This window comes from Paenibacillus sp. SAFN-054, from assembly GCF_051966755.1.
Classification (GTDB): domain Bacteria; phylum Bacillota; class Bacilli; order Paenibacillales; family Paenibacillaceae; genus Paenibacillus_AQ.
Genome location: NZ_JBQCKS010000007.1, coordinates 56125 through 113795 on the forward strand (window position 1 = coordinate 56125; position 57671 = coordinate 113795).

49 protein-coding genes (2 of these 49 only partly in view) are annotated in these 57671 nt (G+C 54.7%); 8 read left to right on the plus strand and 41 right to left on the minus strand.

Features of this window, described 5'->3' with window-relative positions; all coding sequences use genetic code 11:
• The 3 genes from ACTHPM_RS24895 to ACTHPM_RS24905 form a co-directional block, all read right to left on the minus strand.
• On the minus strand, nt 1-230 hold the start of the coding sequence (locus ACTHPM_RS24895) for a heavy metal translocating P-type ATPase (RefSeq protein ID WP_440397869.1). The gene continues 1738 nt to the left of window position 1, outside the view; only the first 230 of its 1968 coding nucleotides appear in the window; it begins with the start codon at nt 228-230; the stop codon falls past the left edge of the window.
• A gap of 301 nt (nt 231-531) precedes the next feature.
• Nucleotides 532-1674, minus strand: a complete 1143-nt coding sequence (locus ACTHPM_RS24900) for a hypothetical protein (RefSeq protein ID WP_440421718.1) — start codon at nt 1672-1674, stop codon at nt 532-534.
• Nucleotides 1675-1911: 237 nt separating this feature from the next.
• Nucleotides 1912-3204, minus strand: a complete 1293-nt coding sequence (locus ACTHPM_RS24905) for a homocysteine synthase (RefSeq protein WP_440397871.1) — start codon at nt 3202-3204, stop codon at nt 1912-1914.
• 558 nt (nt 3205-3762) lie between these two features.
• Here ACTHPM_RS24905 and ACTHPM_RS24910 point away from each other — a divergent pair.
• Nucleotides 3763-4167 (plus strand): MarR family winged helix-turn-helix transcriptional regulator, encoded by a 405-nt coding sequence (locus tag ACTHPM_RS24910; protein ID WP_440397872.1) that lies wholly within the window; start codon nt 3763-3765, stop codon nt 4165-4167.
• Between the two features lie 125 nt (nt 4168-4292).
• Here the strand turns inward: ACTHPM_RS24910 and pruA are convergent, their stop codons facing one another.
• From pruA to ACTHPM_RS24970, 12 genes are all read right to left on the minus strand, one after another.
• Nucleotides 4293-5867, minus strand: a complete 1575-nt coding sequence (gene pruA, locus ACTHPM_RS24915; protein WP_440397873.1) for an L-glutamate gamma-semialdehyde dehydrogenase — start codon at nt 5865-5867, stop codon at nt 4293-4295.
• Between the two features lie 17 nt (nt 5868-5884).
• Nucleotides 5885-6799 (minus strand): proline dehydrogenase family protein, encoded by a 915-nt coding sequence (locus ACTHPM_RS24920; RefSeq protein WP_440397874.1) that lies wholly within the window; start codon nt 6797-6799, stop codon nt 5885-5887.
• A 19-nt stretch (nt 6800-6818) separates the two neighbouring features.
• Complete coding sequence (gene rocF / locus ACTHPM_RS24925) at nt 6819-7718, minus strand: arginase (RefSeq protein ID WP_440397875.1); 900 nt, start codon at nt 7716-7718, stop codon at nt 6819-6821.
• A gap of 7 nt (nt 7719-7725) precedes the next feature.
• Nucleotides 7726-8931, minus strand: coding sequence for an ornithine--oxo-acid transaminase (locus ACTHPM_RS24930; protein WP_440397876.1), 1206 nt, complete (start codon nt 8929-8931; stop codon nt 7726-7728).
• 221 nt (nt 8932-9152) lie between these two features.
• Nucleotides 9153-9479: a thioredoxin family protein gene (locus ACTHPM_RS24935; protein WP_440397878.1), complete on the minus strand. Its 327-nt coding sequence runs from the start codon at nt 9477-9479 to the stop codon at nt 9153-9155.
• Nucleotides 9480-9625: 146 nt separating this feature from the next.
• Nucleotides 9626-10243 carry a hypothetical protein gene (locus tag ACTHPM_RS24940; protein WP_440397879.1) on the minus strand — a complete coding sequence of 206 codons (618 nt, stop codon included), beginning with the start codon at nt 10241-10243 and terminating at the stop codon, nt 9626-9628.
• A gap of 209 nt (nt 10244-10452) precedes the next feature.
• Nucleotides 10453-11106 carry a YdeI/OmpD-associated family protein gene (locus ACTHPM_RS24945; protein WP_440397880.1) on the minus strand — a complete coding sequence of 218 codons (654 nt, stop codon included), beginning with the start codon at nt 11104-11106 and terminating at the stop codon, nt 10453-10455.
• Between the two features lie 128 nt (nt 11107-11234).
• A complete protein-coding gene (locus ACTHPM_RS24950; protein ID WP_440397881.1) occupies nt 11235-11804 on the minus strand; it encodes a class I SAM-dependent methyltransferase in 570 nt (189 codons plus the stop codon).
• A 369-nt stretch (nt 11805-12173) separates the two neighbouring features.
• Nucleotides 12174-13304, minus strand: coding sequence for a response regulator (locus ACTHPM_RS24955; RefSeq protein ID WP_440397882.1), 1131 nt, complete (start codon nt 13302-13304; stop codon nt 12174-12176).
• A 14-nt stretch (nt 13305-13318) separates the two neighbouring features.
• Complete coding sequence (locus ACTHPM_RS24960) at nt 13319-16426, minus strand: hybrid sensor histidine kinase/response regulator (protein ID WP_440397883.1); 3108 nt, start codon at nt 16424-16426, stop codon at nt 13319-13321.
• 154 nt (nt 16427-16580) lie between these two features.
• The gene (locus tag ACTHPM_RS24965) at nt 16581-18335 is read right to left on the minus strand and encodes a sensor histidine kinase (RefSeq protein ID WP_440397884.1); all 1755 of its coding nucleotides are present in this window, start codon (nt 18333-18335) and stop codon (nt 16581-16583) included.
• Nucleotides 18332-19048, minus strand: coding sequence for a response regulator transcription factor (locus tag ACTHPM_RS24970; RefSeq protein WP_440397885.1), 717 nt, complete (start codon nt 19046-19048; stop codon nt 18332-18334). The genes ACTHPM_RS24965 and ACTHPM_RS24970 overlap by 4 nt, the downstream gene beginning before the upstream one ends.
• A 166-nt stretch (nt 19049-19214) precedes the next feature.
• Between ACTHPM_RS24970 and ACTHPM_RS24975 the strand changes: the two genes are divergently transcribed.
• A complete protein-coding gene (locus tag ACTHPM_RS24975) occupies nt 19215-20402 on the plus strand; it encodes a DUF418 domain-containing protein (RefSeq protein WP_440397954.1) in 1188 nt (395 codons plus the stop codon).
• Between the two features lie 84 nt (nt 20403-20486).
• On the plus strand, nt 20487-22022 hold the full coding sequence (locus tag ACTHPM_RS24980) for a sulfatase family protein (protein ID WP_440397886.1): 1536 nt from the start codon (nt 20487-20489) through the stop codon (nt 22020-22022).
• A gap of 133 nt (nt 22023-22155) precedes the next feature.
• Here the strand turns inward: ACTHPM_RS24980 and ACTHPM_RS24985 are convergent, their stop codons facing one another.
• From ACTHPM_RS24985 to ACTHPM_RS25005, 5 genes are all read right to left on the minus strand, one after another.
• Entirely contained in the window at nt 22156-23493 is a 1338-nt protein-coding gene (locus ACTHPM_RS24985; protein WP_440397887.1) for an alpha-L-fucosidase, read from the minus strand.
• Nucleotides 23494-23496: 3 nt separating this feature from the next.
• Nucleotides 23497-24822, minus strand: a complete 1326-nt coding sequence (locus ACTHPM_RS24990; protein ID WP_440397888.1) for a Gfo/Idh/MocA family protein — start codon at nt 24820-24822, stop codon at nt 23497-23499.
• Between the two features lie 52 nt (nt 24823-24874).
• Complete coding sequence (locus tag ACTHPM_RS24995) at nt 24875-25714, minus strand: carbohydrate ABC transporter permease (RefSeq protein ID WP_440397889.1); 840 nt, start codon at nt 25712-25714, stop codon at nt 24875-24877.
• Complete coding sequence (locus tag ACTHPM_RS25000; RefSeq protein WP_440397890.1) at nt 25711-26592, minus strand: carbohydrate ABC transporter permease; 882 nt, start codon at nt 26590-26592, stop codon at nt 25711-25713. Before ACTHPM_RS25000 ends, ACTHPM_RS24995 begins: the two co-directional genes overlap by 4 nt.
• Before the next feature lie 107 nt (nt 26593-26699).
• Complete coding sequence (locus ACTHPM_RS25005; protein WP_440397891.1) at nt 26700-28043, minus strand: ABC transporter substrate-binding protein; 1344 nt, start codon at nt 28041-28043, stop codon at nt 26700-26702.
• A 222-nt stretch (nt 28044-28265) separates the two neighbouring features.
• On the opposite strand from ACTHPM_RS25005, the gene ACTHPM_RS25010 reads away from it, so the two are divergent.
• Entirely contained in the window at nt 28266-30101 is a 1836-nt protein-coding gene (locus ACTHPM_RS25010; protein WP_440397892.1) for a sensor histidine kinase, read from the plus strand.
• Entirely contained in the window at nt 30098-31645 is a 1548-nt protein-coding gene (locus ACTHPM_RS25015; protein WP_440397893.1) for a response regulator transcription factor, read from the plus strand. Before ACTHPM_RS25010 ends, ACTHPM_RS25015 begins: the two co-directional genes overlap by 4 nt.
• Before the next feature lie 10 nt (nt 31646-31655).
• On the opposite strand, the gene ACTHPM_RS25020 is transcribed toward ACTHPM_RS25015, so the two are convergent.
• The gene (locus tag ACTHPM_RS25020; protein ID WP_440397894.1) at nt 31656-31793 is read right to left on the minus strand and encodes a hypothetical protein; all 138 of its coding nucleotides are present in this window, start codon (nt 31791-31793) and stop codon (nt 31656-31658) included.
• 149 nt (nt 31794-31942) lie between these two features.
• Nucleotides 31943-32107: a DUF1328 domain-containing protein gene (locus ACTHPM_RS25025; RefSeq protein ID WP_440397895.1), complete on the minus strand. Its 165-nt coding sequence runs from the start codon at nt 32105-32107 to the stop codon at nt 31943-31945.
• Nucleotides 32108-32291: 184 nt separating this feature from the next.
• On the opposite strand from ACTHPM_RS25025, the gene ACTHPM_RS25030 reads away from it, so the two are divergent.
• Nucleotides 32292-33350, plus strand: coding sequence for a class I SAM-dependent methyltransferase (locus tag ACTHPM_RS25030; protein ID WP_440397896.1), 1059 nt, complete (start codon nt 32292-32294; stop codon nt 33348-33350).
• Between the two features lie 88 nt (nt 33351-33438).
• Here the strand turns inward: ACTHPM_RS25030 and ACTHPM_RS25035 are convergent, their stop codons facing one another.
• Entirely contained in the window at nt 33439-34179 is a 741-nt protein-coding gene (locus tag ACTHPM_RS25035; protein ID WP_440397897.1) for an SDR family NAD(P)-dependent oxidoreductase, read from the minus strand.
• A gap of 93 nt (nt 34180-34272) precedes the next feature.
• Complete coding sequence (locus ACTHPM_RS25040; protein WP_440397898.1) at nt 34273-34662, minus strand: tautomerase family protein; 390 nt, start codon at nt 34660-34662, stop codon at nt 34273-34275.
• Between the two features lie 136 nt (nt 34663-34798).
• On the opposite strand from ACTHPM_RS25040, the gene ACTHPM_RS25045 reads away from it, so the two are divergent.
• Nucleotides 34799-35707, plus strand: a complete 909-nt coding sequence (locus ACTHPM_RS25045; protein ID WP_440397899.1) for a LysR family transcriptional regulator — start codon at nt 34799-34801, stop codon at nt 35705-35707.
• 51 nt (nt 35708-35758) lie between these two features.
• Here the strand turns inward: ACTHPM_RS25045 and ACTHPM_RS25050 are convergent, their stop codons facing one another.
• From ACTHPM_RS25050 to ACTHPM_RS25130, 17 genes are all read right to left on the minus strand, one after another.
• Nucleotides 35759-36244 (minus strand): fibronectin type III domain-containing protein, encoded by a 486-nt coding sequence (locus tag ACTHPM_RS25050; protein WP_440397900.1) that lies wholly within the window; start codon nt 36242-36244, stop codon nt 35759-35761.
• Nucleotides 36245-36304: 60 nt separating this feature from the next.
• A complete protein-coding gene (locus tag ACTHPM_RS25055; RefSeq protein WP_440397955.1) occupies nt 36305-38332 on the minus strand; it encodes a beta-galactosidase in 2028 nt (675 codons plus the stop codon).
• Between the two features lie 199 nt (nt 38333-38531).
• Nucleotides 38532-39776, minus strand: coding sequence for an MFS transporter (locus ACTHPM_RS25060; RefSeq protein ID WP_440397901.1), 1245 nt, complete (start codon nt 39774-39776; stop codon nt 38532-38534).
• A 156-nt stretch (nt 39777-39932) separates the two neighbouring features.
• Nucleotides 39933-42884, minus strand: a complete 2952-nt coding sequence (locus tag ACTHPM_RS25065) for a DEAD/DEAH box helicase (protein ID WP_440397956.1) — start codon at nt 42882-42884, stop codon at nt 39933-39935.
• Nucleotides 42884-44515, minus strand: a complete 1632-nt coding sequence (locus ACTHPM_RS25070) for an SWIM zinc finger family protein (RefSeq protein ID WP_440397902.1) — start codon at nt 44513-44515, stop codon at nt 42884-42886. The genes ACTHPM_RS25065 and ACTHPM_RS25070 overlap by 1 nt, the downstream gene beginning before the upstream one ends.
• A gap of 97 nt (nt 44516-44612) precedes the next feature.
• Nucleotides 44613-45011, minus strand: a complete 399-nt coding sequence (locus tag ACTHPM_RS25075) for a DUF1992 domain-containing protein (protein ID WP_440397903.1) — start codon at nt 45009-45011, stop codon at nt 44613-44615.
• Between the two features lie 78 nt (nt 45012-45089).
• On the minus strand, nt 45090-45584 hold the full coding sequence (locus ACTHPM_RS25080) for a helix-hairpin-helix domain-containing protein (RefSeq protein WP_440397904.1): 495 nt from the start codon (nt 45582-45584) through the stop codon (nt 45090-45092).
• 206 nt (nt 45585-45790) lie between these two features.
• Nucleotides 45791-46444 carry a prolyl oligopeptidase family serine peptidase gene (locus ACTHPM_RS25085; RefSeq protein ID WP_440397905.1) on the minus strand — a complete coding sequence of 218 codons (654 nt, stop codon included), beginning with the start codon at nt 46442-46444 and terminating at the stop codon, nt 45791-45793.
• A gap of 181 nt (nt 46445-46625) precedes the next feature.
• On the minus strand, nt 46626-48371 hold the full coding sequence (locus ACTHPM_RS25090) for a methyl-accepting chemotaxis protein (protein WP_440397906.1): 1746 nt from the start codon (nt 48369-48371) through the stop codon (nt 46626-46628).
• A 229-nt stretch (nt 48372-48600) separates the two neighbouring features.
• On the minus strand, nt 48601-49149 hold the full coding sequence (locus tag ACTHPM_RS25095) for a GNAT family N-acetyltransferase (RefSeq protein ID WP_440397907.1): 549 nt from the start codon (nt 49147-49149) through the stop codon (nt 48601-48603).
• Between the two features lie 141 nt (nt 49150-49290).
• The gene (locus ACTHPM_RS25100; RefSeq protein ID WP_440397908.1) at nt 49291-49563 is read right to left on the minus strand and encodes a CD3324 family protein; all 273 of its coding nucleotides are present in this window, start codon (nt 49561-49563) and stop codon (nt 49291-49293) included.
• Nucleotides 49564-49797: 234 nt separating this feature from the next.
• A complete protein-coding gene (locus ACTHPM_RS25105; protein WP_440397909.1) occupies nt 49798-51339 on the minus strand; it encodes a glycoside hydrolase family 31 protein in 1542 nt (513 codons plus the stop codon).
• Nucleotides 51340-51373: 34 nt separating this feature from the next.
• Nucleotides 51374-52204 carry a carbohydrate ABC transporter permease gene (locus ACTHPM_RS25110; protein WP_440397910.1) on the minus strand — a complete coding sequence of 277 codons (831 nt, stop codon included), beginning with the start codon at nt 52202-52204 and terminating at the stop codon, nt 51374-51376.
• A gap of 2 nt (nt 52205-52206) precedes the next feature.
• On the minus strand, nt 52207-53079 hold the full coding sequence (locus ACTHPM_RS25115; RefSeq protein ID WP_440397911.1) for a carbohydrate ABC transporter permease: 873 nt from the start codon (nt 53077-53079) through the stop codon (nt 52207-52209).
• A 79-nt stretch (nt 53080-53158) separates the two neighbouring features.
• Nucleotides 53159-54442, minus strand: coding sequence for an ABC transporter substrate-binding protein (locus ACTHPM_RS25120; RefSeq protein WP_440397912.1), 1284 nt, complete (start codon nt 54440-54442; stop codon nt 53159-53161).
• Between the two features lie 208 nt (nt 54443-54650).
• The gene (locus ACTHPM_RS25125) at nt 54651-55415 is read right to left on the minus strand and encodes a response regulator transcription factor (RefSeq protein WP_440397913.1); all 765 of its coding nucleotides are present in this window, start codon (nt 55413-55415) and stop codon (nt 54651-54653) included.
• A complete protein-coding gene (locus ACTHPM_RS25130) occupies nt 55399-57201 on the minus strand; it encodes a cache domain-containing sensor histidine kinase (protein ID WP_440397914.1) in 1803 nt (600 codons plus the stop codon). Before ACTHPM_RS25130 ends, ACTHPM_RS25125 begins: the two co-directional genes overlap by 17 nt.
• 201 nt (nt 57202-57402) lie before the next feature.
• On the opposite strand from ACTHPM_RS25130, the gene ACTHPM_RS25135 reads away from it, so the two are divergent.
• A protein-coding gene (locus ACTHPM_RS25135; protein ID WP_440397915.1) for a family 16 glycosylhydrolase crosses the window boundary here: on the plus strand, nt 57403-57671 show its start. Its footprint extends 1438 nt past the window's final position; the window shows 269 of its 1707 coding nt (coding positions 1-269); the start codon lies at nt 57403-57405; its stop codon lies beyond the right edge, outside the window.

Sequence of the window (57671 nt, forward strand, 5' to 3'; positions counted from 1 at the left end):
GCCGCATAGGACAGGATGTATAAAATGATTGAAACCACCGCTGAAGCATAGCTTACGGCCCAGCCCCCAATCATCAGCACCCCGCTGAGTATGGCTGCCTGCATTTCCGGATTACGGAGCATGCCGCGGAAATCCATCCGTCTTTTACGGTGAGGGTTTGGCGTCTTGAGGCTGCCGGTTGCCGGACTTTCTTTCAGAATACGAGCCGTAATTTGCTGTGTATTTCCCATCTTGTTCACCTTCCTTAGTGAGAATGAAAAGCATTATTAACACCCTTAAAACAGCACATGCTGCTCCAGACAAGCCGGAGCAGCATGTTTCAATGAAGGACGCACAACGTCCAATTGAGAATGATAATCATTTTTGCACTAGTACAATTATTTTTCCTATAAGCAACTTTATGCTTTTATTATATGCTTGCATTCCATAAAAGTAAACGGGAGTTCTCCTGAAAACGCAAAAAAATCCCGATATGGGAATGCGCGCTCACCGGCATTCAACCTATCGGGATACTTCCGAATCCATCAAGCTTCACAGCACTATCTTTTTGCTCCGTCCCTGCTCCCGCAGCTCCCACTGGGCTGCGGCCAGGCGAAATGCAGGAATGGTCTCCGGCAGAACGCCGACCTCCTTTACGTGCACTCGATATATCGAAGGCAGATTGTCCGCATGCATTAGGCCCGATACGCGCAAAGGCAGCTGCGGTCTGACTTTTCGGATGCATTCGACTAACGTCTCGAAGCCTTCGACACCTTCTGCGGACCATGATCGTTCCGCGCAGCTCATTCCGCTGCTATCCAATACGATCAGATCTGCACATCGGGCCAGGTCAGCGGCAAAGCCTGGATGTATGTCTGTTTGCACCAAGGCGCCGATGCTGTAGGATACCGCCCGGCGCTGATGGCATAACGTCTCCTCAGCCACCTTTTCAATCAGATCATGCATATCATTCCATTCTTCCATGTAAACCGGATAGGGCACCAGGATTTCAAGCCTATGCTCCATTCCCTGCCGGTAACAGGCAAGGGAGGCCCGAAATAACGCCTCAAGCTGAATATCCCGCAGATCAGCCAGGTAGGCCGGTTCCTGCGCGTGTGCCCATGGCATATCTATTCCCGACACCAAAGCCACGCTCAGCGTCCCCTCATCCAGATGATACAGCATCGTTTCCATATGGCCCTTCCACCGATACAGCAGCCGTTCCCTGAGGGCAATGCTCGGCTGACTCGCACTTCCATATCGATCGGAATCATACTGCAAAGCCCATTCTTCGAAGAGTTCCTTCAGATGTCCGCTTCCCAGCCAGCGGTCCTCCTGCAGCAGCAAGAGCCCCTCCGTACCGCTCAATAGGTCGGATTGCTCCAGCGGATATGCCACATTTTCGGCCATCATCTTCAGGCTGCGCGCCTCGTCGCTCCAAATCAGCAGCCGCTCCGGTGCGCCGAGATCCTCGGGTTGGGCCAGGACAGCTTCTGGCTCTCGAAGCATGGCCCCGATGGAGTAGGGATCGGCCGCCAACACCGCTTGTTCCTTCGTCATCGACCCGATTAAGGTCAACTCCACGAGCGAGGCGACCTCCGGCAGGGAGCAAGCCTTGGCCTGCCCGCCATCCTCAAGGGACTTGCAGCCACCCTTTTCTGCTGCCGGATAAAACGTTTCCATAAAAGAAGACATAGAGCAGGAGCCGCTTTGGCAGCAATTGTTCTGACACCGATCATTCTTCATTTTTGGCTGTCCACCCTCTTTCCCCTGAAAAATAAGCCCTATCGCAGCGAGCCCTACCCTACAGAATATTAGCGGGCCCCGGGAAATATACAGCAATTTGCACGGGCATCATTACAAAAAAGGAATGCCCCTATCGCCGTCACTGTCGGCTTTAGAGGCACTCCTCGAATTATGGTATCAATGAAATTATTGCTGACTGGCAGAGATCGCCTGCTCCAGATCGTATAAAATGTCGTCAATGGCTTCGGTGCCGATAGACAACCGCAGCATTTCCGGATTGACGCCTGCCGCGATTTGCTCTTCTTCGGACAGCTGCTGATGCGTCGTGCTTGCCGGATGAATGATCAGCGACTTGGAGTCGCCCACGTTGGCGAGATGGGAGAACAGCTTCACATTCTCGATCACCTTGCGTCCGGCCTCTTTGCCGCCCTTAATGCCGAAAGTCATGATGGCGCCTTGGCCTTTAGGCAGGTACTTTTGCGCAAGCTCGTAGGATGGATGGCTTGGCAGACCTGCGTAGCTGACCCATTCCACGGCGTCATGATTCTCCAGGAATTTCGCCACCTGAAGGGCGTTCTGGCTGTGGCGCTCCATGCGCAGGTGCAAGGTTTCCAGACCCTGAAGCAGCATCCAGGAGTTGAAAGGCGAGATGGTTGAGCCCATGTCACGAAGCAGCTGCACACGCGCTTTGATAATGTAGGCAAGCGGTCCGACAGCTTCCGTATAGACGACTCCGTGATAGCTTGGATCCGGCTGGGTCAGACCCGGGAACTTGTCGTTAGCCGCCCAGTCGAACTTGCCGCTGTCAACGATAACGCCGCCGATGGACGTGCCATGCCCACCAATGAATTTCGTTGCCGAGTGAACGACGATGTCGGCTCCATGCTCAATCGGACGCAGCAGGTAAGGGCTCGGGAAGGTGTTGTCCAGAATCAGCGGGATGCCGTTCTCATGGGCGATGTTCGCCACCGCTTCGATATCCAGCACATCCCCTTTCGGGTTGCCGATCGTTTCGGCATATACCGCTTTCGTCTTGTCGTTAATGGCCGCCCGGAAATTCTCCGGATCACTCGCATCGACAAAATGGACCTTGATGCCAAGCTTCGCGAGCGTCGTCGAAAACAAATTGTATGTACCGCCGTATAATGTCGAGGAAGATACGATTTCGTCGCCTGCTCCTGCAATATTCAATATGGAGAACGTGATTGCCGCTTGACCGGAGGAGGTTGCCAGTGCTCCAACGCCGCCTTCAAGCGCAGCCACGCGGTTCTCGAACACGTCGGTGGTCGGATTCATCAAGCGCGTATAGATATTGCCGAATTCCTTCAGTGCGAACAAATTGGCTGCATGGTCACTGTCTTTAAAGCCGTAGGAAGTGGTTTGGTACAGCGGTACTGCACGGGAAAGCGTCGTCGGGTCAATTTCCTGGCCTGCATGCACGGCTAAAGTTTCAAAAGATAATGGGCGTTCGTTGGACATGGGTAAATCCTCCCTTTTCTCGCATGGAATAAGTACTCTACCGCGATTTTTTTCATATTTTCTCATACTTCCCAGCGTTTGAAAAGGTAAAAAATGATAATTCCCATTAAGTTAGTATGTTTTAGATAAAACGCCAAAAAAAAGAGCCGCTGAACGCGGCTGCATAAAAAAGAATCCTGAGAGTATTGAGAGAGTTGCCGATGTCGAATTGCGCAAATATTTGCATAATTCTATCGTTTGATTAGTAATAGCTTATTTTATATAAGCTTACCTTTCATAAGTGCAGAGAAAAGCATAGCGCTTTCCTCCCTACGTTGTCAAGCGAAGCTTATGTACAGGTGGCTTGTCCGTTATTTTCAGGCGCCCCGAAACGAAACGGTCTCTTTTTCGTATACTCATATTGACGTTCAATTGTTTACCATCTACGATGACACTATATAAAGCGGAGAAGAATTGCTGGAATTCATCATTACGCGGACAATCATTCCGTTATATGCAGGAGGGTGATTTGGCTTGCATTCATCATCTAAAGAATTAGCTGAACGATATTGTGAACTTATGGACAGACTGCCGCGTCTTATTGACTACACGGGAATCGTCCGGCAATTAAAGCTAAGCACCACCGAAGCATTTATTCTGCAGTATCTGCAAAATAACGGCAGCCAGCGCGGTACGGACATCGTAAAGGTAACGGGTCTTACGACAAGCGCCATTACGCAAATTTGCGACAAGCTGGTTCAGGAAGAGCTGATTCAGCGTTCTCGCTCCGAAACCGATCGGCGCTACGTGAACATTACGATCACCGGCAAGGGTTCGCAGATTCTTAAACGGTTGTCTGATCTGAGCTCGGAACGAATTGTCGAAACCGTAGAAAATTTCACCAAAGAAGAAACGGACGAGCTGCTCGAAACGATCCGGCAGCTGGGTGAGCTGATCCAATACCAAAGGAAACAGCGCGATTGAAGGATACCGTCTGCCCTCACCGGGGATTAGATCAGGAAAAAAGCACCTTTACGATGTGCCGTTTTGACGGACATCCAGGGTGCTCTTTTCATTTCTATGCTATTTTGGATGCAGCGTTTTACGTATTAGGTCAGCTTGCGGGAAATGACCTTGGCCTGCGTAAATAGCAGCAAATAATCATGCCCTCCCGCCTTCGAATCCGTGCCAGACATGTTAAACCCTCCAAACGGCTGCGCCCCGACAAGGGCACCCGTACATTTGCGGTTAATGTACAGATTCCCGCAGTGAACCCGTTCGTACGCTGCTTCAATCCGGTCTTCGCGGGAGGAGAAGAAGGAGCCGGTCAGGCCAAACTCCGTATCGTTATAAATGCGAATGGCCTGCTCCCAGTCTGCCGCGGACGTCATGGCCAGCACCGGACCAAAAATTTCCTCCTGCATCACCCTGGCCTTCGGGTCCACATCGGCGAAGATCGTCGGCTGGATGTAATAGCCGCTGCCTTCTGCGCCGCTCCCGCCTGCAACAAGCCTTCCTTCCCGTTTGCCGATCTCAATATAGTCCAGGATTTTATTATAGGAGGCACTGTCGATGACCGGACCGATCTTCGCGTTCGCCTCCGGCGCGCCTACCTCCAGCTGCTGCGTCAATTCCGTCACCCGCGAGACGATGTCATCGTATACGGAATCCACGATGATGGCTCTGGAGCCTGCCGAACACTTTTGTCCCTGATATCCGAAGGCTGAAGCCACAATGGCCGCTGCCGCGGCATCGAGATCCGCCGTTTCGTCCACGATGACACCGTCCTTGCCGCCCATTTCCGCAACGACGCGTTTGATCCAGATTTGGCCTTCCGCCTGCTCTGCCGCCAATTTGTTAATATGAAGACCTACTTCCTTCGAGCCGGTAAAGCTGATGAACCGGGTCTTGGGATGCCCCGTCAAGTAGTCGCCGATTTCCCCGCCGCTCCCCGGAAGGTACTGGATGACGCCATCCGGTAAGCCCGCTTCCTTCATCAGTTCGAAAAACTTATACGCAATGACCGGCGTGGTCGATGCCGGCTTCAAAATCACGGTATTGCCTGATACCACGGCCGCCGAGGTCATGCCGGCGCAAATGGCCAGCGGAAAGTTCCAGGGCGGAATGATAATACCAACGCCCAGCGGGATATACCGAAGGATGTTATCTTCTCCACCCAAGGGGGTCAACGGCTGCAGCCGCGAAGTCTGGCTCAGGCGCACAGCCTCCCGGGCATAAAATTCCATGAAATCGATGGCTTCCGCCGTATCCGCATCAGCCTCTCCCCAATTTTTGCCCGCCTCATACACCATCCAGGCCGAGAACTCGTGCTTACGGGCCCGCATCAGCGAGGCTGCCTTCAGCAGCAGCTCCGCCCGATCCGCGGCGGACGTCCTTTTCCAGGATTCAAACGTGCGCTGCGCGCTCTGCATGGCGCGTTCGGCGAGCCCGAGTCCGGCTTTGCTCACGAAACCCACGATCTCATCCGGCTCGGCGGGATTCAGGGACCGGATCTCGTCATCCCCCGTGTGGACAGGCTGTCCTTCGATCACCACCGGATAATGCTTCCCGAACTCTCCCTTGACTTTGCCCAGTGCTTTCAGAAAAGCTTCACGCTCCCCCGCAGCTTCAAAATCGGTAAACGGCTCATTGCGAAACGGCGTACTGACGTTCGTTGAAGACATCGGTGCATGCTCCCCCTTTAACGAAACATATTTTTCAGGACAAACCACACATTGGCAGGCCTTTCCCCAAGCCTCCTCATAAAGTATCCGAACCAATCCACCCCAAACGGCACATATACCCGAAACCGATATCCCTCCTGAACAAGCCGGAGCTGAAGCTCCTCACAGATACCGTACAGCATCTGGAATTCAAACCGGCTGTACGGAATGCCCTGCTTCCGGACATAATCCTTCGTGTGCTGAATGATCCGCTCATCGTGACTTGCGATGGCCGTGTAGCTTCCCGAACTCAAATGGCTTTCAATCAGCCGGATCAGATTCGCATCCACATCTTCCTTCCGCGGAAAAGCGACGGTGTCCGGCTCCTTGTAGGCTCCCTTTACCAGCCGGAGATTGGTATGCTGCTTGCCGAGCTCTTTCACGTCATCTTCCGATCGGTATAAGTAGGCCTGGATGACAATCCCGATGTTGTCGTAATCCACCCGCAGCTTCTTCAGCATGTCGAGCGCCGGCTGACAGTGGGTATGGTCCTCCATATCGATGCGGACGAATATCCCGTATTCGGCGGCTTTCCGGAGAATGCCCCGCAGCGATTCCTCGCACAGCTTCGGTTCCAAATCCAGACCGAGCGAAGTCAGCTTCAGCGATAAATTGGCCTGCACGCCACTGGCATGAATCGCATCCAGCGTCTTCAGGCACATCTCTGCCGCTTCACGGGCCTCGGCCGCATCGGCCGTAAACTCCCCGAGGTAATCCAGCGTCGCCATGCGCCCGCTCGCATTCAGACTTCGCACCGTCTCAATGGCCTGTTCAATGCTTTCCCCGGCCACGAACCGACGCGCCCCGAGCCGGAGGCCGTAGCGCTTGGCCCAGCGCCCCACTCCTTGATGGCGGCCCAAAGCGAGAAAAAAGGACTTCAAAACCTTTTCCATCACATACGCCTCGTTTCCGTTACAGGATCCGGCTGCCGAATAAGGAACCGATCAGTTCCACCGCCAGCTTCGATGTTTGATTGTTGCGATCCAAAAGCGGGTTTACCTCCACAAAGTCGGCAGAGGTAATCCGCCCCGATTCGCTCATCAGCTCCAGCGCCAGATGCGCTTCCCGGTAACTGAGCCCGCCGCGGACGGGGGTGCCGGTGCCTGGCGCCTCGATCGGATCCACGCTGTCGATATCGAAGCTGAGATGCACGCCGTCCGTGCCGTTCCCCGCGATCCGCAGCGCTTCCTGAACCACCTTCTCGATGCCGAGCCGGTCGATTTCATACATGGTGAAGCAGGTCAACCCGCAGGAACGAATAAGCGCCTTCTCATCCCGGTCCAGATCCCGGGCACCCAAAATCACGCAGTTTTCCGGCTTCAGGGGGACCGCTCCCCCGGCGATCTGCCTCAGCTTGATATGGGACAGGTCCAAGCCAACCGCCAGCGAAATGCCATGCATATTGCCCGAGGGGCTCGTCGCTTCCGTGTTCAAATCCGAATGCGCATCCATCCAGATCACGCCTAAGCTTCGGTAGTGGCGGGTCAATCCGGCCATCGATCCCATCGCTATGCTGTGGTCTCCCCCCAAGATCAGCGGAATATATCCTGCCGCCGCCGCGTCGTAGACCGCCTCGCCAAGGAGTCCCGATACGGCCAATGTCTCCTGGACATGCTTCATTCTAGTCCCCGGGGGAGAAGCGATGCCGTCAGGAAGGTTGACGATCTGGTCCGCCTGCACGTCATACCCGAGAGCTTGCAGCTTTTTGACAAGCCCGAATTTCATCAATCTATCGGGACCATTCTCGCTTCCCGGCCGTCCCGCGCCAAGCCCGAACGGCACCCGGATCACCTCTATGGATTGTTGAACCATCCCCGTTTCACGTCCTTCCCTGACCCGCAAAAACCTCTTCAATCCGGCTGAAGGCAAAGTCCAGCTCCGCCTCGGTGATGACCAGCGGCGGTGCCAACCGGATCGTCGTCTCGTGCGTTTCCTTGCACAGCAAGCCGATTCTGGCCAAAGCCTCGCAATAGGGCCGTGCAGGCACATTCAGCTGAATCCCGATCAACAGTCCGCGTCCGCGGATCGAGACAATGTCCGGATGAGATAGGGATGTAAGCTTTTTCATGAAATATTGCCCGAGTTCGTCGGATTTCGTCACCAGAGCCTCTTCCTCCAGAACGTCCAGCGAAGCCAGCGCTACGGCGCAGGCCAGCGGATTGCCTCCGAAGGTCGATCCATGCGATCCCGGCTCGAACACGTCCATAAGCTCCTTATCCGCTGCCACCGCTGAAATCGGGATGACCCCGCCTCCAAGTGCTTTGCCAAGAATATATGCATCCGGCACCACGCTCTCCCAATCGCAGGCAAATTTCTTGCCGGTGCGGCCGAAGCCCGTTTGAATCTCATCGGCGATGAACAGCACGTTCTGCCGGCGGCAGAGCTCGGAAGCCTCCGCCAAAAATCCGGCGGGCGGCACGATTATTCCCGCTTCTCCTTGAATCGGTTCCACGAGAAAGGCAGCCGTATCCGGCGTCATCGCTGCCCGAAGCGCATTCAGATCGCCAAAGGGAATGCTTGTAAACCCGGGGGTAAACGGCCCGAAGTCCCGCTTGTATCCCGGTTCCGTGGACAGGGACGTCATGGTTACCGTCCGGCCGTGAAAGTTGTTGCCGCACACGATGATTTCCGCCCGGTGTTCTTCCACGCCTTTCACCCTATATGCCCAGCGCCGAGCCATCTTGAGGGCGGTTTCCACCGCCTCCGCTCCGGTGTTCATCGCGAGAATCCGGTCTTTTCCGGTAAATTTCGCGAGTCTCCGCACAAATAATGCGAGCGCCTCGCTATGAAAGGCTCTGGAGGTCAATGTCACTTTATCGGCCTGCTCTTTCAGGGCCTGAATAATTCTGGGGTGGCGGTGACCGTGATTCAGCGCGGAGTAAGCGCTCAGCATATCCAGGTAACGCCTGCCGCTTGCGTCCTCCACCCATACGCCCTCAGCCCTTTCGATGACAATCGGCAGCGGAAGGTAGTTGCTTGCGCTGTACCTTTCCATCCACTGCAGTACCTGTTCCGTCGTCGCCATAGCTGCACATCCCATCATGTGATCTGTTCGCCCTTTTCCATGCTTGATCCCAATCGATATCGCTACGTTCTTTATCTTATTGGCGGAGGGCGTGTTTCATGATTTGTGAATTTAGGCACATCAACAAACGCAAAAAGCACCGCCTTCCTCCGCCAGTCGCGAGAAGAAGATCGGTGCTTTTGTGACTCAGATGCCTGATGAGGGCAGTGCCCGGCAAATGATTATTTTTTGGATTCCAGCGTCTCCAGATACTCGGAAATTTCAGCCGGCGTTTTTGCGAATTTGCTGTGCAGGTGAGCCAGCTTTTCGCCGTTTTTGTAAACGAGAAGGCTCGGAATGCCCCGCACATCGTTTTTATTCGTGATATCCTCGAACTGCTCCACATCCATGGCGTAGAATTCTTTATCGGAATGCTTTGCCATGATGTCAGGCAGGAATTTATCCAGCGTTTTGCAGTCCGGACACCAGGTAGCGTCATATTTAATGACGGTGAGTCCGTCTCGGTTGATCAAGTCCTCGTATTGTTTCTCCGTTTGAATACGTTCCATCTCTGTTATCCCCTTTACCCGTGTCGTTGACGGCAGCCTGCCGGAAACAAGCTCCGAGAGGCAAAGCCGGGTGTTCTTGCAATGATGTTCGTCACACCCGAACCGTTATCTTATTTTAGCCGTTAATGAACCGGTTTGCAAAAGGGCTACATCGAGTGCATTTGATGACCGGATGACGGCGCATCGACGACGGAAGGAGTGTGTCCCAGCCAGGCAGCGACGCACAGGACGACGACCGGAAGAACGACGTAAATCATCCAGAAGGAAGTTCGGAAGGGCGCTGAGGGCTGCGGCGGGTTTGTGGCGGCCACTGCAGCGCTCACGGTTGCGACCGGTCCATCCCTATGCTTGCGGTCATGAATCAGGTAGATGATCAGTGCGGTTACCGCGATGAACATGGCGTCCATCATGAACAGCATGATATCCCATTGCCGCTTCGGCACCATATCCCCCAGCATCGCCCCGTGCACGCCGCCCATGATGCCTCCGCCGATTCCTTCCACAACCGCCAGCAAACCGAGCGGCCTGCCGATCAGGTAGCCGATCAGGAAGCAGAAGAGGATCGTGATCCCGGTCGATACGACCAGGTTCTGGGCATACAGCATGCCGAGAATGACACCGATCACCAAATTTGACATCAGCCCCGTCGTCATGGCCACCACGGTTCCGGTCATGTTCGATAAGACGCGGTGGTTCATCTGAACATACATGATGCATAACACCGTATAAATACAAACCATGATTATACTTATGTTCAACAGCATGCGCATGGCTCCTTTCGCCGGGAACTGCAGCGTGCTGCCGCCATGGCTGGAAGACGACCAGCGCCTCTCCGCAGCAGCGGCACCCTTCCTTTGCTCCTTTGAAGCTTATTCGGCTGCCGATATCTTTATGCTGATAACTCATAAAAGCACGAAAGGAGAGCCCGCACTCTGCCTGCCGCAGCGTGGGGCTCTCCTTCGAACCGGTTTTGTTATGGGTAGATTTTCTCCCCGTTCTCAAGCATGCGGATGAACTCGTTTACCTTCTTTAGGCGGGTCTCCGCCTTTTTGGCGTTCCGGATCCGGAAGCTGATCGCGAATTTGTTCTGATTGTTCAGCGTTTCGTAGAACGCTTTGGCCTTTGGATGCTCTGCAAACGCCGCTTCCAGCTCCTCCGGCAGCTCTGCCCGGCTCTGGCGCTCATAAGCTTGATCCCAGCGGCCGTTTTGCTTGGCCGTTTCCACGGCCCGGATTCCCTCCGGCTTCATCCGGCCGGCCTCCGTTAACCGCTGTACGTGCTCACGGTTCACCTGGGACCACACGCTGTTTTTGCCGCGCGGGCCGAAACGCTGTACCCAGCTGTCCTCATCCAGGGATTCTTTGCGGCTGTCAATCCATCCGTAGCAAAGAGCGCTGTCCAGCGCTTCCGCATAGCTCACCGTCGTAAAGCCAGCCTTTTTCTTCGCGATCTGCAGCCGAACGCCCTTCGACTGACCATGGTTCTGCGCAAGCCACGCCTCCCATTCCTGCTGATCATTGCATAAGAGCAGCGGCCATTCCGCCTGTCCCTCTGCCTGTTTGCTCACCACTTTGGCATCCTCCTCTCGCTTTCCTTTTACAGTTGTCCGCTTCTTGGTAATTTCCATTTTAATCCTCGTATATCCCTGAATCAACCTATGTACTTCGTAAACCTTGATCCCCAAAAAAGAGCCGCTGCGATTCCTTTCCGGATAGCAGGGCCCCTCCTACATGCTCGCCTCGAGCGAGTATCGATTTATTTTTCAAACACAACACTGTAGAACGCTTCCGTCCATGGCTGCCGGCTCAGCACCTTAAAGTCCATGTCTTCCAGAAGGCTCACCATCTCATGAGAAGCAACACGGTGGTTCTGCGGCGGCCCGCTCTCGGTTTCCACACGTTCCCATTCGATACACAGTGCCCGTCCGCCCTTTTTCAGAACACGCCGGATTTCCCTGAGCCCCTGCTCGGGCGGATCGACTTCGTGAAGGACCATCGAGCAGATGACGGCATCCACTGCTTTATCCCCCATGGGGATCTGCTCCGCCTCGCCTTGAATGATCTCGATATTTCCGGCTGCATGCTCCTTCAGGCGACTTTTAAGATATTCCAGCATTTGCGACTGGGCATCCAGAGCATACACGGTACCACTCGTTCGTGCCGCAGCCGGGAAAGTAAAGTATCCGCCGCCTGCTCCCACATCGAGAATATCCTCGCTTCCTGTCAATCCAAGCAGATCCAGAAGCTGCTCCGGCGGCAGGTTTTTTCTACGCTCCGGGTTGTCCAGCTTGGCAATCCGGGCCGGGTCAAAACGTTTATCGTTCATCGGTTTCTTCCTCCTTAGCGGTAGATGCTGTGCAGATTACCTCATTCTAGCATTCCCTTTAAACCGAGAGCAAACCGCATCCTTACCTTGCCGTTCGACTAAAATACGGAGGACTCTTTTAAAAGACTATATTCCGCTTTCATTATTTTGGTATAAAGTGGATATACATGAAATTATCATTCAAGGATGTGGGTGGAATTATGACGAACAATCAGTTAGTGCCCATCATTGTCGTTTTTTGCGCTGCGATTTGCTGCTGGGCGGTAATGCTGAAAAAGCGGAGAAAATGAATACTTGCCTTCATACGACGAACTGCTGAATCCATTACGGCAAAAAACCTTCGTCAGGAGACAAAGGTTTTTTGTTCGTTTACCGGCCCTCCATAAGCTCGTTAAACAGCCTGATCGTTTCCGCTTCCGGTTTCGTATCCAGCTCTGCTCCGATCAGAGATACGAAGTCCCGGTAATGGCTTGCGACCGCCGCTTGATTCCCCTGCGCATGATATGCCCTCAGGATACTTCGGCAAATGTCATCGGAGTACGGCTCCTTCGCTTTCAACGGGAGCAGCCGCTGCAGAGCCTGCCGTTCCCTTCCGCTCTGCAGCTCATAAGCCGCCGCCGAGAGCGAGCCATGGATGAATTTGCGGCGCAGCTCTTCACGCACCGGCTTGGCCCAGAAGTAATCATGCTCCTCCAGATAATCCCCTTGATAAAGGCTAAGCGCATGCTCAAGCTGCTGCCACTCCCGCTCCGTGGTCACCTGGACCACATGGGTGCCGCGTATGAACAAATCCACGTCCGTGGCAAAGCCGAGCTTTGTCAGCCGGTAGCTATCATGGGCATACTCGATAAAAGCCTTGACGCCCCACTGCTTGAGTACTTTGCGTACCTGATACACGGAGGTATGCAGCTGCGTGGTAGCCTTATCCAGGTCCAGCTGCGGCCACAGCGTTTCCAGAATGTCATCCTTTGTCACCCAATGTCCCTGCTGATGGAGCAGAAAAGCGAACAGCTCCTGGGCCTTTTGCGTTCTCCAGCGGAGCATGCCGCCCGCCGCCGCAAGATCGCCAAGCGCCAGGCGCTTGAAGCATATCACCGCAGGTTCCTGCGGGTTCGGCTCAGCCGCCTGCGTCTGCGCGCTCTTGACCTTCGACTCGATCCGGCTGACCGTTTTGGCGAATCTGGCCGGATCCACAGGCTTGAGCAAATAGTCCAGGGCATTCAGCTCAAAAGCCTCAATCGCATAATGGTTATATGCCGTAACAAATACGATCTCCAGGTCCGGATGCATGGCCATCAGCTGTTCGCCTGCCTCCAGCCCGTTCATGCCGGGCATTTCGATATCCAGAAACACGACATCGGCCCGGTTCTCCGTCAAATGCTCCAGGCCGCGCCCCACACGGGTAAATTTACCCGCAACTTCCAGCCGCCCGTCCATGTGGATCAACCTTTCGAGCTGAAGCAGAGCCGGATTCTCATCGTCAATCAGAACAGCCTTCAATTCCTTGCACCCTTTCAAGATGAGATTCCTGTAATCCTTCCTTTCGGTACTTCAAAGGAAACCGTCGTTCCCCTGCCCGGACTGCTGTCCATGTTCAAGCCTTTTCCGTACAATGTCAGCAGCCTCGTGTGAATATTCCTTAAGCCGACGCCGCTTTCGGGCCGGTCCGCCGCGAGCAGCTGCTCAGCCCGCTCCGGGTCCATGCCGACGCCGTTATCTGTCACCGTAATGCATATTTTATCTTGCTCTTCCTGTATCCGTATCGTGACGCACCCGCCTGCTTCCCGCTGCATAAGGCCGTGGCGCACGGCATTCTCGACTACCGGCTGAATGCTCAGCGGAGGAATCAATCCGCCCATTTCGGCTTCCACCTCATAGACGATCTCCAGCCGGTCTTCAAAGCGTGCCTTTTCCAAAGCGAGATAGGAATGAACCAGAGCCAGCTCCTTATAAAGGGTCGTGAGCTGTTCCCTGTTCTGGAAATCGAAGCTGCCGCGCAAATAATGGCTGAGTTCAAGGAGCAAGCCCGTCGTTTTGTCCGGATCAACAGGAAGCAGCGAAATGATCGTATTTAACGCGTTGAACAAAAAATGCGGCTTGATCTGTGCCTGCAAAAAGGCCATCTCCGCCGAAATCGTGCGGCGCACCGATTTGCGCAGCTCGATCAAATTCCGTACCCTCGCCCGCAGCTCGTCGGCATCCACCGGTTTGCGCAGAAAATCGTTGGCTCCCGCTTGGAGGCCGATCCGCACATCCTCCGGCAGCCCCCGGGCCGTCAGAATAAGAACGGGCATCTCAATCGGCGAAAATTTCTCTCTGACAGCTCGGCATAGCTCAATGCCCGACATGCCTGGCATCATCCAGTCTGTGATGACCAAATCGATCGATTGCCCGGTACGGATCTGTTCCAGTGCATCCGCCCCATTATCCACCGGGATCAGCCTGCAGTTCTCCACGGACAGCAGTCCCCGCAGTGCCTGCAAATTGACCGGGTCATCATCCACCAGAAGCACGGTCGAGCCTGGTTCCTTCATCTGAATATCCGGTCCAAGACGCTCCTCTTCTCCTTTATTATCGGCCGTTTCCGGCTGAAAGGTTACCGCCGCATCGGTCTCCGCTGCACCCTGCTGATGGGCGGCCGGAAGCGTGAAATGGAATGAGGATCCGCTGCCGGGCTCGGATTCCGCCCATATGATTCCGCCTCCGAGTTCTACGAGTTTCTTCGATATGCTGAGGCCAAGCCCGGTACCGCTGTATTCCCGCTCCGCCGAGGCGCCAATCTGTTCGTAGGACTTGAATATGTCCTGCAGGCGGTCCCGGGCTATGCCGATTCCGGTGTCCGTTACCGAGATTTGAACCAGATCCCCGCTGCCCAGCTTCTTCGCCTCAATGCGTACAACGCCAGCAGAGGTGAATTTCACAGCGTTTCCAAGCAGATTGTATAAAATTTGCCGCAGACGCTCTTCATCCATGTCCAGCATGGGCAGATGCTCCGGCCATCGTTCCTCGAAACGGATCGGCTTGTTCCCGGCGGCATGCAGTGTAATTTCCATCACCGATTGGGTGACGGCTTTGAGATCCACCGGTTGACGGTGAAGCTGAATTTCTCCGTTTTTCAGCTTGCTGAAGTCCAGGATATCGTTAATCAGAACGGATAAACGCCTTCCTGTGGCCACAATCATGGACAGATCCTTGGCCTGCTTCCGGTTCAGCTGTCCCGAGGCGCCCTCCACCAACGATTGGGCGATATTCACGATTCCGTGCAGCGGCGTCCGAAGCTCATGCGAGGTATTGGCCATGAATTCGTCTTTCAGGCCGTCCAGCGTCTGCAGCTTATGCGACAGCGCCTCCACCTCCGCGAACGCCCGGGAGAAACGGCGCGACAGCAGCACCGCCTGGGTGAGGACGAACAGAATCATTTCGTACGGCACAAGATTGAGACTCGTATACAGACCCGTCAGGGAAAGGACGTTCACCACGATGACGACGATGATGCTCAGCATTCCGATCAGCATCAGTCCCGCATCCTCGGACTGCCTCTTCATTCCCCTGATCATGGCGAATATGATATAGCTGACGACTGTCAGCGAGTACACAATGAGAAGCGGGCCTATTTTAGAAAAAATAAGCGGCGGAAGGAAAATAGCCATGATGACAGCAACCAGCGTAGCCGCGTCGCAGATCCGCAAAACCAGCCGCGGGATGCTCCCCTGCACCGCTAAAGCGACATACCGGAGCAGAAAGAAATAAATAAACGCCGAAGAGAACAACTGCGTTTTCAGAAACCATTCGTAATCCATAGAGGACCATAGGTTGCCCAGCAGCTTTTCCCCGTGCATCAATACATATACCAGGGCAGACAGGCAAAAAAGCCCGAGATGCAGCATGGAAGGCTCTTTCTTGTGGAGCCTGTACAATGCGAGAAGGTAAAGCGCCGGAATCAAAAAGCCCGCACCGGACATTAAATCCACGAACATATCCAGCTCCCGGCTCTTCATGATCGATGCCTTGTCACCGAACACGATCGGAGCGAAAATGCCTCCTGCAGCGTAGGAATGATTCGAAACCTGGACGATGATTTCCGCCTCATGGCCGGTCACGCTCGCAAAACCGGCATACGGGATGTTGTCGGGCTCTTCTTGGCCGGCGCTTGCGCCCGGCTTTCCGCTTGCACCCGCCTCCTGCCCGTTCACGAATATCCGGTTGGCTGTCCGAATATTGCCGGAACGGATGCCGTAAATCGCATCCTTCCCGTCTTTCAGATGGATCCGCAGGCGAAACGTGGCATACCCTACAGCGGTACTCCGCCGGTCTTCACTGATATAGTCATTCCAGCTTCCCGGCAGGGTGACCATATCCGTCATTTGCGGAAGGGGCGCCGCGGCGGATGGGACGGACGGATGAAAATCCTCGGGAGTCAGCAGTTGACTGCGGTAAAATTCCCATTCCCCTGTCAGCTGAACGGTTCCGTTTTGCGCAAAGTCCCAGGCGCTCAGATCCATTTGGCCTTGGATCGCATCCGGCTCCTCACCAAAATCAAGGACCCACCGGGTGATGACATAGATCGGCACGATGATCACGAGGAAAATTCCCATCAAGATGAGCAGGCCTTGTTTTCTCATATATTAACCCCTTTAATTAAGCCGTTTATCTCATGAATGTTTCGCATCATAAAGTGGTAAGCATTAGCTGTTATATAATGGAACCCTGTGCTTGTCAACAAGAAGTTGGGCTGATGCATTCGGAGGACGGCCAAAAGACCCCATAAAGGGGTCTTTATCCGGTAACGAGCGGAAGCTCTATGTATACCGTTGTCCCGCGGGAAGGCTCGGATTCAACCCAAATCCGGCCTTGGTGAGCAATCACGATCGCATGGGCAATGCTCATGCCGAGTCCGGCTCCGTCGGTCGTTTCATCCGTGTTCGTCCCGCGGTAATAACGTTCAAAGAGGTTGCCCCTGGTTTCTTCATCCATGCCCTTCCCGTTGTCGGAGACGGTTGTTTGCGCGTATCCATCACTGACTTGATTGCGAACCGTTATCTCCGTCCCCTCGGGATTATGCTTGACGGCGTTGGTAATGATATTGTCGAGCATGCGCTGGAACCATTTGAGGTTCGCCATGATGGTCAGGTCCTCCGGCCATTCCTCAAAAGAGAAGGAGGCGGAAGGGATCGTCGCATCGTTCACGTATCTGAGCACCGAACGGCGGGCGAATTCATTGAGCTCCACCGGCTCCAGCGGAAACCGGATGGCTTTATTTTTCAGCTGAAAGGTCAATGAAAAGTCCTGAAGGAGCTCCAGCATGAAGTCTCCCTTTTCGCGGATCATTTTACCCATTTCCTTCAGCTCGGTTTCATTCCACGTAAACTGACCGCTTTCCAGCAGATGCCCGTAGCCTTGAATGGTCGACAGCGGTGTACGCAAATCATGGGAAATGCCCGTCATCCATTCCTCCCTCGTCTGCTCCAGCATTTTTCGTTCCCGCTGCGAGGCGTCGAGCTTGGTGGCCATGTCGTAAAAGCCGGCGATCACTTCCTTGTAGAGCCGGTATCGATGACGGATTTTGCCGTTGCGCCGGAATACCCTTTTGCGCTCCTTCTCGGTCAGCGCTTCGCTGTACCTGCCTTGGCTCATCCGTTCGAACCAGTTGGCAAACAGCATGAGCGGCTGCCCGTACCGGTATCCGTGCCAGATCGAAATCACCAGCGTGAACACCATGACTGCCGCCCCGATGATGATAAGCATGACGATAAAATCATGAAAAAGGGTCTGCTTGACATACACCTCATCGGGCTTACCCTGATGAAGCAGCCAGGTATTGCCGGAAGCCTCATCGTAATAAATCGACAGGTCCATCGGGTACTTGCCCGGCTCCGCCCGCATAGAGACCAGTTCGAGAGGCTGATACGCCTTCTTGCCATCCCCTTTTTCCCCAGGGGAAACGATCGTCTGCAGAACAACTCCGGATCGGTCCACAACCTGCAGGTAGTCCCCCTCTCCTTCAAGCATGGCAGCCAGCTCAGGCAAAACGTCTTCACGAATGCGGCCGCCGTGACCGTACTGATCAAACCACGTCTCAAGCCGCTGGGTCCCCTCGTCCTGCTTGCCCATCATATACAAAACCGGCTTTGTATTATCGGTATCCAGCATCGATACGACCTGATAAGGCCCGAGGCGCCGCGTTTCCTGAATGTTCAGCAGCTCGGCGGCATTGTAGGCCGTCTCGAGATCGTTAGTCGTATTCACAGAATAGATGACCTTCCCGGAAGCATCGATCAGCTGCAGCCAATATCCCCGTTCCTTGAGCAAATCACCCCAGCGGCCATTCATCTTCACCGTATCGTCTTCGACGAAGGTTTCTGTCTGAATGCCCTCCAAGGCGCTCGTCGAGAAGGTCCGCTTCAAATCCTGGTTGACCAGATAGCTGATCAACACCAGCAGCAGGATGACGAGCGTCAGCAAGATCATGACCCATAGCAGCAGTACCTGATATGTAAAATGAAGCGTCAAACGCGTGCGGATACGCCTCATGCCTGCGGCTCCTTCAACAGCTTATAGCCGAGACCGCGTACGGTCAGCAGGTATTTCGGTTCTCCCGGGTCCGCTTCGATCCGCTCGCGGATTTTGCGGATATGCACCATCACCGTGTTATCGTCGCCGATGCCGTCGATTCCCCACACTTCCTCGTACAGCTGGGATTTGGAAAAGACGATGCCGGGATGCTTGCACAAGAAGAGGAGAAGCTGGTATGCCTGCGCCGGACAAGGAACTTCGTTTCCCTCCACCGTCAGCGTGCCCGCAAATTCGTCCAGCACGAACCGTCCGAAATCGTAACGGCTCCGGTTATCCTCGAGACGCACGGTTACGGGCGCCGTCCCCCCTCTTCGGAGTCTGGCCTTGATCCTGGCTGCGATCTCCAGCGGGTTAAAGGGCTTGGTCACATAATCGTCGCCGCCGGTAGCGAACCCGGTAAGCACATCCAGGTCCGAGGTTCTGGCGGTCAAATAGATGATATGGGCATCGGAGTGCTGACGAATTCTCGGGCAAAGCTCAAACCCGGTCTGGTCAGGCAGCATGACATCCAGCAGGATGATATCTATGGCTTGGCCGGAGACGATCTCCAGCGCTTCTTTTCCATTATAAGCGGAATAAATATGGCGGAATCCCTCCTTGCGGAGCACCATTTCGATCAGCTGCACGATGGACCGCTCATCGTCCACCAGCAGTATTTTTGCGTTGTACATACGAACACCACCTCCAAGACATTGTAGCAAATGCATCTTAATTCGAGCTAAACAAATCCATGGATCCTTCAGCAAACGTTAAGATGCCGTTTATCAGCACGTAAGTCCCGGGTGATACACTTTTGACTTGAGGTGATAGGAAGTGACAACTTATAAAAGAATCCGGATGATCGACGGTTTGCGGGGGCTTAGCCTCCTTGGCATACTGCTTGCCAACATGCTGATTTTCCAGTATGGAATGTTCGGAAAAGACGAAATGGACCTGTTTCATGTCCCGGCCGCGGAAACGGCGGCGCATCATATCGTGAAATTGCTGATCGAAGGCAGCTTCATGCCGATCTTCACGTTCGTGTTCGGCTACAGCATGATCAAAATGAAGGAGAGCATGAACGCCAAGGGGCGTAAGGCGGGCTGGCCCTTGGTGAGGCGGTTCTTGTTATTGATTGCCCTTGGGCTTCTGCACAGTACCTTCCTTTGGGATGGGGATATTTTAATGTTTTACGGCATGTTCGGCTTCCTGCTGCTGATCTTCATGAACCGGAAGGCAAAGACGCTGCTGGTCTGGTGCATCCTGCTGATGTCATTAACGGGACTGATCGGACTCATACCGGAAAGTCCGGCGGACCCGGACACGCAGGCCATGAACCAACGCATCGAAAGCTACGTGAAGACGACGATCCCGCTATATGCGGAGGGATCTTACGACGAAATCAAGCATGACCGGAATACGGCGAACCCGCTTGGGGACAATCCTGTCCTCATCATTCTCATGCTGGTGATTTCCCCGATTCTTACTGCTCCTCTCTTCCTGCTTGGCATGTATGCGGCCAAAAAGCAGTGGTTTACGGAGCCGCCGCAAGAACGGCGGATGTACCGCAAAGGGATGCTGATATTTCTCCCGCTGGGGATTGGACTCAAATCGTTCGGCATGTTCTACCCCGGCGCGATCGGCGCGGGAATGGGCGAGATGCTCGGTGGCAGCCTGCTCTCGGTGGGTTATATCATGGCCTTTGCCCTGCTGTATGCCCGCTTTGCTCCTTCAAACTGGCTGGAGCGTTTCGAAGCCGTCGGACGGCTGTCGCTGACCAACTACCTGATGCAAACCGTCATCTGCACGACCTGCTTTTACGGCTATGGGCTCGGATGGTTCGGCAAAATCGGCGTGATCGCCGGCTGCGGACTGGCTCTCGTGATTTACGCCGCTCAGCTTTTTGCCAGCGGCTGGTACCTCAAGCACTTCCGTTCCGGACCCGTGGAGCGAATCCTGCGCATGTGGACGAATTTTTCGTTAAGCGGCAAACCCAAGCGAAAGAAGCCAAAGCCCACTGCCGGGATCGAAGAGGCCCTTACCTGACAAAATGTTAAATGGAGCTTACCTCATGCCATTCTCCTCCCTGGCGGAAATCAGTACAATGAGATGCAGGAGGCGATCGTCCGCATGAAGAAACCGAATATTTTGTTGATCACGAGCGATCAACAGCATTGGAATACGGTAGGAGCATTCAACAGCGAGATCCACACACCGAATCTGGACCGGCTGGTTCGGGAAGGAACCACATTCAACCGGGCGTACTGTCCGAATCCGACCTGCACCCCGAGCCGGGCATCGATCATTACGGGATTGTATCCGAGCCAGCATGGAGCCTGGACGCTGGGAACCAAGCTGCTCGAGGACCGGCATACCGTAGGTGAGGACTTTCAAAAAGCCGGGTACCGGACGGGACTGATCGGCAAGGCGCATTTTCAGCAGCTGCAATCTACGGAAGATTATCCTTCCCTTGAGTCCTATCCCATTCTGCAGGACGAGTCCTATTGGAAGCAGTTCGAGGGGCCTTTTTATGGATTCGATCATGTGGAGCTTGCCCGCAATCATACGAATGAAGCCCATGTCGGTCAGCATTACGCCTTGTGGATGGAGGAAAAGGGCTGCGCGAACTGGAGGGATTATTTCCTGGCTCCGACCGGAACGATGGATCCGGGCATTGCCTATTCCTGGCCCATTCCGGAGGACTACCATTATAATACGTGGATCGCGGAACGCACGAACGCCATGCTGGAACAGTATCAGGAAGACGGGGAGAGCTTTTTCCTCTGGTCCAGCTTCTTCGATCCCCATCCGGAGTATCTTGTTCCAGCGCCTTGGGATACGATGTACGATCCGGACAGCTTAACCCTTCCGGTCGGGATGGAGGGCGAGCATGACAAAAACCCTCCCCATTTTAAACTGACCCAGGAGGATCATCCGGATTTCTCCCCCTGGAAGGAGAGCGGCTACGGAATCCATGGCTACAACTCTCACAACTTTTATGGGTACGGCAAAAACCACCGGCTCACCGACGAGCATAAAAGAAAGCAAATGGCTACCTATTACGGCATGATCAGCATGATGGACCATTATATCGGCCACATCCTCGATAAGCTGGAGGCGCTTGGCATGGCGGACAATACCGTCGTCGTCTTCACGACCGACCACGGCCATTTCTTCGGCCAGCACGGGCTGCAGGCCAAAGGCGGCTTCCATTACGAGGATTTGATCAAGCTGCCGTTCATCGTCCGTTATCCTGGACATGTGCCCGCAGGAAACATATCCGGAGCCATTCAATCCTTGGTAGATTTGGCCCCTACGTTCCTGTCATTCTGCGACATTCCTATCCCGCATGCCATGACGGGCCTGGATCAGCGCAAGGTATGGCTCGGGGAAGCGCAGCAAGCAAGGGACCATGCCATCTGCGAATTCCATCACGAACCGACGACGATTCATCAGAAAACTTATGTGGACGAACGGTACAAGATCACCGTTTACTATAACCAAACGTACGGGGAAATCTTCGATTTGCAGGAAGATCCGCAGGAATTCAACAACTTATGGAACGACCCCGCATATGCATCCTTGAAGTCCGAGCTGATGCTGAAATACATATGGGCCGAGCTCGGCAAGGAATCGATGCCGATGCCGCGGGTGTCGGGGGCTTAGCCGCCTCACCGGCATTGAAGTTTGCTGCCGGTGCAAGTAACAAGAAGCCCTCAAGCGCATCCGATGACGATGTGTTTGAGGGCTTTTGATTAGAATATGTTTGAATTGACTTTAAACCGGTTCACTGACTACTCTAATCCACGATCTCCAGCTTGATCACCGTATCGCGCGGGTCGGCGAGCGGATAGGTGAACCAGTCGACCGCGCCGAAATTGATGAAGGCATCCTCCGGGTAGCTCTTGGTGTTCCAGGAATCCACGAGCTTGACCTCCGCCCCGTCCCGCAGCAGCACCGGGCGGCGGACCTTGCCGGCAAGCCCGCATAAGTTAACCGGCCCGATGGCTTGCTCCATCAAATGCGCGTACAGGACGTTCCCCTTCCCCGCTGTGTACCGGCCCCACTCCGGCTTCGCTAGCCCGGCCCGGCCGCAGCCGTATATGCTGTCGCCGTTCAGCCGCATCCATTCCCCGATCTCGTCCAGTATCCGGAGCGAGGCTTCCGGAATTTCACCGCGGGCGTTCGGGCCAACGTTCAGCAGGAGATTGCCTCCCTTGCTGACGCATTCGACCAGCTTGCGAATGACGAGCGCGGCGGATTTGTACTCCTGATCCCCGGCGTGGTAGCCCCAGTTGTTGTTCAGCGTGATGCACGCCTCCCATGGAATCGGGAAGCCCAACGCGTCAATGACGCCTTCCGGCGGGATGATCTGCTCCGGCGAAGCGAAATCCCCCGAATAGCTGAGCGGATATCCGGTCATGATGCTTCCGCCATGCTCCCCGCTCGCATCCAGCCGGTTGTCGACGATGAGGTCTGGCGCGAGCTCGCGTACCATCCGCATCAGCTCCGCCGCCTTCCATTTGTCCGCGGTCATCTCGCCATAGGAAAAATCGAACCACATGATATCGATGGTGCCGTAATTCGTCAGCAGCTCGCGGATTTGGCCATGCATGTACTCCACGTAGCGGTCGAACGCTTGCGGATCGCGTGAATAAGCCGGATCGTCGCGCTGAGGATGATGGGCGTCCCCATAAGCCGGATAGTCGGGATGATGCCAATCCAGCAGCGAATAATAGAGCCCTACCCGAAGCCCTTCGGCCCGGAAGGCTTCGACGAATTCCCTGACCATATCGCGTCCGCAAGGCGAATGCACCGAGGTGTAGTCGGTCAGCTTGCTGTCGAAAAGGCAGAAGCCGTCATGGTGCTTCGCAGTCAGCACCGCATATTTCATTCCTGCCTGCTTCGCCGCCCTGGCCCAATCGGCCGGTTCAAAATGCTCCGGATTAAATGCGTCAAAGTACTCCCGGTATGCTTCGGCGCTGATTCTCTCGGCGCTCTGGACCCACTCGCCCCGCGCGGGAATCGCGTACAATCCCCAATGGATGAACATGCCGAAGCGGTCCTGCCGGAACCACTCCGTTCTCCTCCATATCTGTTCTTTCTCCTGTTCCGCCGCGTGTTCTGCCGTATGCATGCTTTATGCCTCCTTTGGGGTGGTTTCTTTGGCTGTCTCTGCCAGTATGTTCTTATAATCGTAATGCCGTAGCCTCTCCTGGAAATCCTTCAGCTCGATCACCTGATTCCGCAGCCGGGACGCTTCCGCAGCGAAGGCGATCAGATGGCTCTGGACAGAGACCTCGGCCGATGTTCTGCTGCTTCCCTGCCGCCCTGCGCGGACCTGCTTGACGAAATCACGCATGATCCCTTCATCTCCCCCGCTGTGCCCGCCTGCAGACGGATTGAAGCGGATCGTCTCGCGGGTTCCCGTCACGAAGCTGGTCAGCTCGATTTCGTTCTTCTCGACGGCCCCGCGGATTTCGCCGAGCGATCCCATGAGCTTGATCGTGCGGGTACAGTCCGGCGTGAAGGCCGACATCGTGAATGCCGCGGTCACGCCGTTCGCAAACTCCAGGTTGACGACCTGGTGATCGACCACGTCGTTATCGCAGCGGTACACACAGCGGCCGTAAGGCCCGTCGTACAACGCACGCATCACGGATGCAGCGTCCTTCTCCCGGCTCACGACGGAGCGGAATACACTCCCATGCCAGTTGTCCGTGCCCAAGTATACCCTCGGCGCATAATACGGACATTCCTCCTGTACAGGGCATCCGTCCAGGCAGCGCAGCGGCGCGCCAAGCGGCGCTTGCTCCTCCCGGAAATGCGTCAGCGAACCGAAGGACGACACGCGCAGGCAGTCTGCATCCGCCAGCCACAGCAGCATATCCATGTCATGACAGCATTTGGCCACGATCATCGGGCTCGACATGTCGGCTCGGCGCCAATGCCCGCGGACGAAGCTGTGCGCCTGATGCCAAAAACCGACGTTCTCGTTATGCTGAATCGAAATGAGCTGGCCGATCCGCCCCTGCTCCAGCAGCTGTTTCAGCCTATGAAAAAAAGGCGTATATCTCAGCACATGGCAGATGGAGAAGACATTTCCGGCTGCTTCCGCCATGTCCCCCAGCTGCATGCATTCCGCCGGGTCCACGGCCATCGGCTTCTCCAGCAGCACGTGATACCCGAGCGCTATCGCCTTTCGCGCCGGCTCGAAATGCATTTGATCCTGCGTACAGATCAATACAGCGTCCGCTTCCGTCCTGCCGTCCAAAAATGCCTCCCAGCCGGAGAAGCCCATACGCTCCTCGATGCCGTGCAGCTGCATAAACTCCCGTCTCCGCTGTTCATCCGGCTCGCAAACGCCGACGAAGCGAATCTCTCCGGGATTCTCCAGCGCATATGCGGCATACACATCCATCCCGCGCTGTCCCGCTCCGATCAAAACCGCCTTGATTGGTTCCATGCGTATCCCTGCTTTCCATGTTGATAAACTCTTGTTATGAGAATTACTTGAATTATCCTTTTACCGCGCCGGCTGTCATGCCCGAGATGATGAACTTTTGTCCGGCGATATAAATGACGAGTACGGGCAGCAGCGCAATCACGATAAAAGCGCACACCAGGCCGTAGTTGTAAGTGTGGAAGCCCTGGAAGTTGAATACGCTCATCGGCATCGTCCACATGCTTGACTTCGGCACCAGGTATAGCACGTTCCCGAAATCATTCCAGATCGCCGTGAACGTCAGCACGATGTTCGCGGATATCACCGGCTTCAGCAGCGGGAAGATGATTTGGTAAAACAACCGGACCGGGCCGCAGCCATCCATGATCGAGGCCTCGTCGAGCTCGCGCGGAATGCCTTTGGCAAATCCTGTGTAGAGCAAAATCGTAAACGGAATCTGTCCGGCCAGATCGACCATGATGAGTCCCGAATAGTTGTTGCCCATGTGCAGCAGCTGAAGCAGCTTGATCGCCGGAATGAACGAGAACGGGGCAATCATGCCCGCCAGCAGGTATTGGTAGGTAAACGCCGTGAACCGGGTCCGGTTCCGCTGTATGATGAACGCCGAAATCGAGCAGAGCAGAATCGTCAGGAGCGTGACCGTGGCGGAAATGAACATGCCGTTAAAAAATCCCCGAATCACCTGCCCCTGCTGCAGGACCGTCCAATAATTGTCGAAGCGGAATTCGCTCGGCAGCCGGAAATTCATGATGCTGGATTCCGCTTCGCTTTTCACGGAATTGATCAGAATGAGCAGCAGCGGAACGGCGTATATGAGAAACAGGAGCAACGCGCCCAGATACAGCGGAATTTTTTTCGGAACGGCTCTCCGAAGCTTGCCTGTGGTCGTCATGCTTCCATCTCCCTCTTCGATGCAAAATGATTGATCGTCAGTGCAACCACCGTAATGATAATGAACTGACACACGCTGATGGCCGCAGGATAACCGATGGAACCGGAAGACATCGACTTGGCAAGAAAGGTCGTCATCACTTCCGTCGCATGGCCGGGACCGCCGCCCGTCATGGCATAAATAATCTCGAACGCCTTCAGGCCGGAAATAACCGACAGCAGGAAGCTAAGATTCACCGCATGCAGAATAAAAGGCAGCGTCATGCTGAAGAAGCGCCTAACCGGCCCGGCTCCGTCGATCTCCGCGCACTCCATGATCTCCTTGGGGACAGACTGCAGCGCAGCCAAAATCAGCAGCACCGACCAGCCGACGCCGACCCAAACATCCACCGCGATGACCGAATACAGCGCCAGATCGAAATCGCCCAGCCAGTCCCTCGCAAGTCCGCCGAGCCCTGCCGATTTCAGCATCCCGTTGAAAAAGCCCTCGTAGCTCAAAATATAATTAAAAACAATCCCCACAACGATCGTGCCGAACATAATCGGCATATAGACCAGCGCCCGCAGCAAGTGATTGCCTTTGAATTTCCGGTTTAAAAGGACCGCAATCAACAGGCCCAGAATGGTTTTGCCGAAAGAATCGAAAAAAGCGAACTTGAACTGGTTCCAGATCGACGTGACGAACGCGCTGCCCTCGCTGAATACCAGCTTGTAGTTTTCCAGCCCCACGAAACGAATACCGGAGGTCGTAATACTGGCATCCGTTACGGAATACAGCAGTCCGAGCAATGCCGGAGACAAATAAAAAACGGTAAAAATCAGCAGTATGGGGACCAAAAAAACGACGGGATAATGCTTATTTGTATATGAACGCTTCACGGCTCTCTCCTCCTACCCTGTTGTCCTTCAAAAGCAATGCCCGCCCCATCAGGCCGGAGGCTTTGGCGGCGGGCATGCTTCACTTGTGTCTGAACGTGCTTCCTACATCAGAAGCCCGGAATTTTGGCGATTTTGCCGTTCTTCACGTACATGTCCCCATGCTTCTTCACAAAGTCGTCCGCTGAGATTCGGCCGATCAGCAGTTCCAGATAGGCTGCGACCAAATCGTCATACGGCATCGGCACGACGTATGCGTCATCTCCGTGTCTGGCAATGCTGCCTTGATTGACGAGCTCCTGAATTTCCTTGGCAGCCGGAGAAAGCTTGTCAGCCACGTCCACGTCCTTGAACGCGCTGATGCCCGGGGATTTCTCGAGATAGGATTGGACCTGCTCTTTATCTGACAAGTAGCGCAGCAGAGCCTTTGCTTCCTCGGGATGCTTGCTGTTCTTGGCAATGAAAATCTGGGTTGCGCCGCTCAGGGCAATTTTCTGCGATCCGTCCTGGTTCGGCAGCGGGAAAAATCCGATGTCGGCGTCAGGCTTTTTCTTCAGCAGCTCCGCTTCGATGAAGGAGCCGTGCACGACCATTGCCGTTTTGCCGTCAACGAGGGCCTGCTGCTGCTGATCATAGGTCGCCGTCGCCAGGTCCTTGTTGATGTAACCCTTTTTCACCCAGTCCTCGACCTGCTTGTATTGATACACGAATTCCGGGATGTCCTTCCACTGCACTTCGTTTTTGTTCAGCTTGTCCCATACCGCCGGGTCGGCTCCGCTGACGATGCCGTTCACCGCATTCCGGTGCTGAAGCATGGTCCATCCGTCTTTGGCCGAGAAGTAGAGCGGGTTGATGCCTTTATCCTTAATTGCGGCAAGCACCTTGTTCAGGTCATCCATCGTTTTCGGTACGGTAAGTCCGAGGTCGTTAAACACTTTCTTGTTGTAAAAGACGCCCCACGTGCCGAGCGGAGCCGGTGAAGGGAACGCGTAGATTTTGCCGTCCGAATATTTCATGGACTGAAGCGCCACGTCGTTCAGCCGCGATTCGAATCCTTCCCCGCTGATTTCGAGCAGCTGATTCGGCACGTCGTACTTCTGGTACTGTCCGTAGAAAACGTCGATGTCGCCGCCGCCCGCCAGCTTGGCCTTGACGAGGTTGTCGTACTGGTCATCCTGGATCGCCTGGATATCCACCTTGTTGCCGGTCTGTTTCTCCCAATTCGCAATCAGATCCTTGATTCCGCCGTAATTGAGCTGGCTGGTTACGGCCATATAGCTCAGCGTGACGGGTTCATGCGCAGGTTCCTTCGTCTCCGCCTTATTGCCCGAAGATGCCGACTGACTTCCCTCTTCCTTCACTTCCGCATTGTTACCGCTTCCGCAGGCGGCCAGCGTGAGCATGAGCGTGAATGCCATCATGACCGACAGCAGCCTTTGTGCAGCTGTTTTCATCCCAAATCCCCCTCGTTTCTTTCGCTTCGGTGCCGGATCATCCTTCCGTTCCGGTAGCTCCAGTATACTGACATTGCCTTTTCTCCTAAATGGGCTAATTTGACTTGTTCGTTTATACTTTTTTGACTGAAGGCGTTTGCAAAAATCCACTTGAACAAGTTCCGCCTCCCCGTTACAATTAGGCCTTGAAACCGGAAATGCCTTGAAGAGGGAGATGCGGACATGTTCAGCAAGCTGGGTTTTCAAAATAAAATCTTTATGATTTTTATCGGTTTGTTCATCGTCATTCTGGTCTCTTTCGCGGTGTATCTGTATATGTACATGAAATCCACCCTGGTTCATACCGAGCAGACCAGCCTTGCGCCCGCCACCCAGAAAATTTCCGACCAGATCGACATGATGTACAAGCAGCTCGATTATGCCGCGCTCGGCTTCACATACAACCAGCAAAACTCGGAAACGATGCAGGAGATGAACAATAACCCCGGCCTTGGCTCGACGGACCTGCTTGTTGCACAGTCCAAGCTCATACATAACCTCAGCTCGATCTACAATGTCGTCAGCGACCTGTTCAAAGTGATCATTTTCGTGCCGGACCGGAACATCTTTTTCTCCTACATCCGGGACGAGAACCTCGTCAAGCATGTTCCCCTGCCCTACTCGTCCCCTGCCTCCATGGATCAGGTGTTTCGCAAAAACAAACTTTTCGCCGCCCTGCCGGCCCATCCCGATTACTGGTCGACCAAACCAGAGACGGTCGTGTCCGTGGTACGCAAATTCAGCACGCCTTACGATTCCAATTTCGGACTGATCCAGCTGGATCTGCCCTACAAGTCTCTGGAGGAAATCTGTACGCTGGACAAGAACGGCACGATGAAGCAGGTGCTGCTATTCGACGAGGCCGGACGGCTGATCTATCCCTACTCGGCCGATCCGGAGAGCGATTGGCAGGAGAGGGCGAAGCCTCTCTCGGACATCGTTATAAGCGGCGGTCCCCCTTCCGGCGAGCTGAGGCTGGGCGACCACGACATGCTGTACAACGCTTATACCTCGGCTTACACCGGCTGGACGACCGTCATTACGGATGACGAAACCTTTTTCCTGAAAAACCTGAACAACTATCGGACGCTGCTCATTACGGTCAGCCTGGCTATTCTGCTGATCGTCGTCCTGGTCTATTACATCATCATCCGCAAGCTTCTAAGCCCGCTCAAGCAGCTCACCCGGACCGTCCGCAGCGTCAGCCTGAGCAATCTGCACGCGGGTACGCCGCTTCTTGAAGGGAACGAGTACAACGAATTCAAACTGCTGAGCCGCTCCTTCGACCGCATGATCGACAAGCTCAAGGATTCCATCAACACCGAATACGAAGGAAGGATCCGGGAGATGGAGGCCCATTACTCGGCGCTGCAGGCCCAGATCAACCCGCACTTCCTGTTCAACACCCTGAACGTCATTGCCGCGCACTGCGAGGAGACGGATTCGGACACCGCCGCCGATATGTGTTACCGGTTATCCGAGATGATGCGGTACACCGCTTCCTCCGCTTCCCGCTTGACCACGATCGGAGAAGAAGTACGCTATTCGGAAGATTATCTGGAGCTCGTGAAGCTGCACTACGACGATAGTCTGACCTACCGCATCGATATGCCGGAAGCGATGTTAAGCATTCCCATGCCGAGGCTGAGCCTGCAGCCGTTCGTGGAGAACAGCATCAACCACGGCTTCGATAAAACACTGCCGCCATGGCGGATTCACATTCGCGGCGCATGGGTCTCCTCTTCGGACTGGCAGATGGTGATTGAGGATAACGGAGCAGGCATGGATCCAAGTGAGCGGGAACGGATCCGGGCCAAGCTTGCGGAATACCGCCGGAACGCCGAGCATGGCAACATGCTGAGCAACCTGCAGGTATCGGGAATGGGCGTCGTGAATACCTATGTGCGCCTCGCCATTCATTTCGGGAATGCATTTTATATGGATTTTGCCGAGGGGGAAGGCTCCGGCCTGAAGGTTACGTTCGGAGTCAAAGCACCGTCTGAGGAGGTCATAACATGATTCGAATCGTTGTTGCCGAGGATAAGCATCCGATCCTCCGCAGTCTAGTCAAGAAAATCGAAGCGTACAGCCCCGATGTAAGGGTCATCGGGCAGGCCACGGACGGTATCGCGGCTCTGGACGCCGTGTTCGGGTTGAAGCCTGACGTCGTCGTCACGGATATCCGGATGCCCGGCATGGACGGGCTTGAGCTGATCGCCAAGATCAAAGCGGCGCTGCCTGAAACGATATTCGTCATCATTAGCGGCTACAACGAATTCAACTATGCGCTGCAAGCCATGAAGCTCGGGGTGACCGAATATTTGGTCAAACCGGTGACCCGGCAGGCCATGGACGAGACGCTGGCCAAGGTGATCCGCATGGCCAGCGCAACCCGTCATGCGCGCGAGCTGCGGAGGATCACCCATTATGTACGCGGAAGAAGCTCCGTTCTGCAGCCTGGGGAGCCGGAGCATACGGAACTGCCTTATGACTTTTATGAAATGATGCTGATCTGCGCAGGTCCTTTCACCGAATTTGCGATCGATTTCGCGAGCCCGCTGCAGGCGTTCTGGCTGGAGCATGACCTGCCTTCCATGCTGGCCCAGCTTCGCTCTGACCCGGATGGCTGCTGGGTGCTGGACGGACAGGCTATGAATGAAATGATCGTCGTTTGGGGCAGCCGCGACGCCCATGATTTTCATGCCGGTCCTGCCGCTGCGCAGCTGCTTTCCCTGCTGGAACGCTCGGGCGTTCCTATTGCCATTGCCATCAGCACGCGCGTTTCGAAGCCTAAAGAACTTAAGCTTGAATATCAGGTCACCCGGGCCATCCTGAAGAAACACGCTCCCTTCGGTCTCTCGGACGTTCTTCTTGCGGAGCGTCACTCTTTGCATGTAACAGCCGGTGATCCACCGCAGCCAGCTGTGGATGAACAGAAGCTGGCTGCGCTGATCAAGCATCATAAAAAGGAAGCGTTCTTTGCCGAAATCGGCTCGTTACTGCGGCTATGCGAGTCCACCCGGATCGCCCAGTCTGTACTTGCTGAGACCCTTTCGCGAATCATTCATACGGCCCATAAAGCTTCGCATGTGCAGGAGCAGCTGTCCATCAACCTGCTCAAGCTGGAGCTCGAAGAGATCATGGCAATATCGGTGGATTACCCGTCACTTCAGCGCAATCTGTCCTTTTTGTTCGAAAAGTTCTTCAGCGGGTCAGAAGGCTCCTCTTCTTCTATTCCTAACATCCGCAGCATCCTGGAAAAGGTGGACCGTTACATGAAGTCCCATTATACCGAAGAAATTTCGGTTCAGAGCATGGCCGAAGAGGTCAGTGTGAACGTCTCCTACCTGAGCCGCGAATTCAAAAAGTATAAAGGCATGACGCCGGTTGAGTATTTAACCCAATTAAGGATTAACAAGGCGAAGGAGCTGCTGCTGGACCCGGCCAATCTGATGTTCAAGGATATTGCGGCCTTGGTCGGTTATCAAAATCCGTATTATTTCAGCAAAGTGTTCAAACTGGTGACAGGCGTAACGCCTACGGAGTTTAAGGGTTTGAAATAAAGCCGGAAGCCTATTCCGAATTCTCTTCCGGTTCCTGGCATTCAAAGCACTCCAAGGTCTGATCTTCCTGCACTGTCCCGTTCAAAAATCCGTTCTCGCAATAAATCGTTTTGCCGCAGCTGCGGCAGCTTCCGATGAATTCCTGCATCGAGCATGCCTCCCGTTCTTTTTTACAAATAAAGGGAACTTATAGCTCCATCCTATCATGCCGATACGAAATCACAAGCAAAAAAAAGGCAGCCTCCCGTGAGGGAAGCCGCCCTTTCTCATTCAACCGTTATCCGGTTGTCCGGTAAGTTATCGTCTTCTGACGCGTCCGAAAATCAGCGAAATCACGAACAGAATCAGGAAGATGAAGAACAATACCTTCGCTACGCCAACGGCAGCCGAGACGATTCCGAAGAACCCGAAGATCCCCGCCACGACAGCGATAATCAAAAACAGAATAGCCCATCCTAGCATATTAATCACCCTTTTCTTAACGTCGTATTGTTTGATACTTACTTGTAACCGCTCTGCTGCTCCTTGAACCTCATTTGAAAAAATTGCAAATGGAAGCGGCGCTTAAAATGAACCATCGAGCCCCGCTATTTTTGTTGTAAGTATTCCCCTTTCGCTTTATTGTAAACGTAAGGAGGGATGATGCATGAATGTCAATGCCGAACGTGCCGTTGTCACCGGCGAACCACCCTTTACGGCCGCGGAAATGGGGCTTACCGAACTCATGCCGAATTACCGCGTAGATCTGAGATTGCACAGGTTGCCCGAGTACCAGAAATTCATACGCCTCAATCCGGTGAACGACTGGTCTCTGTTATCCTGGAAGGATGTCGGCAAGCCATATGAGGTCAAGAGCGTGGCCCAGGACCGCAAAGCCTGGGAGCAGCAGCACGGAACCGCCATGGATGCCCATACGGCCTGGACGCATTTCAACCTGTCATTCCATCAATGGTTCGTAAAAGACGTGCCCGCCGAGATCGATAAGGAAAAGGCTGAATTCCTCGCCGGATTGAAAGCGTTTAACTTTCGTCAAATCCGCGAAGGGATCGGAGACGTCGCCCGCATTCACCTGTGGAATTACGTCCACCGCATTCAGGACGGAGTCTGGGACCCCCGGGGCAAACGCGCGTTGTTCGAGGGGCTGGACGTGCAGAAGCCGCGCATCCTGTTCCTCGGAGCCGCCGAAGGCTATGAAGCGATGCACCTTGCCGCCATGTATCCCGGTGCGGAGGTGGTCATGGTGGACTATGACGAGTACTGCCGTACGACCCGCTATGCGGAATTTCCGGAGGGCTACCCTTTTCTCGGTGAAAATCCGCGCACGGGCGCTCCGCAGGTCTATTACAAGCATGATTTCAACATTGAATACGTGGTGGATGACATTCGCAGGCTGCCCTACGGCCGGGAATTCGATATCGTCCTCTCCGTCGGGCTGCTGGAGCATTTTCCCGATGAGCTCAAGCCTGAAGTCGTTGATTGGCACCGGCGCTTCCTGAAGCCCGGCGGCTACGCCATTCTGACCACGCCGAGAAACCAGCTGAAATCCCGCCTGTTCTATCAGATCATGGCCGATGTCATGAATCATACGTACCGCGAATTAATGACAGTACAGCAGATGGGGCTGTATATGTACGAGAATGGCATGGACATTTGCAGGCATGGGTACATCAAGGTGCATAACGGCGTCGTGGCGAGAATGCGTTGATGTAAGGACAGCAAAGAAAAGGCCAATGATTGAAGAATGAGTCTTCATCATTGGCCTGATCATGGAGTAAGCTTTTGAAATTTGCGCATTAAAGCGACTGTCCGGCATCGACGGTAATAATTTGTCCGGTCAGTGCCTCTTGTTCCAAAACAGCGCAGATCATATGGGCGATATCCGCAGGCACGGCTGCTTCTCCCAGCAAAAGACTTCCGGCAAGCTGCTCCATCTGCTTCTCCCGCCCTTCCCACCACCGGGTCAGCACGGCGCCCGGCGCCACGCAGTTGACGCGGATATGAGGGGCGAGCGCTTGGGCCAGGGAACGGGTCAGTCCGTGCACAGCCGCTTTGGAAACCGCATAAGGCAGCGAGGAGCCTTTGCCTGTAATGCCCGCAATGCTGCCGACGTTGACGATCGCCCCCTGCTGCTGCCGTTTCATGTAAGGCGCAGCGGCCCTGGCGCAGTAAAACATCCCCTTGACGTTAATTTGAAACAGATCATCCCAAGCGTCGTCGGTTACCGACTCCAGATCACTCATCGCAATATGGCGGGTCACGCTGGCGTTGTTGACCAGCAGATCAATGCCTCCCCACTTGCGGGCAGCGGTATCCACCATGGAGAGCACCTGCGGCTCGCGCGATACGTCAGCCTGCACGGCAAGCGCCTGTCCTCCCCTGCCTTGAATCATACGCACCGTTTCTTCGGCTTCCTGCGCCGATCTTGAATAATTTACGGCCACCGCGGCTCCACGCTCCGCGAGCGCCAGCGACACCGCTCTGCCGATTCCCGTTCCTCCGCCCGTAACGAGCGCCCTTTTCCCACGCAACTCCACCTTATAATCCTCTCCTTTAACCTGTTCTGATCCCTGTGCACTCTGCTCAACGCCTGTAAGGGGATATGAAGACGGACAGATACCCGTTTTGTATCACTCCTCCGCAAGCTGCTGCGCGATTCCATTGCCGAACGACCAGTTGTCCTGCGTGTTCTCCGTCAAAATAACCATGACGTCCTGCGGCCTTACGCCCGCATTCTCTTGCAGCAGCTCCGCGATCCGGGCGAACAGCGCCTGCTTCTGCCGGGTGGAACGCCCTTTCTTCATCGTCATCTGTATAAAAATCTGCCCCTCCGATCTGGCAATACCCATGTACTGCCGATCGTATATAAGCTCGCCCGGCGCATGCGTCGTAATGATCTGAAAATAATCGTCCTCCGGCACATCGATCGTCTCGACCATCGCCCGTTGAATCGAGCGGCTGAGCACCGCCAGCTCCTCCGCCGTCTTTCCATCATGCAAATCAACGCGTACAAACGGCATCTTGTCCGCCACCTTTCCTGTGTTCAATTGATGATAATGCCATTGTATCGGAGCATAACGATTCTGTATAATTGAATTAAATGAATTACAAATTCAAAAAAAATGAATTATCTATAAGGAAGGTGACCTGAGCCCAATGGACTTGAAGTCGGTTAAAACCTTTCACCGGATCGCCGCCCTTGGAGGCTTCAACCGGGCCGCCGAGGAGCTGAGCTATGCCCAGTCTACGGTGACCATGCAGATACAGAAGCTGGAAGCGGAGCTCGGCGTGCGCCTGATCGAACGCGGCAAAACCTTTGAGCTGACGGACGCCGGACGCCTGTTCCTCGAGCAAAGCGCTCATATCGTCAGGGATATCGAGCAGCTTCACACGACAATGACAGGGCTTGTCGCCGGCGAAGCGGGGCATGTCCGTCTCGGCGTCGTGGAGCCGATCGCCAGCTACCGGCTGCCGCGCATTCTGGCCGGATTCCTGCGCGAATTCCCGCAGATTCGCGTCTCCGTCAGCATCGCCAGCTCTCTGGTGCTGAGCCGGCAGCTTCTGCAAGGCGAGCTCGACCTCGCCGTCTGTTCCCCGCCCCTGCTCGGAACGGGGCTGTACTTCGAGCCGGTCCTGACAGAGCATTTCGTCGTCCTGCTGCCGGAGCATCACCCCCTGGCCGGCCGGCAGTCCGTTTCCCTTCAGGATCTGCGGAGCCACCGGCTGCTGATTACGGCAGCCGACTGCCCGTACCGCCGCAAGCTGGAGATGCTCCTGCAGGAACCAGGCGGAGCGCCGCTCGACACGGTGGAAATTGGCAGCATGTCCGCCCTGAAATTCTATGTGCAGAGTGGCATCGGCGCGGCACTCGTTCCCGCGTCGGTGCTTCAGCCTGAGCCCGCCGGCACCGTCGTGCGGCCGCTGCACGAGGACGGGGTAGACCTGACCTGCGGCATATTATGCCGGGAGCCGGATTATCCGCCGCGGCTTGCCGCGGGCAGGCTGTATGAAGCATTAACAGAGGAACTCGCAGACAGCCTGTCCACGGTTTCCCGTTCTTGCTGATCTCAGCATAGCGAAAAGCCCGGGGCGGCCAGCCCCGGGCTCTTTCCTTAGTTAATGCTGACCGACACCTTGGTCGGAGTTCATCCGGCTTCCCGCCGAGCGGATGACAAACTGATACGGCGTTGAAGCGCTAATATTGCTCACCGTAATGCTGTAGTCTGTCTTTCCGGATTCCGCCGGAACGTAAGCGTTCCAATAGGTTTTGACTTTGCCGTTCTTTTCATAGATCCGGAAGCCCTTCACCGGTTCGCTGCTTGAGGACGGCGATTTCCAAGAGATCACAGCTTTGCCGCTGCTGACCTGCACCTTGGCACCCTCAACGGCTGACGGCTTCGTATCCGTCCGTTTGATGCCGTATTGATCGTACAGCTTGACGCCGTTATTTCCGGACGACTCATCCTTCTTTGCTGCCGTGTAGGCTTTGATCTGCAGTGCATTATCCGATACGGATACGTCGGTAAACATCTTTTTGTTCGGCTGGGTGTCGATCGCCGCGAAATAATTGTTGTATCCCGGCAATCTATTATTTGATCGCAAGAATGACCTTCAGCGTTCCTTGGAAACGAACCGGGTGGTCACTCGCAATCCTTGCATGCCTTACCTGTTTAGTTTCATCCGCTTCAGCAGCTTCAGGCCATTCACGTCCAGCCGGACCGCTGCTTGCTCCGGTTTGCCGCTCAACAAGTCGGTATACGCCTGCGCGTCCAGGACTACCTCCTGTTCAGTATCGCTGAAATTCAACAGAAATACGTATTCGTACGTTCCGTCGGTACGCATTTGCGCGGTCACGCCGGAAGGAAGCTCCGTATCGACGACTCTGGTCACGCCCGCTTCTTGAACCAGTGATCTGTACAAATCGAGGTAGAACGGTTCCTTGGCCCGGGCCGCCAAATAGTACGCTTTTCCTTGACCGAATTCATGAACCGTAAGCGCCGGCCGGCCGGCATAAAAGTCGCTTTCGTATACCGCCAGCGCCTCTGCCCCTTCGGTATGGATCAAATCGCATAGATCGTAGACTTCATATCGCTCCTCCAAGCCTGGCAGCTCGCCGCCGCGGCATAGGAAAGCGTTCTGCTCCCCCTCATGCAGGCCGTCGATCTCCTCCGACCAGATGCCAAGCGTTCGGCGCAGCGGTCCGGGAAAGCCGCCCAGATGGCACAGATCGCTCTCGTTCACGATGCCCGACCAGTACGTGGTCACGAACGTTCCGCCGCCCGCAACGAAAGCCTCGACCGCCGCCCCGGTACGCTCCGTGCACAAATACATCATGGGAGCTGCAATCAGCTTATATTTCGAAAAATCATCATCGGAGCCAATGATATCCACTGGCACGCCAAGCTCCCAAAAAGCCCGGTAGTGCTGCATCACGGTACGCTCATAATCGATGCCCCGGTTGAGCGGCCCTTGGGAATCTTTTACCGCCCAGCGGTTATCCCAATCCGCGATGATGGCCGCCTGCGCCGGAACGGCCGATCCGGCCACTTCCGCGATCCTCTCCAGCGTTTCTCCCAGCTCCGCCACGTCGCCGAAGACCCTTGTATGCTCATGCCCCGCATGATCCACGACGGCACCATGCAGCTTCTCACTGGAGCCGCGGCTCTTGCGCCACTGAAAGTACTGTACGGTATCCGAGCCATGGGCCACGGCCTGCAGCGAAGACAGCGAATGCATGCCCGGGCGCTTCAGCTTGCTCACCGGCTGCCAGTTGGTCATGGAAGGCGTGCTTTCCATCAGCATGAACGGCTTGCCGCCTTTCAGGGACCGGAACAGGTCATGGTTGAACGCAAACCAGGCAGCTACCTGTCCGGGCTCCTTCAGATCGTGCCAGGTTGGGTATGCATCCCAAGAGATGACGTCGAGAATATCGGCGAACTTCCGGTAATCGAGGCCCTCGAACCAGTCCATCATGTTCGCCGTGACCGGCAGCTCCGGCCGGATCGCCCGCAGCGGAGCGATCTCGTGCCGGCAGAAATCGATCGTCCGGTCGGTCACGAACCTTTTCCAGTCCAGATTATGCCCGTGCACCATCCGCTCGCCATGCGGCGCGGGGGATTCGATCTGCCCCCAATCCGTGTAGGTATGGCTCCAGAAAGTCGTCCACCAGGCACCGTTGAGCGCCTCAAGCGTTCCATACCTGTCCTTCAGCCAATCGCGGAAAGCCGCCTGGCAAAGCTCGCAATGACACTCGCCGCCGAATTCGTTCGAAATATGCCAGCCGATTACTGCCGGGTGGTGAGCATACCGCTCCGCAAGCTTCTCGTTCATGATTCGGGTCTTTTCGCGGTAAACGGGCGAAGTATAACAGTGGTTATGGCGTCCCCCGTGCAGGTTGCGTACCCGGTTAGACTCCACGCGAAGCACCTCGGGATACTTGGCGGACATCCAGGCCGGCCTGGCACCGCTTGGCGTAGCAAGCCAAGCATAGATGCCGTTATCGGCAAAACGGTCCAGCACCCGGTCCAGCCATTCAAACGTAAACGTCCCCTCCTCCGGCTCCAGCGCCGCCCAGGCAAATATGCCGACCGCCATCACGTTGCACTTCGCCAGCTTCATCAAACGTATATCTTCTTCAAGAATGTCGGGCGCGTGCTGCCACTGGTCCGGGTTATAGTCTGCGCCGTGCATGAATCCCTTCAGCTTCGGGCTGATGGGCGGAAATAAAGTTTTCAAGCGTTCCCCTCTTTTCTGCTTGTCGATACTTTCGTACTTCTTCTTTTGCCGTTGAAATCCTCCCACAATCTGCACAATCGAAAAAAAAGCCTCCGGCCGCAGCCGAAAGCTTTTAAAAAAGATGGAACTTCCTCTCGCATGAAGGGAGCAACCATTACAGCAGCTCTCCCTTTCTCTTCAGAAAAACATACAGCAGAAGGCTCATCAGGGCGCAGATGATCGCGCACAAGCCGATAAAGCCGTATCCGGCCTGAAGCCCCCGAACCAGTCCCAGCTGCGATCCGGCCTCGTAAAATCCTTTGGCCCCGTCGATGATCGCGCCGATCAAATAGTTGCCGATGACGCTGCCGATGCCCATCATCGTGACGATGAACGTTATGGCCGTGTCGCTCTCGTTCGGATACCGCTTGGCGATGACGGCCATGACCGTCGGATAAATCGGAGCGATCCCGATGCCTGCCAGCGCAAAGAAAATCGCTCCCTGCTCTCCCGCCAAAATAGCGATAAACGTGCAAAGCCCCGAAAATCCCGACAAAATGATCAGGGAGAGCGTAAAGCCGATTTTATCCGTCACCGGTCCCAGCAGCAGACGCGCCAGCGAAAAGCATAAGAAAAAAATGGACAGCATGCCGGAAGCGGCGGTCGTATTCCACTGGTAGGCCTTTTCGAGAAAGTTCACCAGCCACCCTCCAACCGACATTTCCGAAATTACGCCAAAGGACAAAATCAGGACAATCAGCCATAAGCCCCGATCCCGCATCAGCGTCTTCAGCGGCACGCGGTGCTCCGGAGGGGTCTCGTCACCCGCAAACCGGCTGAAGATAGCCGGAATCATAGGAATCACTGACAAGGCCAGCATAAACAAATACATTTCGCGCCAGTCCACCGTATGACCGAACAGCGTGACGCTCATGAGTCCCGAAGCGATGATCGGGGCCACGGTCGAGCTGAGTCCATAGAAAAAATGCGCAAGGTTCATCATCGTTCCCGTATTCCTGACAAAAATCCGGGCACCGAGAATCGCAAGCGCGATCTCCAGCATGCCGTTCCCGATGTACATCAAAAAGTATGAGGTCGAAAAAAACGGGTAACTCTTGGACAAATAAATCAGTACGCCGGAGGCCGCCATGCTTCCGAAAGCCATCAGGCTGACCTTCTTGATGCCCAGCTTGCGGGTCAGGAAGGCCGTAAAGGAGCAGGCGATCAAATAGCCGAGCGAATTCAGGGACAGCAGCGTTCCGAGCTGCATCTCGTCAATGCCGAAGTCCGACTGGATTCGGGGGATTGCGGGTCCCTTAATGTTCTCCGAAAATCCGAATATGACAAACCCGATGAAAACGGTCGCCAGCTGCAGCGCGTAATTGCGGTTAATCTTCGGTTTCTGCACTTGAAGGCTCATGAAATAGTCTCCTTGCTATGTAATGACGGCACCGACCGTCATTATCGCGGCAAATCAACCGCTGTTTTATCATGTGGCGGTGCCTGTGTTTCTCTTGAGTTCCAGTGTTTATCGGTGTCTCTATGTCTCTAACCTGTTATGCTGCGCGGAAGTGCATCAGCCATCCCATTCGCTCCGCAGGGTAAAGAGGTCCTTTAAAGCCTCGGTCGACAGTTCGGTAATCCAGCTCTCGGTGCTGGAGATCACGTTGTCGCTCAGCTGCTGCTTGCTCTCCAGCATCTCGTCGATGCGTTCCTCGAGCGTCCCGAGCGAGATGAACTTATGCACCTGCACGTCTTTGGTCTGTCCCATGCGGTAGGCGCGATCCGTCGCTTGATTCTCGACGGCCGGGTTCCACCAGCGGTCAAAGTGGAACACATGATTGGCCGCCGTCAGGTTCAGGCCGACACCGCCGGCTTTGATGGACAAGATAAACACGCTGGGCTGTTCCTCAGGAGGCAGGGTCTGCGACTGGAACTGATCGATCATCCGGTCGCGCGCCTTTTTGGACGTGCTGCCATTCAGGTAAAGCACGGGCTCCTGCAGCTCCTGACGGAGCACGCGCTGCAGCATTTCGCCCATCCCGATATATTGGGTAAAAATAAGGCAGCGCTCCCCTTCTTCCCGGAGCTCCCGTACCATGTCCAAGAGCCGCTCCAGCTTCGATGACCGGCTGATCAGCATTTCCGTATCCAGAGGGTCCCCCGGATCCAGTGGGTTATCGTAGGATTCGCCGGTCAGCAGCAGCGGGTGGTCGCAGAGCTGCTTCAGGTGGGTCAGGGCCGCCAGAATAGCCCCTTTGCGCTCGATGCCCTCGAGCTTCTGCACCCGGTTCATCAGATCATTCACCGTCTGGTCATATAGAGCGCCCTGCTCGGCGGTCAGATGAATATACGTCTTCATCTCGTTCTTGTCGGGCAGGTCCAGCTGGATGGCCGGGTCCTTCTTCTTCCGTCGAAGCATGAACGGTTTGACGAGCTGCTGCAGCTGCTTCGTCCGCTCTTCATCCTGCTCCTTCTCGATCGGCTGAATGAAACGGACCCGGAATGCGCGCAGGCTGCCCAGATAACCCGGGTTCATGAAATCGTACAGCGACCATAGCTCCGACAGCCGGTTCTCGATCGGCGTACCGGTCAGCGCGATCCGGTGTCTCGCCGGAAAACTGCGGACAGCGGCCGACTGCTTAGTTTGCGCATTCTTGATGTTCTGCGCCTCGTCAAGACAAAGCGATTCCCAGGCGAACTCCTTCAGCATATCCTGATCCAGCGTTGCCGTTGCGTAAGAGGTGAGCACGATATCCGCCTTCCCGATTTCCTCAGCAAAGGCCTTTCCGCCGGAACGCCCGCTGCCGTAATGCAGCATAACCCGCAGCGATGGAGCAAAGCGGTTCAGCTCCTTCTGCCAATTCCCCAGCACCGACGTCGGGCAGATCAGCAGCGAAGGCAGCCTGTGTTCCGCATCGGCCGGGTTCTCTTGGAGATGGAGCAAATACGTGATGAACTGGACCGTTTTGCCCAGGCCCATGTCGTCCGCGAGACAGGCGCCGAGACCGAATCTCCGCAGGAAAGCCAGCCAGGAAAAGCCGTCATATTGATAGGAGCGCAGCTCGGCCCTCAGCCCGGCCGGTATTGCAAGCTTCGGCCATTCCGACTGCTGGCTCAGCTGGTTGATGAGCTTCATCATATGCTCATTCAGCTCAACCTCAAGCTCCACCCGTTCCGGGGCTTCCTCCGCCGGCTGTTCCTCATTTCCGCGCTCGAATCTTTCTTCGCTCCGCTGGAGATGAAGATGCAGCACATCCTGGAAGGACAAGCCCTTGGAACGGTCCACTCCCTCCATCATTTGCCCGATTTGTTTAATGAGACCAGGATCAAGGGTAATCCATTCCCCCCTGAATTTGACCAAGCGCTCATTCCGTTCAACGAGCTCGTAGAACTCCTCTTCCGTGAGCTGCGTCTCTCCGATTGCGACCCGCCAGTCGAACTGAATGATCGAATCCAGGCCGAACAAGGAGCTGCCGCTTCCCTTGGCCTTTTCTTCCCCTTCCTCGGCGCGCACCTTGGCGCGGAGCTTCGGTTTCTTGCGGCTTGCCGCCTCCCACCAGGCAGGCAGCAGCACCCGCCACCCGGCTTCGAGCAGACGGCGGCTGTCCGTCGTCAGAAACAGCCATGCGGCGGCATCGGATAACGGCTTGCTCAGCATATCGTCTCCATGTCCGGCACGCACCGTCCCCGGCAGGCTGGCGCGCAGATGCTCCGCCCAGCCGCCGGAACGCTCGCGCACGTGAGGGGTCCATGCATCAGGCCATACGCCGGATGCATATCCGTCATCTCCAAGCCGAACCGGAATCAGCACAGACGGATCAAGCTTGTCCTGAAGGACAAGCTTGAGGCGCCATACGGGCTCTTGATCATCCGGCTCGAGCAGCTGCAGTAAAGGACGGAAGGGAGCCACATCCGCTTTCCAGCCGATCGAGATGAGCCATGCCTGTTCATGGATGCCGGCCACCGCGCTATCCCTCGCAAAGAGCATCGGATATTCCCTCCGCAGATCGGACGCCGCTTCCTCCGTCCCATAGCAGCTGCTGGATACCGCCGAAGAGAAAGCGGCGCGCAGGCCTTTCATCCATTCGGGATCGGCGCTGCGGAGCTCCTGCCTCGCATCGCCGTCCAGTGCCGCCTCGTCCCAGCTCCACCGCAGCTTTCCCGCCCGAAAGTCGGAAAGGCTCGGGATGAAGCGCCGCTCCTGGACGCAAGCGTAAAGCGCAGGCGCGAGCCGGACCAGGAATTTCGCCTCTTTATCCCATGCCCAATCGATATGGTTCAGCAGTCTCCGCTCCGCCAAGAACGGAATGACCTGCTCGGCAGGCAGTACGACAAGCTCGACCTCCTGGATCTGCTGGACCTCGAGATCCGTCCCATAGAAGGAAGCCTCATGCCAGGCAAACAGGCGCTGCTTCATATCCAGGCCCGGCACGTATTGGTTCGTGGGGGTAGACCCATAGATCAGCGCATCGCCATAGGCGCTCAGCTGGATATGAACCGTGATATGGTCCGTATAGGTGCTCATCATGATATCAGCTTTCCTTTCCGAAGCTCCTCCTGCAATGCGCGCAGCCGGCTGTGGCGGCTTGTGAATGCTTCGAGGAACTGCTCCCACCGCTCTTCCCGCTTCATTTTTTTGTACAATTTATTCAGCCGCTTCAGCAGCTTCACGGCCGCTTTATAGCTGGATCTGTTTTTCTGCAGAATATGCCGTTCAACCGCCTGATGGTAGAAGGGCAGCAGCAGCTCCGGCGCCTCCTTCTCGATGGGCTGAAGCACGCTCACGCGAAGCTCGAGCGGCTCCTTGCCGGAGCTGAGCTGAACGTCCATCCACTGCTGCCAGCGGCCATAGCGCAGCAGCGTTTCTTCATATATTTCCTTGGAATAGGGCAGCATACCGGCCAGCGCCTTCCACATCTGCTCCTCGGATTCCGGAAGCTGCTGAACGGCCGCATCCCAGTAAACCATATAATCCTGGAGGTGATTTTTCCGGTGACTGCTGAACATTGGGGCGGTATGGACCAGCCAGTCACGCAGCCTGTTCCAATCCCCCGCTTCCGCCAAAACCTCCAGGAACGATTTCAAATAGCCATGGGGAATGATCGAGGCTTTGTCTGCCGCTTCAAGCCATGCCCAGGCCTGCTGATCCTCGCCCATTAAATAATGAATTCTGCTTTGCGCGAGCATCCAGGGAAGCCGGGTCAGCGCATCGCCCAGTTCCTCCTCTGCTGTTCGCAGCTTCTCCAGCTCCTCTGTAAACATCCCCGTATCCTTCAAATTAGGGTGAATCCAATACAGCCACAGCTGATCATAAGCCTCAGCCAGGTAATGGTGGCTTTTCGGTTCGGTGAGCATTTGCCTGCGTAAATACGTCAGCGTCTTCGTCACACGCGGCCACAGCTCCGGCTCGGCAGCAATTTCAAGACCCCCTACAAATAGACGCCGGATGCCTTCCTGCAGTTCATCCGCCGCCACCTGCGTGTGATATCCCATATAGCTGCTCCCGGAATGTACGGCATGCTGCACCGGCTTCACCAGCTTGATAAGCAGGAACAGATGGGCGTGCAGATCAAACAGCTTCTCCATGACCGGAGACAGCGGCGGCTTCAAGGCGTATATCGAATCGATGGCGTTTCTCGCATAGTGTGCATTCGGACTGTTGAATCCGATCGGCGTAACGCACAGCTTGAACAGCTGATGCCATTCCGCAACGCTCATGTTAGGGATTTGGCTCGCTTTCTCCCGCAATGCCTTTTCTTCCTCATCCTTTGGGTGCGAGCGGGACTCATGAAGGCTGGTCGTCCTTGCCGACTGCTTGAACGCAGCGGTGGCATGCGCATTCACGATTGCATGCACGGATCGCCCGCTCTTGGCTACCACATCCAATAGAACCGCGATCATATGCTTGCAGTGGCTTTTCACAGGGCAAGTACAGTGACTTTCGGAGAGACGTTGGAGCTTCAGCGCTACCCTGTAATGCTCGCTGCCTTCCACGATGGCTTCGATAATCCCCGGATTGTCTATAGGGACCGGATGAACCAGCCCCTGCTTGAAATATTGGAAGCCGCGCTTAATCGTCAGGTCGCTGAATTCCTCTCCAACCTGCTGGATCAGCGCCTGCCAAGTTGTATCGTCGATGATTTCATTCGTATTCATGCTTTATTCGTCTCCTAGCCGGAGTATAGTAAATAGGCGTCCCATTTAATCTACCATATCTCATGCCATGGATGAACCCCGGTTCGAACAAGGGCAGCTAGAGCCACTTTTCGTAGGCACGCTCGATATTCGCTGCAGACACCAGCCCTTTTTGCAAAAGCGGATTCGGAACCAGCCTGTTGAACCTTCTGATTTTCTGATTGATATTTTCGATGCGGCGCTCCATCTCTTCCGTGCTCCAGTCAGGCCGATCCGTCAGGTTCTTGATATCCGCAGCAATCTCCTTCCGCTGCTCAATCCAAGGAGGGACATAATTCGCGTTTTTCATGATGCTGGTCAGCACGTCCCCTTCGCCGATATTCAAAGGCTTCCCCTTCCCCGGCAAATCATCAAAGCCCCCCTTTTTCGCAAAATCGTCCACGGCCGACTCAACCAGGCCGCCCTTGGCGGACGTTTCCCGGTACTTCTCTTCGCTCGCCCGTTGGCTTTCTTTCACCGAATCATCCTTGTTAGAAGAATTCGAATCCACGCACCTCACCTCATTTTTCAGGGAAATAGTCGATCTGAAGTCCCTTCACTGAACATCTTTCCGGCGCTCTTCCGCCTTCACCTCGTGCCACGCCTTCTTCGGCCTGGTCTCCGGATATCCATGCGCCTGCCGGTATGCCTTCCTTGCGTCGGTAAAATCAAACCAGCTCTTCTCGCTGCCTGGATGATTGGCATGATGCACCATGCACCATAGCGCGTCCTCCAGGCACGGGTCTTCCCAGTAGCCATAATGGTTCTCCAGCTGCTCCAGAAGAGCCGGGCCATCCAGCAGCTTCAGCTCATCCAGCGTACCGTATCCCAAAGCGGCGACCCGTTCTGCGATGCGCGGCCCGATGGAGGGTATGGACTGAAACTGCGCCAGGGCGCGCAGATGCGCCGCCCGCTCCGGCGTTGAACCCAGGATCTCTGCCAATTCTGCTGCATCGAGACCCTTTATCGCTTGCAGACTGATTTTTGAAGCACGCAAATTCTGCTTCTCCTCTGCCGTCAGCGGAAGCTTAGGGGCAGGTCGGTCGCTCATCTTCTTGGTCCCTCCCAAACATGTTAATCCTCTATTTCAGATGCCTTATCGATTTGTTGTAATTGTGACCTACGATACTCCCCGTACAAGTGCATGTCAATGAACGAGGGCAGCCCCGTCAGCAGCAAGAAAGCCGGAGTACACGCGCATCACGCTTCCTCCGGCTTCAGCTTGGCATATATTCGAAATGCTTTAAACGAATGGGCTTACAGCGTGTGCGCCAGCAGCCATTCGTACACTTCCCGATTCGCATAGGTTTCCGTCCATGAATCGTGATTGGCTTCCGGATAGACCGTCAGCTTTACATCACCGCCGGCCGCCTGAATGGCGTCTACCATCGCTTCGGACTCGGATAACGGAACGACATCGTCCTTCGCTCCGTGAAAAGCCCATATCGGCGTTTCCGCAAGCGCCACGGCGTTGTTCGGGTTGCCGCCTCCGCAGACAGGCACGGCCGCAGCAAAACGTCCGGGATGCTCGGCAGCCAGCTGCCACGTTCCATAACCACCCATGCTGAGACCCGTAATGTACACGCGCGCAGGGTCCGCATGATATTCGGACATCACCTCATCCAGCACGGCCATAACGGCCTCCTTCTCTGCGTTCCAATCCGAATATTCCGGGCACTGGGGTGAAATGGCAATGAACGGAAAGTAAGAATCCTGATCCGCAATATGGGGCACCCCGTGGACTTTGACCGCAGCCAATTCGCTGCCGCGCTCCCCCGCTCCGTGAAGGAAGAGAATGACGGGCCACTTTCGCCCGGAGTCTGAATCGTATGGTTCGGGAACATGCAGCAAATAATCCAGTGCGATTTTTTTCGTGATTTCCTTTTCCAGCCTGCAGGTTTGTTGACTCATGAACATTCCTCGCTTTCCTGTCATGTACAAGCGAACGCTTGTAAAAGAATAGCAGTCATTCGCACATGTCTTTCAATATGTACGCCAATTCAGGTCTTATCTCCTTCTTACCCGCATATTTTTTTGCGAATACGAAAAGGCCGCCCTGCCGGGCGACCCTTCCTTTGACGTGCCGCGGCCGCTACGCTTTCAGCTTAAATACGCGCACTTCCTTCTCCAGGTCATCGGCCATGCTCTGCAGCATGGCAGCGGAGCTGGCAATTTCCTGCATGGAAGCCATCTGCTCCTCAGACGAAGCGGCAACGCTTTGGGAATGCCCGGACGAGCTTCGGCCGATTCTTGCGAGCTCGTCAAGCGACGCGGCCACCTGCTCGCTGCCTGCAGACATCTGCTCGGCTGAAGCGGACACCTCGTGAACCTGCTCGTTCACGCTTTGCAAGGATACGACGATTTCTCCGAACGCAGCCCCGGCCTTTTGCACCGATTGGGCTCCTTGTACCACTTGATCCATGCTGACATTCATCGCGCTCGAAGCCCGGGATACATAGGAAGAAATTTCACCCAGCATCGCGGAAATTTGCTCCGAGGAATTGCCTGAGAGTTCTGCCAGCTTCCGCACCTCCTGCGCAACGACGGCAAAACCCTTGCCGTGTTCGCCCACTCTTGCCGCCTCGATAGAAGCATTGAGAGCAAGCAAATTCGTTTGTCCTGCAATATTGGTAATGATCCCGACAATTTTCTCAATTTCATGCGAACGCTCTTCAAGCTCTTGCAAAATGGTCACCGTATCGGACACGGTTGCGTGAATGCTCTTCATTTCCTGCACCGACAGCTGAACCACCTCATTACCTGTCTCAGCCTTTTGCGCAACATCATAAGCATGCTCCGACAGCATGGAAGAATACTCCGCAATGCGCTGGATTCCGACGGCCATCTCCTCCATCGCCACCTGGCTCTCCACGGCAGACTGCATTTGCGTCTCGGAGCCTTGAGCCACTTCTTGGATGGAGCGCGTGATTTCCTCGGTGGCTCTGGAGGTTTGATCGGCACTCGACGCCAGCGCCTTGGAGGACTGGGTCACTTTTTCCGAAGTCTGCTGGACGTTCTCAATCAAGTGCCGGATATTCCCGATCATCGTATTGAAGTTCGCCGCCAGGACGCTGACTTCATCCTTGTTCTTCACCGGCGCTTCCACGGTCAGGTCGCCCTCGGCCGCTTTCATGCTCAGCTCCGACAGGCGCGTAATCGGACGCAGCGTCATCCGGACCAAGAAGATAATGAGCACGATAAATGCAAGCACGACGATCGAGCCGATGATGCTGGTTCTGATTATGATGGAGTTCTGCTCTGCCTTGATTTTGGAATAGTTGAAATCGACGCCGAAGACTGCGGTTTTCTTCCCGCTGCTGTCCTTGACCGTGCTGATAATGCTGACCCACTCTCCGAATTTGTCGGAATAAACCTTGGAGGTCGCATACCCGTTCTTATCCATTTCCACAAGCGCATCCGCGAAGGCCCCTTTGGCTTCGTAAATGCTTCCCGGCTTCATCCCCGAATCGTACAGCTCCTTATTGGCGAGAATCAGCTTCAGCTTCGTACTGCCTCCGCCGGTCTCCACATCCGGCATATAGATGTAACTGTTGGAAACCAGTTCATTTTTTTTCATGCTGTCGAGGCGCCCTTGAATTTCCAGGATATGCTTGTCCTTCATCAGCTCATCTGTTCCAACCAGCGTCTTAGCCCTTTCAATATCCGGTACATCTTCCATAATGACGTTGTACAGCGTCCATTCTATATTGGAGAGCTCCCCCATATACTGGCTTTTCATCTCCGACTGGTTCATCATCGTGACGATGCTTTCCAACAAGAAAAACAAAACCGCCAAGACAACGATCGACTTTAATACCAAGCTGTTTCTTCTTTTCATGATAACCACCCTATACTCTGATAAAATTCATTGCCGTCTTCTCAGCAGCGACTTGCACTGTTCACAGATTATTCCGTTGACAAAATCGCAAATCTGAGGCCTCAGCAAGCTGATGAATCTTATATCGACATTTCAGGCGAATTATATGAAGGTAATTATTTACATATGGAGCAAATTAAACGCACCCTGTGCAAAAGTGCCTTTGCAGTCTGGTCCTTACGGTTGAGCCTTAGGATGAGACGCTGCCGCCCTGGAAACGGAACACCTTCGAGGGGCCGAAATGAGGCAGATCCTCATCGGTTTCCTCATACTTTCCCAGCGTATATTTTCCTAATGTCTTCTCCCAAAACTTCCGGGTATGAAGGTTCTTTTCGTCGGGTGCCGTAAACAGCATCCACTTGCCGGGAAACCGGTTAAAAAGCTCGATTGCCGCTTTCTCTCCGACGCTCTGCTGCCGAAAAGGCCTCATCACGAAAAATTCGTTCAGCATATATTCGCTGTCGTCCACCAGATAAGGCGGCGTGGCAACGAGTCCGAAGCCTGCCGGCAATCCATCCACCCGAATCAGGTAAGGGTACAGGATATTCTCCTTCTCCCACCAGATGTCGAACAGAGCCATCTGCTCCTGGAGCGTTGTATAGTCGTCGGTATCCTCGAATACGCCGTAGGCATTCGGAAGCACCTTCCGGATTTCGGCAAGGTCATAGAGGTACAACGGATACAGGTTCATAATGATATGCCTGTCTTCCGGCGGACATAATTTAACGGATATATTCATGGTTACTCCCCCTTCAGTCAGTTACATTATAGGGGCCGCGAACCCGCAGGATATATACCGAGAACGCTGCCTAAACGAAAAGAATACAACTCAAAAAGCCTGCAGGATCTTCGGATCCGGCAGGCTCACTCATGTTTTCCTTCACGCTTTCGTATATACAATTTTCTTGATCGTGTCGTAGGCTAAGCCATATTCGGCGGACAGTTCCTCGATGGAATTTCCTTTGGCAAACTGCCTGCGAATATGATCGTTTCTGCATCTCAGCGCCTGCCGGCTTCCGGAACGTTCGCCCCAGGCTCTGCGGTTCCCCTTGGCCGCGGGGACGTATATCCAATCCCCTTGTACATACTGCTGCAGCTCTTGTAACAGCTGCTTCGGAACTCTCGTTTCCGCGTTTACGTATTTTGCTTTCATTTCGCTCTGCTCCTTAAAGTTCAAAATTCGATTTTAAGGTAAGCAAAGTCTTGATGACTGCTCTTGTCTTCAGCAGTGCCGTACAGGGCAGAACGGTTGATGTGCGTCGCTCCATGCAAGTAACCGCCGCCAGTCATAAAGACTTTGCATGGAGCTTTCCCTGAAACTGTTCGCGAATCTCACGCTATCATCCCTCCTGTTCGGCTCAAGCTGCTTTCAATGTACTATACAAAATCAGTCTTGATCAACCTTCCGGTACCATGGAAGCCGGTCCAGCGGAGCTTCCACCTCTAAATTGCAGGGACCCTTCACAAGGCTGCCGTCATCGCCCAGCCATGTCCCCGGCGGGAACGCGATACTGCGGCTGACCGCTCCCTTGCGCAGCACCGGAGCCGCCATCATCCGCTCCCCCAGCATGAACTGGTCGTTGATATCCTCATATCCCATATCGGGAAACGAATAGGCCAGATGCCGCAGCATCGGCTCACCGTCCTGCGCAGCCTGCCTGGCGATGTCCAGGATTTCGCTTCCCAGTCGGCTGTGCAGCTTGGCTGCTTCCACGCAGCAGCGCAGATGCGTATCATCCAGCACGCGCCATGGCGCCGCGGAAAACTGCATCATCGGAAACAGCGCCGCGCACTGCGCTGAACGGACGAACAGTTCCTGGTCCAGCGCATCCGAATGCTGCTGGAAATGCTCGTACTCTCCGCCGCCGATCATGTCGGGGCAGGTAAACGGATGTCCTAGCAGTCCCTGCGCCAGCGCGTCGGGAATGAGCGCCGACAAGCCGTTGCCGTCCCAAGCGTGCAGCTTGTCCTTCAGGCGCTGGGCCAGCGGCTCTCCGCCCAGCTTCCAGCAGGCCCGGTACTCGTTCAGGGCATACTTAAGCCCAATGCGGGCCCAAGCTTCGCATTGCCCGTGAGGGCTGGTTGGAACTGCTGTCTGATCGTCCGGTTCATAAAATTCGATATCTCCCGCATCCAGCTTGAACCCGTCCACCCCGTAGGCGGTTCGGAGAAACTCCAGCTGCTCATGGAACCAGGCGGCTGCCCCTTCATGCGTGCCGTCCAGAACGGCGCTCCAGCCGTTCCACCAGTGGCGGATCGCCGTCTGGCCTTGACTGTTCTTCAGCAGGTAGCCCTTGCCTTCCAGCTCGCGGAAGGTCCGGGAGTCCGGGCTGACGAACGGGCATACCCACAGCATGACCTTGAAGCCCATGGCATGCAGCTCATCGATCATTCCTTTCGGATCCGGGAATCTTCCGGAATGAAACCGCCATGTCCCGTAGGGCTCGTGCCAATTGTCGTCAATCATGATCACGCCCGGGGGCATGCCGTGCTCCAGAACCGCTTTGGCGTAAGCCAGCACTTTCGCTTGCGTCGGTTCATACAGCAGCTCGATCCACAGATTATACTGCGGCGCCGTGAACAGGAGCTCGTCGGGATAGTCCCCCTTGACGGGAAAATGCCTGGAAGCCGCTTCCCGAAAGGCTCCGCGCAGGCTTGAGAACCCTTCGGCCGCGTTCACCTCCGCCCGTCCCTTCGAAACGGACAGTCCATCTGCCGTAAATGAAAAGGCAAACGGCTCCTCCGACCATATATACCGGCCTTTACTGGACACAAGCAGCGGTGCCGCCTGATTCGCGCCGAGGGTTTCATTCAGGTCCGCTTGAAAAGGTCCCGCCCCATAAGGCATGCTCATGCCGTCGGCAGCGCGGCCTCCCCACCAGCGCTCGCCGGGCAGCAGCGGAATATTCATCATATTCGTGTTTTCCATGATCCATTCTCCCTTCAGCGATGTTAAGCCCATCTTATCCTTTCACGGAACCGGCCGCTATCCCTTTGATAATATATTTCTGCATGAGGATATAGAAAATCAGCAGAGGCGCCACGCCCAGTACCATCATCGGGAAAAAGGCCGTCCAGTTCGTGGAGAACTGCCCGATGTTCCGGTACACCTCCTGCAATATGACAGCTTTATCCCGCGTCTGCAGGAACAGCAGCGGCCCCATAAAATCGTTCCAGAAGGTCAGGGAATTCAGGATCGCCGCCGAAGCGATGACAGGCTGCATCAGCGGCAGCACGATCCGGAAGAAAGTGCCGATGACGCCGGAGCCGTCGATGGAAGCTGACTCCTCCACTTCCAGCGGCAGCGACTTGACGAAGTTAATGAACAGAAACACGTTAAACGGAATCGTTACCGAGATGTTCACGATAATGACCGCCCACAGCGTGTTCATCAGATGAAGCGTGCTGATGAGCTTATAGAGTGGAATCAGCGCGATCTGAAAAGGAACCACCAGACCGGCGACCACCGCCAGAAACAAAAGCCTGCTGATTAGATTCTGCGACCGGGCAAAGGCGTACGCCGCCATGCAAGGCAGCAGCGTGCACCCGATCAGGGAAAAGAAAGTAATGATGAAGTTATTCGTGAACACCTGCGGGTAACGCATCATATTCCAAGCCTCGGCATAATTGCCGAAGGTCCAGTGATGCGGCAACCCGAGCGGGCTCGCCGCTGCTTCCTCCGGCGTCTTCAGAGTCGTGACGAGCAGGTAGTATATCGGAAGCGCCACGATCACTGCAATGAGAATCAGGCCTATTTCCAGCACATAAGGTCTTTTGGCTTTGGATGCGAGCATCTCTAGGACACCTCCCATCGCTTCATCAAACGCAGCTGCAGCAGCGTGACGACCATGACAAACATCGAGAAGAGCACGCCAAGCGCGGATGCATAACCGAGCTGGCTGTCCGTAAAGGCACGCTGAAGCAGGACGGTCACGATGCTTTCCGTCGCATGTCCCGGTCCTCCCGAAGTCATAGAGAAAATAATATCGAACACTTTCAGTCCCCCGATCATGCTGAGTACCGTGTTAATGGTAATGGACGGCACGAGCAGCGGCAGCGTAATGTTCCAGAACGTTTTCCAGCCATTTGCGCCGTCGATATGAGCGGCCTCGAACAGTTCCTTAGAAATGCCCTGCAAATTCGCCAGATAGATGACCATGGCCCATCCGGTCCACTGCCAAACCTGGGTCAGTATCACCGAGTATAGCGCCAGCTTAGGCTCCCCAAGCCAATTGATGGGGCCGATTCCGAGATGTGTAAGCATCTGGTTGAGCGGGCCGTAGTCCAGCGAGGACATAATATACGACCACAAAAAACCGACAACGAGCGGACTGAGCACCGCCGGAGCAAAAAAGACCATCCGCAGCACGTTCTTGGACCGCAAGTTTTTATCGAGCGCCACGGCCAGCGGCACGGCTAATGCATTTTGCACGATCGTCATGACGACGGCATAAATAATGGAGTTTTTGATCCCTGTCAGTACGACGTCATCATGAAACAGCTGCTTGTAGTTGTCCAGTCCGATGAAGTGAATGCTGCGCTGCAGCAGCGACCAATCCGTAAAGCTGTGTGCGAAGGTGGAGATGACCGGATACAAGTAAAAGATCAGATAAAACAGCAGAGCAGGCACCATCAGCAGTAAAAAGGAGAATTCCCGTTTTCGTATCATGTATGTTTCAATCCCTTCTCGGTTCAAAAAATCAGGGATATCTGGGGTTATTTCCCGAGATATCCCCCGCTTCACCGGTTTAGTTGCCCTTCAGAGACTTACGCTGCTGCTCTGCTTTATCATCCAGCACCTTCAAGGCGTCATCTACCGTTTTCGCTCCGGTCAGCACTTCCTGCAGCGCTTTGCCGTAGTCCTCGGCGATAGCTCCGAACGGCCAGGTAATCCAAGGCGCATAGACATGCCCTTCCTTGAAGGCTTCAGCGGAATCCGCATACTCCGGCGGCAGCTGTACATCGACACCTTTCAGGAAGGAGCTGCCGAAATTGTCCTTGATCAAAGCCTCCTGCGCTTCCGGCGTCGCCGTCAGCTCCAGAATCTGCATCACTACATCCTTATGCTTGGACTGCTTGTTGACTGCGAAGGCGCTTCCCGGTCCGCCGATCAGCCAGCCGCTGCCTTCCGCAAGGCCTGGAATCGGGAACATGCCCATGTTCAGATCCGGATTTTTCTGCTTTAATGCTTCGGCCGCCCATGGACCCGACTCCCACATCGCCGCTTTACCGGTCGCAAATTCATCCTGCGCCTGATCATAATCAATGCCGAGCATATCTTTCGTAAGGTTGCCTTTCTGAATGGTCTCGGTCCATTTGGTTACGGCGTCGTTCCAGCTGCCGCTCACCGCCTTGGTCCCTTCCGAGAAGGCCGTATCGAAATCCTTGTTCTCGGCCTTGGCATAAAATTCATTCAGCAGCATGCCCATCGACTGCTTCATCATCGGCTCCCAGGATTTCGCGCCCATCGCCTGCGGCTTGATGCCGGCCTGCCGGAGCTTGTCATGAATGGCCATCCACTCATCCCAGGTTTTCGGAGGCGTCAGCCCCTGCTTCTCGAATATGTCTTTGTTGTACCAGATGCCCTCAAACCACGATTGCAGCGGAATGGTGTACACCTTGCCCTGGTAGCGCATCAGACCCGTATCATTGTATTTGCCGGTAAATGAAGCGTCCGTCAAATCCTCGACGTAACCTGCATTCGCGTATACGGCTCCGCTGCCGCTCGTTTCGAAAATGTCTGGACCTTCTCCTGCCGCCAGCTGTGTCCGCAGCATATTCTCAAAGGACTTCAAGTCGACGAACTGGAATTCGATATCCACGTTCGGCAGCTTTTCCTTCAAGTAATCCAGATAGGATTTCCGTGTTTCTTCTTTGTTGTAGCCCATAATGCGAATTTTGACCTTCTTCTCTGATTGACCCGCTCCCGATGCACTTTCCTTAGAGCCCGTCTCATCCGTCTTGCCGCATCCCGCCAGCACGAGCGATGAAAGCATCAGCAAGCTAGCGAGCACAGTGATTACTTTTTTCATGATACCCCTCCTACAATCCAGCAATGGTCGTTTACGATATCGCTTACAAATCTATCGTACTCCGGCGCGCCCTCCAGCCTGAAGAGTTCAAACTACGTTTTCTGCAACAATACTACGCACTCTTTTTCGAGGCATCCTGCAGGGGAACCGCTTTGCTTCTATTGCATCGATCGCATCAAAAAAGACCGCGCTGCTCGCGGTCTTATGCCTAACCGGCTTCGATTTTTAAATCGCGGTACTCCTGCGGCATCATGCCCGTACTCTTTTTGAATACCTTCGTAAAATAGCTCGGATTTTCGTATCCGACCTCATAAGCGATTTCATAATTTCGCATCGCCGTCGTCCGAAGCAGCCGCTTCGCCGTTTCCATCCGGACATGCGTCACATAATCCCAAATATTCACGCCCGTTTCCTTCTTGAAAAGATTCGAAAGATAGTTCTTGCTTACGCCGGTTTCACAGCAGATGTCTTCCATGGTCAAATTTCGGTTATAATTTCTTTCGATAATATGCTTCACTTTCTGCACATGATAGTTTTCCGACTGCTCCCCGCTGAGCTTCACCTCTTGGCGCGGCTCCTTGGCATTCTCATTCCGGATTTGCTCCACGGCTCGTCCGACCAGTGTCCGCAGCTTTTCGTCATCAAGCGGCTTCAGCAGGTATCCAAACACGCCGCACTCAATGGCGCGCTGGGCATATTCGAATTCGCCATGCGCGCTGAGCAGAATGATTTTCAGCGACGGCATCTCGCTTCGCACGGCTTCGATCAGCTCCAGACCGTCCAGCTCCGGCATGCAAATGTCGGTGATCAGGAGCTGCGGCCGCCGCTCCCGAATCAATTCCAGCGCAAGCCTGCCATCCGAAGCGGTGCCGGCTATCGCAATGCCGTATTGCTCCCAATCCACGATTTTCTCCAGCATCTGCAGCGTCAGTATTTCGTCATCCGCCATGACAAGCTCAAGCATGTCGTTCATCTCCCATCTCCGGAAGTCGTAGGGTTACTTTCGTGCCTCTATGAATCTCGGAGTCGATGCGAAGGCCATAAGCATCCCCGAATTTATAGCGAATGCGGTCATGGACATTTTTGACTCCGATATGTTCCGTTCCTGCCGCTTCCTCCTGCTGAAGCAAGCCGCGCAGTTCCGCCAGCTTCTCTTCCGTCATTCCCCGCCCCGAATCCTCGATCACAATTTCGACTCCTGCCGGAATGGCATGGGCGCTAATCCGAATCATTCCCTTGCGGCTGCCGCTGAATCCATGAAGGACCGCATTCTCGACAATGGGCTGAAGCAGCAGCTTCGGCGTTTTCATATGCAAAACCCGTTCCTCGCAGTCAAACGTATACTGCACCTTGTCCGGGTAACGGTAATCCTGAATCTGAAGGTACGACTTGATATGCTCCAGCTCTTTATGCAGCACCACCATTTCGTTCGGATGAACGATGGAATACCGCATGACGTCGCCTAGCAGCGTAACCATCTGGCTGACGTCCTCGCTGCGCTCGCAGATTGCCAGAGACTTGATGGATTGCAGCGTATTGTACAGAAAATGAGGGTTGATCTGGGACTGCAGTGCTGAAATTTCAGCTTCCTTGGTTTTGATGGCATAAGAAAAGACATCATAATTCAGCTGGTTGATCCGTTTGATCATGCGCATGATGCGCGTGGTCAGCTTCTGCATCTCGACCGAGCTGTCGTCATACAGGTCCAAATCGAAATTTCCCTGCTGCACATCGCTCATCTTCCGCATAAGCCCTGTGATGGGGCGCGTAATTCTTGATGACACAAACACCGAGATGATGATGACGCATAACATGGCTGCCGCAAGCAGCGCCAATACCAGCCTATTGATGTTATCGTTATGGGCCAGAATCTCCTGCATGGGAATTATGGCTATGATTTTCCAGCCCGTCACCTTGGAGGTTGTATACACACCCAGCAAAGTATCCTTTCCTTTTCCCACCTGAAACCGGCCCTCTTCCTTGTCCATGCGCCCGGTGATTTCCGACTGCAGCCGTGAACTGACGCTGCCCTCCGACGGCTTGAAGACAAACTCGTTGGCATCGTCCATGATCAGGAAAAAGCCGTTTTGCTCCAGCTTGCTTTCCTTCGTTAATTCCTGAATCTCCTCCAGCTGCAGGTTGAACATGACGCTGGTGCCGTCCTTCCGGGACGGATTCCAGAAGTCGAACACCGGGGCGACGGCCGAGATGACCTTTTCCGATGCCTCCGGCGGGTTAAAGTAGTAGTCCTGCGGGTGAATACCAATGAAATGGACCCGAAAGAAATATTCGTTTTGAAACTTTGGAAACCAGCTTTGGCTGTAAAAGGGATAATCGTTTTTGATCGTGCTGCCGGAATATTCGTATACGCCGCCGGAAGGATGTATCACGGCCACGTCCTTGATGCTGGGATTGTAGCGCAGAATGTCCTTCATCCGGTCTTCAATCTGACGGCGGTGAAGCAGTCTTTGCTGATCGTCTTCTTTTTCGTAACCGCTTACAGCATCCTGTATGACCGACTGTCCCGCCGTAATCTGCACGAGCGTCTTGATTTGGTTGAAATAAGAATCCACGTTCAGCCTGGCCTCTGTCACGATTTTGGACGTATAGCTGATCACTTCGGAGGTCAGCGTCGTGCTGAACATATGATAGGTGATATAGCCCAGCAGGCCGATGAGAAAGATAAAAATCAGAGAGAAGTACAGCGTAATTTTTCTGCGGATGGACGTTGGTCCGGAAAATAGGATTGATTTCTTCATAAGGTTCCACTCCTGCTTGCCTCTGGCGGATGCCATTCCTGCCATCTATTGTAACGGGGAAGCACAGTTAAACCAATCACTTTTATAACCGATACGTAGTATCGGAGGATATTTCGTAGTATTGTTTCTTCCCGCCGTTTTGGAAGCGCTTTATATTAGACTTCGATAACTTATTCTTGTGTCAGATGGAGGAGGAAGATGATGAGAACTAAATGGCTTAAACCACTTCTGGGAGCTGCCTTGGCCGCCGGCTGTGTGTGGATTCTGGACGCTGCAGGGGCCCCGTCCGCGAGTGCGGCCGACTTCCCTGCAAACCCTGTCGCGAAACCAGGATGGATTCTTACCGCTGACGACGAATTTAATGGTGCGGATTTGAATCAGCAACTCTGGTTTCCCTACTATCTGCCCCATTGGTCTACCCGGGAACTCACCAAGGCAAACTATGCGCTTCAAAACGGCAGCCTGGTTCT

Excerpts from the sequence above, each read along its gene's own strand:
- ACTHPM_RS25095 (WP_440397907.1), bottom strand. The coding sequence starts at position 49,149 with ATGAATATATCCGTTAAATTATGTCCGCCGGAAGACAGGCATATCATT.
- ACTHPM_RS25015 (WP_440397893.1), top strand. The coding sequence starts at position 30,098 with ATGATTCGAATCGTTGTTGCCGAGGATAAGCATCCGATCCTCCGCAGT.
- ACTHPM_RS25115 (WP_440397911.1), bottom strand. The coding sequence starts at position 53,079 with ATGATACGAAAACGGGAATTCTCCTTTTTACTGCTGATGGTGCCTGCT.
- ACTHPM_RS24900 (WP_440421718.1), bottom strand. The coding sequence starts at position 1,674 with ATGTCTTCTTTTATGGAAACGTTTTATCCGGCAGCAGAAAAGGGTGGC.
- ACTHPM_RS25030 (WP_440397896.1), top strand. The coding sequence starts at position 32,292 with ATGAATGTCAATGCCGAACGTGCCGTTGTCACCGGCGAACCACCCTTT.
- ACTHPM_RS25005 (WP_440397891.1), bottom strand. The coding sequence starts at position 28,043 with ATGAAAACAGCTGCACAAAGGCTGCTGTCGGTCATGATGGCATTCACG.
- ACTHPM_RS25010 (WP_440397892.1), top strand. The coding sequence starts at position 28,266 with ATGTTCAGCAAGCTGGGTTTTCAAAATAAAATCTTTATGATTTTTATC.
- ACTHPM_RS25025 (WP_440397895.1), bottom strand. The coding sequence starts at position 32,107 with ATGCTAGGATGGGCTATTCTGTTTTTGATTATCGCTGTCGTGGCGGGG.
- ACTHPM_RS24965 (WP_440397884.1), bottom strand. The coding sequence starts at position 18,335 with ATGAGGCGTATCCGCACGCGTTTGACGCTTCATTTTACATATCAGGTA.
- ACTHPM_RS24945 (WP_440397880.1), bottom strand. The coding sequence starts at position 11,106 with ATGGAAATTACCAAGAAGCGGACAACTGTAAAAGGAAAGCGAGAGGAG.
- ACTHPM_RS25110 (WP_440397910.1), bottom strand. The coding sequence starts at position 52,204 with ATGCTCGCATCCAAAGCCAAAAGACCTTATGTGCTGGAAATAGGCCTG.
- ACTHPM_RS25120 (WP_440397912.1), bottom strand. The coding sequence starts at position 54,442 with ATGAAAAAAGTAATCACTGTGCTCGCTAGCTTGCTGATGCTTTCATCG.
- ACTHPM_RS24920 (WP_440397874.1), bottom strand. The coding sequence starts at position 6,799 with ATGGAAAAGGTTTTGAAGTCCTTTTTTCTCGCTTTGGGCCGCCATCAA.
- ACTHPM_RS24960 (WP_440397883.1), bottom strand. The coding sequence starts at position 16,426 with ATGAGAAAACAAGGCCTGCTCATCTTGATGGGAATTTTCCTCGTGATC.
- ACTHPM_RS25130 (WP_440397914.1), bottom strand. The coding sequence starts at position 57,201 with ATGAAGAAATCAATCCTATTTTCCGGACCAACGTCCATCCGCAGAAAA.
- ACTHPM_RS25020 (WP_440397894.1), bottom strand. The coding sequence starts at position 31,793 with ATGCAGGAATTCATCGGAAGCTGCCGCAGCTGCGGCAAAACGATTTAT.
- ACTHPM_RS25080 (WP_440397904.1), bottom strand. The coding sequence starts at position 45,584 with ATGAGCGACCGACCTGCCCCTAAGCTTCCGCTGACGGCAGAGGAGAAG.
- ACTHPM_RS24975 (WP_440397954.1), top strand. The coding sequence starts at position 19,215 with ATGATCGACGGTTTGCGGGGGCTTAGCCTCCTTGGCATACTGCTTGCC.
- ACTHPM_RS25070 (WP_440397902.1), bottom strand. The coding sequence starts at position 44,515 with ATGAATACGAATGAAATCATCGACGATACAACTTGGCAGGCGCTGATC.
- ACTHPM_RS24940 (WP_440397879.1), bottom strand. The coding sequence starts at position 10,243 with ATGCTGTTGAACATAAGTATAATCATGGTTTGTATTTATACGGTGTTA.
- ACTHPM_RS25055 (WP_440397955.1), bottom strand. The coding sequence starts at position 38,332 with ATGCACGGCGCAGACTATAACCCGGACCAGTGGCAGCACGCGCCCGAC.
- ACTHPM_RS25085 (WP_440397905.1), bottom strand. The coding sequence starts at position 46,444 with ATGAGTCAACAAACCTGCAGGCTGGAAAAGGAAATCACGAAAAAAATC.
- ACTHPM_RS25045 (WP_440397899.1), top strand. The coding sequence starts at position 34,799 with ATGGACTTGAAGTCGGTTAAAACCTTTCACCGGATCGCCGCCCTTGGA.
- ACTHPM_RS24950 (WP_440397881.1), bottom strand. The coding sequence starts at position 11,804 with ATGAACGATAAACGTTTTGACCCGGCCCGGATTGCCAAGCTGGACAAC.
- ACTHPM_RS25105 (WP_440397909.1), bottom strand. The coding sequence starts at position 51,339 with ATGGAAAACACGAATATGATGAATATTCCGCTGCTGCCCGGCGAGCGC.
- ACTHPM_RS24935 (WP_440397878.1), bottom strand. The coding sequence starts at position 9,479 with ATGGAACGTATTCAAACGGAGAAACAATACGAGGACTTGATCAACCGA.
- ACTHPM_RS25125 (WP_440397913.1), bottom strand. The coding sequence starts at position 55,415 with ATGAACGACATGCTTGAGCTTGTCATGGCGGATGACGAAATACTGACG.
- ACTHPM_RS24990 (WP_440397888.1), bottom strand. The coding sequence starts at position 24,822 with ATGGAACCAATCAAGGCGGTTTTGATCGGAGCGGGACAGCGCGGGATG.
- ACTHPM_RS25040 (WP_440397898.1), bottom strand. The coding sequence starts at position 34,662 with ATGCCGTTTGTACGCGTTGATTTGCATGATGGAAAGACGGCGGAGGAG.
- ACTHPM_RS25090 (WP_440397906.1), bottom strand. The coding sequence starts at position 48,371 with ATGAAAAGAAGAAACAGCTTGGTATTAAAGTCGATCGTTGTCTTGGCG.
- ACTHPM_RS24985 (WP_440397887.1), bottom strand. The coding sequence starts at position 23,493 with ATGCATACGGCAGAACACGCGGCGGAACAGGAGAAAGAACAGATATGG.
- ACTHPM_RS25100 (WP_440397908.1), bottom strand. The coding sequence starts at position 49,563 with ATGAAAGCAAAATACGTAAACGCGGAAACGAGAGTTCCGAAGCAGCTG.
- ACTHPM_RS24970 (WP_440397885.1), bottom strand. The coding sequence starts at position 19,048 with ATGTACAACGCAAAAATACTGCTGGTGGACGATGAGCGGTCCATCGTG.
- ACTHPM_RS24910 (WP_440397872.1), top strand. The coding sequence starts at position 3,763 with ATGGACAGACTGCCGCGTCTTATTGACTACACGGGAATCGTCCGGCAA.
- ACTHPM_RS24980 (WP_440397886.1), top strand. The coding sequence starts at position 20,487 with ATGAAGAAACCGAATATTTTGTTGATCACGAGCGATCAACAGCATTGG.
- ACTHPM_RS24930 (WP_440397876.1), bottom strand. The coding sequence starts at position 8,931 with ATGGCGACGACGGAACAGGTACTGCAGTGGATGGAAAGGTACAGCGCA.
- ACTHPM_RS24905 (WP_440397871.1), bottom strand. The coding sequence starts at position 3,204 with ATGTCCAACGAACGCCCATTATCTTTTGAAACTTTAGCCGTGCATGCA.
- pruA (WP_440397873.1), bottom strand. The coding sequence starts at position 5,867 with ATGTCTTCAACGAACGTCAGTACGCCGTTTCGCAATGAGCCGTTTACC.
- rocF (WP_440397875.1), bottom strand. The coding sequence starts at position 7,718 with ATGGTTCAACAATCCATAGAGGTGATCCGGGTGCCGTTCGGGCTTGGC.
- ACTHPM_RS25060 (WP_440397901.1), bottom strand. The coding sequence starts at position 39,776 with ATGAGCCTTCAAGTGCAGAAACCGAAGATTAACCGCAATTACGCGCTG.
- ACTHPM_RS24995 (WP_440397889.1), bottom strand. The coding sequence starts at position 25,714 with ATGACGACCACAGGCAAGCTTCGGAGAGCCGTTCCGAAAAAAATTCCG.
- ACTHPM_RS25065 (WP_440397956.1), bottom strand. The coding sequence starts at position 42,884 with ATGAGCACCTATACGGACCATATCACGGTTCATATCCAGCTGAGCGCC.